A 56,074-nucleotide genomic window follows, 5' to 3' on the forward strand; every position below is an offset into this window, starting at 1 on the left:
TCGGGATTGCTTCATTGCGAATTTCCTTGTTATGGAAATTCTACCTTCGATCACTGCGGTTATACGGGGGGATTACCCCCCAACCCACCGTCCAGATACCTAGGAGCAGTGCGATACGGCGACGTTTTGAAGTTTTGCTGTGCTTTAAGATGGCTAGCAACAGCACAGCGCTTACTCCCACGACCAGAGAAACGCCATACACGCCGAATACCGGCGCATATCCGGCCAGCGGACTCGTGGGTGTCTGCGAGTAGCCGGCGGCGAGCCAGGGAAAGCCGGTAAAGATCACACCACGCAACCATTCAACTGCAACCCAGCAGGAGGGCAGCACAATGCCGCGCAACAGCACGCCACCATCTCGGCAAGACCACGCCGTGGCGCCAAACAACGCAGGAAACAGTGCGAGAAAACCGCAAAAACTGGCGGTAGCGATAGTTGCAAGCGGTCCGGACATGCCGCCATACACATGCAAGCTGATATAAATCCAGTTTACGCCGACGCCAAAAAGGCCGAGTCCGAAGCAGAATCCCACCACGGCGGCACGCCACGGCGTCGCTTGATTTAACACCAGTCCAAACAGTGCGGCTAGCGTCAAAATCGGTAGCGGGTAGAGCTGGAACGGCGCATATCCGAGCACTGTGAGTGTGCCTATCACCAGTGCAGCGGCGCCGGACAAGGCCGGGGCGTGCGCAATGGCAGCGGCGCATTGGCACAATTTTCCGCACCAAGCACTCACCAGATTGAGCGCCGGGCCTAAACGACTCGAACGATAGTGGTCGATCATCGTTACCTTTTCCGTTTCGAATGGTGTTTCGTGGCCGGCCTGCTGTCTCACAAATGGAGGAGCCATCTAGTTACTGGCTGGCCGCTTCCTTGATCGCTTTCAGCAACGCTGGATCCGCACGTGGTCGCAGCGGCGGCGTGGACACCGGTCAGCGCTGGGCCGCCACCTTGACCGATTTCGTTTTTGGGGGCTAGCGGACGGGCCATCCGAGTGCGAAATCAACGCAACGGCTGGTATAGACTTCCGACCAACCAAACGTCGGCTTCGTCATTATCGGCGGATATTTATCGCGCACGATGCATACGCCCGGTGCATCCTTAAACGCCATGGATAGGGGAGCCTTGTATATGTAATAGCCAGGACACCGCAGAGTCGACCGCGATACACCATGCACCGATGCGACATGCCTTGACCGGGAGCGCTTGCTCCGCCAACGCTGGCTCGGCGACCTTCTAGGACACTTTTTCGAGCAAGCCCGCACCCTTTGCCGATGTAGGCAAGCATGATGAACGGGCCGGCCATGCTAGACATAAGGCACTGCCACAGCGCCGCATAGCGACGGAGCACAAGGCTACCCACTTGGGTTCTCCTTCATTGCATCACCAGTTTGGCGTAGGCTTGCCCACAAGAGCAGCGCTGCGCCGCTCACGATACCGATATCCGCAATATTGAAAGCCGGCCAATGCCAACTGGCGACTTGAAAGTCGAGATAATCAACGACATGACCGCGCAACAAGCGATCGACGGCATTGCCGAGCGCGCCGCCCAGAATCGCGCTGTACGCCCATGCCTCCAACGATGGCAGCGGCTTTCGCAGTTCGAGGATCAGCCAAATCGAGATGCCGAACGCGAGCGCGATGAGGGGATATCGCTGCCAGCCCCCGGCGTCGGCTAGAACGCTGAATGCGGCACCGGTATTCCAAACGTGCGTTAGGTTGAAGAAGCCGGTCAGCGGAATAGACTTCCCATAAGGCATGAGCATGGATATGGCGGCCTTGGAGGCGACATCCAGTCCCAGTACCGCCATGGCAATCGACCACCAGCGCAAAGGATGCGCACGAAACGGAAAGCGTGCACTAGATTGAACGAGCTTATTCATCATATTAGTTCTCCAGTATTTGAGCCCGATCGGTACCGACATTTGCTGGAATGCGGTCACGTTCGCATCCCTAGTGTTACCTGTAGGCAGCCCCCCCAGGTGGCTGGAGCACATGCGTCAGAACAGGATTCGCTATTACGTGCGTGAAGGCTTGCTGCCGACGCCGTCGCTTAATAGCCATTCGTAGCACGCTTATTAATGCTGGTGTAATACTGATCTAAGGGACCTCAGTCTTTCTTGCCGCCGCTAGCCCCGTTTCTTGCCAGCAATCCTCTTCAGTGAATGAATTAACGGATCTGCATCGGAGCCAGTGGGCGAATTGCCTGACCTTTTTCACCAACATTACTCGCCGCTTTTGCCCCCTTGAAGCGCAGCAGACGCAACGCATTGAGTGTGACAATCGCTGTGGCGCCTGTGTCGGCCAACACTGCAACCCACAAACCAGTGAAGCCCAGCACCGTGGTGACCAGGAACACACCCTTCAAACCGAGCGCGAAAATCACGTTCTGATGAATGTTCGCCATGGTCGCGCGCGAAAGTGCAACCAGGTGGGCCACGTCTGTGACACGACTTTTCAGCAGCGCTGCGTCGGCCGTTTCGATCGCCACGTCGGTGCCGCCGCCCATCGCGATGCCGACATCCGCCGTTGCCAGCGCTGGCGCATCGTTGATGCCATCACCCACCATGGCTACCTTGACGCTGTGCTTCATCTCATCAATCAGGCGCAGCTTGTCCTCAGGCAAGAGTTCCGCTTCCCATTCCATGCCCAAATGGCCAGCGATGGCTTGGGCGGTACGGCGGTTGTCGCCGGTGAGCATGACAGAGCGCACGCCCATCGCCTTGAGCTGGGCCACGCCTTCTTGCGCGTCGTCCCTTGACTCGTCTCGTAGCGCCACCAGCCCAAGCGCTTCCCGGGTCTGCTCGTCGAACAGAACCGAAACGGTCTTTCCGTCATTCTGCATCGCCTCGATGTATGCGTGTTGTCCAGGCGAAAGGGCCGCGGCCTGAGAAGCGTAGACAGGCGATCCGATTGCCAGAGCGCGGCCGGCCACAGTCGCATGCACGGCTTTACCTGCGGTAGCGGAGGCATGCGAGGCAGCGGGGATGAGGATGTTCGCAGTTTCCGCGTGGCGCACAATGGCTTTAGCAAGCGGGTGATTGGAGCCGGCCTCTACGCTTGCGGCGAGCGCCAGAACTTCATCCTCGTGTCCTTTTGCAAAGGCGACAACGTCGGTGACTCGCGGCTTGCCTTCGGTCAGAGTGCCGGTCTTGTCGAAAGCAATCGCACTTACCCGTCCGATGGTTTCCAGGGCGTTGCCTCCCTTGATGAGCAATCCACGGCGCGTTCCCACTGCCAGGCCTGAAGCGATAGCGGCCGGTGTTGAGAGCACCAGAGCGCACGGGCAGGCAATCAGCAGCAGCGCCAGACCTCGATAAAGCCATTCCCCCCAGTCACCCCCCATGGTCAGTGGCGGAGCGACCACGATCAGCGCGGCAATGGCCATCACCGCTGGTGTGTAGTAGCGGCTGAACTGCTCAATGAAACGAGCGGTGGGCGCTTTAGATGCCTGCGCTTGTTCAACCAGTTGGATGATGCGCGAAATGGTATTGTCGGCAGCGGTTTTCTCCACGCGGACCCGGAGCACCCCTTCGACGTTGATCGAACCAGCGTACACACTGTCACCTGCCGCCTTCGCAAGAGGGATGGACTCGCCGGTCACGGGCGACTCATCAAGGCTGGACGTGCCCTGGATAATCACACCATCGGCGGACACCCGGTCGCCAGGGCGCACGAGCACATGGTCATTCACACGCAGCGATGCCGCGGGAACCTCGCGCTGCCCATCTTGCGCATCGAGTAACACGGCGGTCTTTGGAACCAATGAGGCCAAGGCTCTGATGCCGGCGCGCGCATGATCGGCCGCCATACTTTCTAATAGTTCACCGACGGAGAACAGGAAGACAACGGCTGCCGCTTCTTCAGCTTCACCAATGACAAGGGCGCCAAGCGCGGCCACGCTCATCAGTGTCTCAATCGAGAAGGGCGAACCAGCTTTGGCCAGCGAAAGCGCTTTGAGTGCGAACGGAAAAACCCCGGCAATCACCGCTGCCGCGAACACCCAGCTTCCATAATCGGGAACAAACAGCGCCATCGCATAGGCAGCGCCCATTAAAATACCGAGGCCGACGACCTGTTTGCCCTTTTTGGTTTGCCACCAACGCTTGGGGGGTGCGATTGGTTGATTGCCGCCATCAACGCCCGGTGTAGTCTTTGAGCTTGTGCTGGCAGATACGCCAAAGCCAAGGCTCTTGATGGATTTCTCGATATCGCCAACCTGAGTAGTTGAATCGGGCGCGAGCGTTAGTTCCAACTTTTCTGTGGCGAAATTCAGCCGAATATCAGAAACGCCAGGCATGCGTGCCAGAGCCGTTTCAATTTTACTGACACAACTTGCACAGTCCATGCCTTCTACCTGCATGGACACGCCCGCAGGCATGTCCTGAGGGGCGTCGATATCCGACGCAGTCTTTTGGCTTGTGCTGGCCGATACGCCAAAGCCGAGACTCTTGATGGTTTTTTCGATACTGCTGATCTGTGTGGCCGAATCGGGTGCGAGCGTCAGTTCAAGCTTCTCTGTGGCGAAGTTCAGCCGAATATCAGAAACGCCGGGCATGCGTGCCAGAGCCGTTTCAATCTTGCCGACGCAACTTGCGCAATCCATGCCTTCTACCTGCATGGAGACACTCAGAGGCATTTCCTGGCCGAGATCGGAGGCCACGCTCTTGGCGGTTGGAGCATTGCTTCCACGAGGCGTGTAACCCGCCTGGCACAAAGCAGCTTCGAGCTGTGCTCTTGTGGCCGACGAGGCGACTTGCACGCTGCGCGTGGGCGGGTCTGTGATGACTTGCGCGTTCGGATCCACCAGGTGGATCGCTTTGACGACCTTCCCCGCGCAACCGCCGCATGTCATGCCTTCGATATGAAACTGCATGAGAATTTCTCCTTTGAATGGCATCATTAGAAACCCTCAAGCGGCTTCAGAGTCAAGCGCTAGGAGAAGACTAGTCCCAATCCGATCATCTTGATTTCTCTGTGGCAAAAGTCTATAGTAGCTATAATGTTTTCGATTGATAGGATCATCATGCCAATCAAAATCGGCGAGCTTGCCAAACGTACAGAATCTACGGTGGAAACCATTCGGTATTATGAAAAGGAGGGGCTGCTGCCCGAACCTTCTCGTAGCAACGGCAATTATCGTTTATATAGCGAAGAGCACATTGAACGCCTACGATTCATTCGACACTGTCGTACGCTCGATATGACGCTGGACGAAGTGCGGACGTTGCTTAAGCACAGGGATTTTCCCAATGAAGATTGCGGCGACGTAAATACCTTGTTGGATGACCATATCCACGCCGTGGAGGTACGCGTCGCAGAACTACTGCAACTAAAGCGGCACCTCATCGCTTTGCGCCAGAAGTGCGCAAGCGCGGCACCCACTGCGACGTGCGGGATCTTGCGTGCTCTTGGCGACCATTCTTGTCATGTTTAAAAAACGCCGATTTTCGCTACAGCCATTAGCTAAGCATTAGCGATGAGCGAAGAGCGTTATCACCGCCAGTTCGGCTCAGCATGCTGCCGGTCGACCAGACCGCCTGGGATGCCCGTTACAGCGATCCGGGGAACCTTTCTTAAGCGTGCTGCAGCAAGCGGGGCAGGATGTGTCTGAAGGAGGTCGAATCTACTGCAATGTTGTTGCATGGCTGAATCGACGGAGAATCGCTAGAATCGCCGTAACATATGTATTGGGTGCCTTGGCGCCTGTGGAGTATTGAGTGATAAGTTTGTCCAGCGGCATCATACTGGTGGTCGCATTTGCGATCGCTTTTGCTATTTCCCGCCTTATCGTAAAGAGACGTGCGGCAAGTGCCGTTACGCAGGAGCGACTGCGCAATGAACAGATCAGACGAAACATGCCGCCACCTATGCCGTCGAAGAATAAAAGCAAACGGCGTCGACAAGAGCGTGCGAAGCGCTAACCCTTCCTTGCCCTGGCGAGCATCGACAACAGCTCGGGCGAATTGCTTGTCGAAGCGCTCTGCAATGCATGCAATTCGCAACTCATATCGGTGAAATTGGAACCGCGCTTCGGCGGCAGACGTTTTCGGACGCAGTACCATGCCAACTTCGCTGCAGGTCGGTCCTGGCAGAAATTGGCGAAAGACGACCAGATTGGAAGAGTCGGGTCGCCTAGTCAGCTGCGTCGCTCAACTAATTCACAGCGTTTTCGCCGTCAAGGGCAAACGTGCTCGCACGCTTGCGACCCCCCGAATAGAAAAAGAGCGAGACCGCCCATAGGCGGTAGCGGCGCTCGCCGCGCGGCCGGTATCCGCAGTTTTTCTCCATCGCCAGGGCAGCCATTGCCCTGAGTGCGTCTCCTAAAACGCCGACAGTATCACTGCACTCCTTCTGCAAGGGGTGCGCTTCGCCTGGTACTCACCCGTTCCCTTCGCTTCTCTTCGGGCTGCGGCTTGCGTGCCTGCCCCTTTCCGGTCGTCGTTCCTTGATCCAGCGCGGCAAGGCGACGAACTCACGGCAACGGTGGCACTCCGGGCCAGACGTAGTACTGCGGACACCGCAAAAACCTACAGAAGGCTCGGAATCTTCGGCCCCGGTAGCCGGGCAAACCTGAAAGGAGAAAGCACACATGAACAACAGCATCGCCGCGCTGAGCTATGACAACATGAACAACGAGCACGCTTTGTACGTGCGCAGTCCTGCCGGCCGCTACAAGCCGGCCAGCGACGAGCAGATTCTTGCCGCCGGCCGAGCGGCAGCGGAAAGCCTTATTTCTCGCTCTTCGCCGCTGGATCAGCCGACCAAGGTGAGGGCGTTTTTTCAATCCAAGTTGGCAGGTCTGGGGCATGAGTGCGCGGCATTTTTGTACCTCGATTCACGATTTAAACCGGTTCGCTACATCGAGCACGGATCAGGCACGCTGAATCAGGCGAGCGTATACCCTCGCGAAATCGTCAAAACGGCGCTACGGTTGAACGCCGCCGCTTTGATCATGGCGCATAACCATCCGTCGGGATCGCCGGAACCCAGCATGGCCGATCTGAATCTCACGAAGCATCTAAAGCAAGCATTGACGCTGATTGACGTGCGTTTCCTTGATCACGTTATTGTGACCGCGACGGAAACCACTTCACTGGCGGAACGTGGGCAAATGTAGAAATGACGGGTAGGGCGGCGGTTGTGCCGCCCTTTCTTGTCTGTACGGAAATCGGTAATAAGCATGATCTGGCGATCATGAGGGAAGCCATGTCGAGAGCCGAATGGTTCAGCCCCCGCTGTGCGCCGGTGCCGCACAGCGGGGGCTGAAGAGGAAGAACAAACATAACAGATAACAGACAAGGCTGACCGGGTCATGGTGTCCCGATCAGCCTTGTTGCTTGGTGCCGGTCGGCAAGGGAAGAGGGTAGGCGGCCTGCGGCCAAGTTGGAGCCCCAGAAAAAGGGGCTGCGGGCGCTCGCCGCGCGGCTGCCGTCCGGGGTCATCGCTTCGGCTGGGCCGCTTTTCCGTCTTCCGTGAGTTCCGTCGCCAAACACACCGACGTGTATCACTACGCTTCTTACTCCAAGGAGTTCGCTTCGCCGGGTACTCACCCGGTCCTTCCGCTTCGCTCCAGGCTGCGGCTTCCGTGCCTGCCCCTTTCCGGTCGGCGCTACATGATCCAGATCGGCACGGCGACGGAACTCACGAAAGACGGCGGCAAAGACCGGAGAGCCAGCGTAGACCCCAAACGGCGGATCTACGTCCCGGCTCAAGAATCTTCGAATCCGGTCAGCTGAAAAAGCAAACCCTCATCTGGAGAATGACCATGAATACCTATGAAGCGAAGCAGGCAGCACGTAAGGCAAGGTATGAGGCGCGCGCAGCGCAGGCGCGGCAGCAGTCCGACGCTGCCCATGAGCAAGCATGGAACATGGCGCAGGCCATCCCATTTGGCCAGCCGATTCTGGTGGGCCATCACTCCGAAGGTGCCGACCGCCGTTATCGCGCGCGTATCAGTGGCGGCTATGAAAAATCCTTTGAATTGCACAAGCAGGCCGAACACTACGCAGACAAGGCCGCAGGGGTGGGCAAGGGCGGGATATCCAGCGACGACCCGGACGCAATCGAAAAGCTCAAGGCCAAGATGTTGAAGCTGCAGGTCGCCCAGGACACCATGAAGAAGCTGAACGCCATTGTTCGCCGTCATGCCAAGGCAGACATGGGCGCCCGCATCGCCGCGCTGGTGGCTACCGGTTTGATCAGTGAAGAAAACGCCCGCAACCTGCTGACCCCCGACTATGCCGGCCGCACAGGTTTTGCACCCTACCAACTGCAGAACAACAACGCCAACATTCGCCGCATTGCCGAACGCATCAAGGCACTGGAAAAGGTGGCAGAGCGCCCCGAAACCGAACGCAGCGGCGACGGCTACACCTACCGCGAGGATCCGCAGGAAAACCGCGCCATGTTTTTGTTTGACGCCAAGCCGGAAAAAGACACACGCAACGTGCTGAAGCGCCACGGTTTCCGCTGGAGTCCGACGCGCAGCGCCTGGGTGCGGCAGTTGACCGGTAACGCCCAATGGGCCGCGCGCGACGTTATCCGTTTTCTTGACGAAGCAGCCACGCAGCAATAACCCCTTTCGCTCCGGGCGAAAGAGCGCCCGGGGCTTCACTCCGACCTAACGGGAGATATCACCATGGCATCCTTGAACCGCGTAACCCTGATTGGCAACCTGGGCAAAGACCCCGAAATCCGCTACACCGCAGACGGTGCCGCCGTGTGCAACGTGTCAATTGCCACCACGAACCAATGGAAGGACAAGACCAGCGGCGAGCGCCGCGAGGAAACCGAATGGCACCGCGTCGTTTTCTATGGCCGCCTGGCTGAAATTGCGGGCGAGTACCTGCGCAAAGGCCGCACGGTGTTTGTAGAAGGGCGGCTCAAAACCCGCAAATGGCAGGATACGCAAACTGGCGCAGACCGTTACAGCACGGAAATCATCGCTGACCAGATGCAGATGCTGGGCAGCCGCGATAACGGACAGGACGAAGCCCCCCAGGCCGCACCGGCAAGCCGCACAAAAGGACGCGACGGGAAGGCGAAGGCTGCCACTGCTGCGCCGGCAGAGGATGAAGGGGCGGATATTCCGTTCTGACCGGCTACTAAGGACGAGCGGGGCAATACCCGCCTGTCAAATAATACGGAAGGCCCGGCATTCGCCGGGCCTTCATCCGTCTGGCACAGCGCAAGGCCTGCGGCCATGCCGGTCCGCTATACCAAGCTGGACTGCCGGGGAGATTCCAAGGGTTTGGCACCAAATGCCCCCGGTGGCGGCAGCACAAAAAGCGCTGCTGCCTCTTCCTGGCTGCCGTTCAGCCATTGATCGACATCGGAAAGCGCAATCGGAATCACCGAGCGCTTGTCCTGTGCATGCGGCGGTTTGCTGGGATCCGGCTTGTGCATCCTGTTCATAAGGGGGTGAGCGTCAGCGTTGAGCGTGAGCATGGTGTAGCTTTCGACGACCTCGCCCGTTTCCCTGCTCGCCCAGGTATTCCACAGACCGGCTAGGCCCCACGGTGCGCCGTCAGTTCGCCGGAACCGCCACCATACATTACTGCCGCTTTCCCAACAGGGTTCATCGAACGATTCAGCTGGAATAATGCAGCGCTGGCCGCGCGCCCATGCTCGCCGAAAGGTGGGCTTCTGGGCGAGTTCTTCTGCACGCGCATTGTTGGTGGAGTAGGCCACCTTGGGGCTATTGGCGAAGGGTGGAATCAGCGCCCACTGACCCACCGCCAGTTCTTTCCCATGTTCGCTTGCACGGATGAACGGCCCCAGCCCGCGGGGATGCACTTGCGGCCCCCACAGCTTGGGTGGGTTCTGGCGTCCTATATGCCAATAGCGTTCAACGGCAGCTTGATCCGGCGTCACGTAGCGATTACACATGAAGGAATTCTGGCGCGTTTACGACTTGCGTGCAATGTACGCTGGTTCGTAGGCTGCGGTGCTCATGGACTTGGAATGCATGTCAGCGCAGCATACGCTGCTGATGTCGTGCAGTTCCCAGGCTGCGCCTGGGCCCCTGTCCGATGACGATGCCAGCCCGGCTCCCGGTCTGGCTGGGACTTTCCGTCCCCAAACTCGCCTGCGCTCATTTGTGGCCTTAAAAGTCCCACACATGACGCACCCCTGGCGGGGTGGGAAAAGGGTTTATGGATCAATCGTTTGCGGGCAAGCGGCCGCTTGCGCCGTCGTCGGACAGACAGAGCAACAAACCGGCGTAAGACTTTGATTTGGCAGGCAGGATTGCGACCACGTCTGTGGCCTTTTGGCGCGTAGACAGCGTAGTGCCCCTATGGCCACAACACCATGACTACAGACCGGCAGCCTTCATTCTGTACTTTGACAGCATGAAGACTGCTTGGGCAATACACGTTGACTGCATGCAGGCTGCTATGAATTTACAGGATGGCAGCAATAGAGCTACCAGAGGGCTACGTCGGAGAAACTCCTACCTCAGTGAGGCGGCAGATTGTCTGGGTTTTCGCTCAACGAAGGATCAGTACAGGCACTTTGCTTTGCCGCAAAATGGCCGTGGTAGTGCTACCCACAACCAAGTGCCGGATCCTCGAATGCCCGTAGGCACCCATGATCATCATATTGATGCTCTGCTGCTGCGCATAGTCAGCCAATGCATTGGCTGGCTCTCCGTCAAGCTGGTGAGATGTCACTTGGAACCCCGCCCCATCCAATCTCTCAGAGGCCCAGCGCAGCGCTTCCACGGCATTGCCTACCGTCACGACATGGCACTCCAAGCCGCGCAACAGCGGGCTGTCTGCCACCATCTCGACTGTTTTGCGGCCTGTCGCGCTGCCGTCAAAGGCAATCATGAAGCGTTGGGGCTCACCGAATTTTGAATTGGCTACCAGGATCGGGCGGTGCAGCGTGCGCACTGCACTCTCCAGGTTGTGATCCAATAAAAAGCGCTTGGGCTTCGCCTCATGATCGTGCTGACCGAGTACATACAGACGAGTGTCTGCCTCGATCTCGACCAGCGTTTCGATGAGTTCTCCATGACGCTGGCGTGCGCTGACCTGTTGTGTACCGGCTGCTATGCACCGCTGCTTGGCGCCTTCCAGCAGTTGCCGGCCATGTTCCCGCGCAATGATGCTGCGACGCTCATCCAGATCGGACAATTCCTGCAGAAGGGATTCTTGGGCGCCCAGCCCGATACTGCCGCTCGCATCGACCTTCGCATCGTCCTGACGAACCAGCACATGAAGGAATTCAAGCGGAGTACCCAGCCTCTTTGCCGCCCAGGTCGCATAGTCGCAGACGCTCTCGGTGTAGCTCGCGCCGTCAATACAAGCAATCACGTTGTTCATGGTGTCTCCTTAGTGTGCGGCCAGGTCGTGGTCAGCGCCGGCTTTGTCATGAACGGCATATCGGTCGACCAGAGTTGCGCTGGCCTCGTTCATGCCGATGATGTCAACGGTGGTGGCGTCCCTCCGGAACTTCAAAACAATCTTGTCCAGCGCATTGATTGCGGTGATGTCCCAGAAATGCGCGCGGCTCACATCGATCGTGATGCGATCGACGGCTTCCTTGAAATCGAACGCCGATACGAACCTGTCTGCAGAGGCAAAGAAAACCTGACCAGACACCACGTAGTTGCGACATTTGCCCTCGTCCACGAGCTCGGACTTGACCTGAAACAGCCGGCTGACCTTGGTGGCGAAGAAGAGGGCGCTAAGCAGCACACCCACGAAAACACCCTTGGCCAGGTCATGCGTCGCAACGACCACGATGACGGTTGCCACCATGACGATGCTGGAGCTCTTGGGGTGAGCGCGCAGATTACGGATAGATTCCCAACTGAAGGTGCCGATGGACACCATGATCATCACGGCCACCAGTGCAGCCATGGGGATTTGTTTTACCCACGGCCCAAGGAACACCACCATAATCAGCAGAATTACGCCGGCCGCCAGCGTGGAGAGCCTGCCGCGGCCGCCGGATTTAACGTTGATGACCGACTGCCCGATCATGGCGCATCCCGCCATGCCGCCCAGCAGACCGGAGGCAATGTTGGCGACGCCTTGGCCGGCGCATTCCCGGTTCTTGTTACTCGGCGTGTCAGTCAGGTCGTCCACGATGGTGGCGGTCATCATGGACTCGAGCAAACCGACGATTGCCAGGGTCAGCGAGTACGGGAAGATGATGGCTAGCGTTTCCCAGTTCAACGGCACCTGCGGCAGCAGGAAAACCGGCAGGCTGTCTGGCAGCTCACCCATATCTCCCACAGTACGAATATCCAGGTCCAGCATCATTGCGATTGCGGTGAGCAACACGATGCAGACGAGAGGAGAGGGGACAGATTTCGTGAGGTAGGGGAAAAGGTAGATGATGCCCAGGCCTGCGGCGGTCATGGCATAGACCACCCAGGTGACATTGGTCAGCTCGGGAAGCTGGGCCATGAAGATAAGGATGGCCAGCGCATTGACGAAACCGGTGACGACCGAGCGCGATACGAAACGCATCAGGCCGCCCAGCTTCAGTACACCGGCCAGAATCTGGAACACGCCAGTCAAAAGGGTCGCGGCCAACAGATACTGCAGGCCGTGCTCCTTGACCAGTGTGACCATCAGAAGCGCCATGGCACCGGTGGCAGCCGAGATCATGCCCGGCCGGCCGCCAGCAAAAGCGATGACAACTGCAATACAGAAGGAGGCATACAGACCCACTTTGGGATCTACGCCGGCGATGATGGAAAACGCGATGGCTTCAGGGATCAGCGCGAGCGCGACGACGATACCGGCGAGCAGGTCGCCACGGACATTGGAAAACCAGTCCTGGTGCAGGGATTTAGTTAGCATGGGCACAAGAAAAAGCATCGCTCTGCCGCAAGCGTGCAGCAGAGCCGACATAAGTCGGAAATATTGGGGAAGACGAAGGTCGAACCAGCAGCGCTTGGTGCTGGAACGCAAACGAAACTACCGACTTAGGGCGGACTCAGTCGTTGCCGAGCTGCCTTGTAAATGGCATGATCCGCTTGGCGGGCGATGTTTGCTCGAGAAAGAGGCACGGACAATCCCGCCCACGCAGGGGCGACATCTCGGACGGATGAGGAAAGACTGTTGTGCATAGCGGCATTATACCTTGAGGATAAAGGCGGTTTCTAATTGACCTGTACCAGGGTGCATGCCGGTTTTGCAGGCGCAGTTGGCAAGAATCCGCTTTTTAGGAGGATCTCCGTCAGGATGAACTCCATTGGCTGAGCGCATTCCATCAGGTCTTATGTGCAGATTCATGACGACCTATGGGCAAGCGCCACGTCACCACTACCCCGACTAACGCCAAGGTGGTGAGTGTGGTCAACAGGATCGTCGGCCGCAGTTCGCTGAGCAGCATCGCCATCATCAGAGGAGCAATGGCTTGGGCAAAAAGCATGGGGCGCGCCAGTAGGCCCATACGGGTGCCATATCCTTGAGGCCCGAAAAGGACTAGTGGAAGCGTGCCGCGCACGATGGTAAGAAGGCCATTGCCTGCGCCATATAGAGCCGTTGCAACAAACGCCAGAGCAAGGTCCGCCGCAGCCAGGAGGGCGAGGCCGAGAAAGCAGAGCAACACGGCACCACGCGCGGACCATGTCGGATGAAGCGATCGCCAAAGGGAAAACTCCAACAGTCTGGCGACCACCTGTGATGGGCCGATCATCATGCCGACGGCCAATGCCACAGGCGCAGCAAAGCCGAGCTGGCCAAGGGCATCGAGCAGATGCACGGAAAGGCTGGACATAACGGATGACTGCAATGTGAAAAGGATGGCGACTAGCACGAAAAGGTATCTGGCTTCCTTGATCACCTCGGCCGGCTGTTCAGCTTGTTTTGTGGGCTCGACTTCGCTATTGCGCTGCTGCTCGCGAGGGATCAACAGTAAATACAGCGGCAACCCTACCGCCAAATGCACACCAGCCAGCGCCAAGCAGGTATCGCGCCAACCCAGTTCAGCCTCCAGGCCCGTGATGGCCGGCCAGGCCACCGTACTGGCAAAGCCGCCCATCAGCGTCACGCCTGTCATGGCAGTGCGAGAGTTATCCCCAAACAGCCGTCCCAGCGTGGAAAAGGCGGCGTCATACAAGCCGCTGGCCATGGCCGTTCCCAGGATGGTCCATGCGAGGAAGTAAACAAGCAGGCTTGGCGCCAAGCCCATCAGGGCCAGTCCTGCTGCCAGCAGTAGAGAGCTGGTGGCTAATACGGGACGGCCACCGAATCGATCGATTAGCCGGCCCGCGCGGGGCGCGCTGAAACCGGCCACCAGCAGCCCCCAGGAAAGCCCTGCGACTACGCTACCAAGTGACCATCCGCTTTCACGTGCAATCGGCGCGGCTAGTACAGCAGGCAAGTAAAACGTGCTGCCCCAGGCGAGTATCTGGGTGAGGCCGAGCACGCTGATCAAGCGAACAGGGGCGGGCGAGAGAGTAGGTAAAAGAATGCGCACAAAGCCTGCCTTGTTGTTAGGACTGGTCACGCCAGCTGTCACTGCCACTCTTCGTGATTTGATGAGCTAGTAGGGGCGCCAACGCTGCTTTCACCGCGACGGCAGCGCTCGATGATGCGTCGCTTGACGGATGATACTTGTTTAGATTCCATATTTCGACGATAATGAAAATATGGAATCCAAAGACATCATCCGGGTGTTGTCGGCGCTTGCCCAGGAATCGAGGCTGGCTGTTTACCGATTGCTGGTACAGGCCGGGCCAGAAGGCCTTCCGGCTGGGCGCATTGCCGAACTTGCCCATATCCCTCCCTCATCGCTGTCCTTTCACCTGAAGGAGCTTTCCCATGCAGGGCTGGTGTCCTCGCGTCAGGAGAGCCGCTTCGTGATCTATAGCGCCAACTATCCCACCATGAATGCCGTGCTGGGATACCTCGCAGAGAACTGCTGCGACGGTATTTCGTGCGTACCAGCCTGCGATCCCACTGAGAGTCAGTCAGATGAACGACAAAATCTATAACGTCCTAGTGTTGTGCACGGGAAATTCCGCGCGAAGCATCATGGCCGAGGCGCTGATCAACACCATCGGTAAGAGACGGTTCCGTGCCTACAGTGCCGGTAGTCACCCTGCTGGCGCCGTGAACCCCTTTGCCATTGAGCAGGCCAGGCAGGCGGGATACCCCACTGATGGTCTGCGCAGCAAGAGCTGGGATGAGTTTGCCGGGCCCGATGCCCCGCACATGGACTTCGTCATTACCGTTTGCGATAACGCGGCAGGTGAAGTTTGCCCGGTATGGCCTGGTTACCCGATTACGGCTCACTGGGGATTTGAGGATCCGGCAAAGGCGGGGGGCACCGACGAGGAAAAACGTCACGCGTTTGCCAAGGTGTGCCGCCAGATTTCCACCCGCGTGCAGCTCTTTTGCGCCTTGCCTATCGACAAGCTCGATCACAACGCCACCAAGCGCGAAGTAAACCAAATCGGCCAGCTACCCAAAGACTAACGCAGGAATTCCCGTGCAAACCCGACGCCTATCCTTTCTCGACCGCTATCTAACGCTCTGGATCTTCGCCGCCATGGCGCTGGGGGTGCTTCTTGGCACCATCTTCGACGGACTGCCGCAATGGCTAGAGAGCCTTTCCGTCGGCACGACCAACATTCCCATTGCCATCGGCCTGATACTGATGATGTATCCGCCGCTTGCGAAGGTGCGTTACGAGGAGCTTCCCCTGGTGTTCCAGGACAAGAAGGTTCTTGCGCTCTCGCTGGTACAGAACTGGGTGATCGGGCCGATCCTGATGTTCGCGCTAGCGGCGTACTTTCTGCACGACTACCCCGCCTACATGACAGGGCTTATCCTGATCGGCCTGGCGCGCTGTATTGCCATGGTGCTGGTGTGGAACCAGCTTGCCTGCGGCAGCAACCAGTATGTGGCGGCACTGGTGGCGTTCAACTCGATTTTCCAGATCGTCTTCTTCAGCGTCTACGCCTGGTTCTTCCTCGATGTGCTGCCACCGGTCTTCGGCTTGCAGAGCAGCGTGCTGGACGTCAGCTTCTGGACCATTGCGAAAGCCGTTCTGGTCTATCTGGGCATTCCTTTCCTGGCGGGGTACCTGACCCGGCGCTTTCTGGTCAGGGCGCGCGGCGAAGCCTGGTACAACGATACCTTCATCCCGCGCATCAGCCCGATCACGCTGATTGCGTTGTTGTTCACCATCGTGGCCATGTTCAGTCTGAAGGGCGGCTCGGTGGTCGAGCTGCCGCAGGATGCGCTGCGAATCGCCGTGCCCCTCGCACTGTACTTCGTGATCATGTTCGTCGTCAGCTTCATGATGGGCAAGCTCATCGAGACCGACTATCCGCGCACCACGGCGCTTGCCTTCACTGCAGCGAGCAACAATTTCGAGCTTGCCATCGCCGTAGCCATCGCGGCATTCGGCCTGGCGTCCCCGGTGGCGTTTGCCACGGTCATCGGGCCGCTGGTCGAGGTGCCGGTGCTGATCGCCCTGGTGCATGTAGCATTGTGGCTCGGCAGACGTTACTTCACCTCCACAGCGCCCCTGCATGGCAAGGCATGCACGACATCGACGTCGTGATCGTAGGCAGTGGGCAGGCAGCACTGGCCACCGCCTACTTCCTGCGCCGCACCGGGCTGTCCTTCGTGCTGCTGGATGCCGAAGAAGGGCCGGGCGCGGCGTGGCGGCATGGCTGGGACTCGCTGACATTGTTCTCACCGGCACAATGGAGTTCACTGCCGGGCTGGCCCATGCCGTCTACCGACGGCTATCCCTCGCGCGACCACGTCATCGACTACCTGGCGCGTTACGAGGCGCGCTATGAACTGCCTATCGTGCGGCCGGTCTGGGTGCGGACTGTTCAGCGTGATGACAGCTTTTTCCTGGTCGAGGCCGATGATCGCCGTACGTGGCGCTCGCGCGCAGTCGTCAGCGCCACCGGCACCTGGCGTCATCCCTACGTGCCTGCCTATCCCGGCCAGGACAGTTTTTCGGGTGCGCAGATCCATTCGGCGCACTATCGGCGCCCACATGCTTTTGCCGGGCAACGCGTGCACGTGGTGGGCGGCGGCAATTCCGGTGCGCAGATCATGGCCGAGATGGCGGGCGTGGCGCAGGCTACCTGGGTGACGCCTTCCGACCCGGTCTTCTTACCGGAAGAGGTGGACGGGCGCGTACTGTTCGAGCAAGCCACCGCGCGCTGGCAGGCCATGCAGCAAGGCTTGCCTGCACCCGAACGGAGCGCAAGCTTCGGAGACATCGTGATGGTGCGTCCAGTGGCTGCAGCGCGTCAGCGAGGCGCCTTGCAATCCGTCCGGCCCTTCGCAAGCTTTACGCCAACTGGTGTCGTATGGCCCGATGGCAGGCAAACGGATGTCGATGCCGTTATCTGGTGCACTGGCTTTTTGCCGGCCCTCGGGTACCTGAGCCCGCTCGGAGTGCTGGGCGCCGATGGCAGAATCGCCGTCGACGGCACTCGCGCAGTGGCCGAGCCAGGATTATGGCTGGTGGGCTACGGCGACTGGACTGGCTTTGCTTCTGCCACTCTGATTGGTGTCATGCGTTCGGCACGCAGCACTGCACAGGAAATCGGGGCGAGGCTGTCGATCGACAGCCATCTTCAACCACAAGGAGTCTCGCAATGAGCGATGTCATCATCTATCACAACCCCAAATGCGGAACCTCGCGCAATACGCTTGCACTGATCCGCAATGCCGGCATCGAGCCGCAGGTGATCGAGTATCTGGCCACCCCACCAGACCGCGACACGCTCAGGTCACTGATCGACCGTGCGGGTCTGGCGGTACGCCAAGCGCTGCGCGAGAAAGGTACGCCTTACCAAGAGCTCGGCTTGGATGACACATCGTTGACTGAGGATGCTCTTCTCGACGCCATGCTGGCGCATCCCATTCTCATCAACCGACCCTTCGTCGTGACGCCAAAGGGCGCGCGCCTGTGCCGGCCATCCGAGCTGGTGCTCGATATCCTCGAGCAGCCTCAACGTGGCCCGTTCAGCAAAGAGGATGGCGAAGTGGTCATAGACGAACACGGAAAACGTGTACGCTGAACCCGCACGCTTGGAACATTTATCATGAAACAATTCACCTCGCTGCACGACACCACTCTGCCTGCTCTGGACGAGTCTCTTTTCGATATCCCCACCCATGAAAAGCTGGGTGTCCCGATCGATGCCGATCATCCTCCGCGCATTTTGTTGCTCTACGGCTCGCTGCGCGAACGGTCGTACAGCCGGCTTCTGGTCGAAGAGGCTGCCCGTATCCTGCAGCGCTTGGGCGCCGAAACCCGCATCTTTGATCCCCATGGACTGCCGCCGCCCGACAGCGTGCCGGCCGACCACCCCAAGGTGGCCGAGCTGCGCGCGCTGTCACAGTGGTCAGAGGGGCAGGTATGGTGCAGCCCCGAGCGCCATGGCACGATCACCGGCATCTTCAAGAGCCAGATCGACTGGCTGCCGCTCGAAGTCGGCAGCGTCCGGCCAACGCAGGGACGTACGCTGGCCGTCATGCAAGTCAGCGGTGGTTCGCAGTCGTTCAATGCTGTGAATGCCTTGCGCGTGCTGGGCCGCTGGATGCGCATGGTGACGATTCCGAATCAGTCGTCGGTAGCCAAGGCGTTCCAGGAGTTCGACGAGGCAGGCCGCATGAAGCCGTCGGCCTATTACGAACGCGTCGTGGACGTAATGGAGGAACTGGTGAAGTTCACCCTGCTTGTGCGCGGTCGTTCTGACTACCTGGTCGATCGCTACAGCGAACGCAAGGCAGCCGAAGCGGAGGTGCTGCGACTGGCAGAGGCTGCGATGGCACACGAGCGCGCGACCGAGCAGACATAGTTCAACAAAGCATAAGCAGCGGGTGAGCAAGGTTTTCGCTGGCGCCAAACCCTCGACTTGCCAATGTGAGGTTGAATGAGATAGAGCGCGCAGGGCCGGAACTGATGGGTGTTCTTGGAAATCATCCGATGTCGAGCTCAGACTCCGCTTTCAGGGTGACGGTGCCAAGCTCGTTCTTTCCATGCTCCAGAGCGGGTCTCGCCATTGGCTGCAGGTCATGCGCCAGCCCTTTGTATGTCAGCCGATCCACGCGTTCAGGCAGTTTGGATGCATCATCCGTGAATACGACGACCTCGTGCCGCTCGCGTGAAATGCTGACGTAGTAGGTATCCTGGGCGGTAGTGCGGCTGAAGCTTTCGGCGTTGTACAGCACTCGGTCGCAGGTCAGGCCCTGAGCACTGTGCGCGGTGGTCGTGTAGGCATAGTCCATGTTTAGCGGTCGATCTGTTGGCAGTTGAACGTGGCGGCCGTCGGTTTCGATAGTGACGCTTGCCGCACCGACGGCCACGATTTTCGCCAGTTGGCCGTTGACGAGATCGTTGCTGGCATCGTTGCGCGTGATGCGGACATGGTCGCCCACAGACAACTCTGCCTGGTTCACGTGGTAGACCGATAGTTTGCTCATGGTCTTCGGGATGATTTCTATGGGCTGCATATGTGACGGGCCGGGCTGGATAGGTTGGACGGTAATACGGTCGTGGTGTGTGCTGCCGGTGACGCGGTACAGTTCGCCGCGCTTTAGCCCGCACTGGTAGTCCCGTTCAGGGACGACGATATCGCCCACGGTGTAATACCGGGCCACGCTGCGTTCTGCACGCGTAGTGTCATGACGAGACAACAGTTGGCATTGCTGTCCTTTGCCTTCCAGGCCGAGTAGAACGTGGATCCGTTCATTGATGTCGATGCGTGAAGCATTGGTGCCGGTCACTACGATGGTGCCCGACCGTTCCGCCGCCGAAAGCTGCGTATAGGTTTGAGCAATGGCATCATATCGTGCGGAACTGTCCCGGCTTTTGTGGCCATGCTCATCGATGCTGAACTGATCTGGGATAGTGCGTATTTGATTCAGGAACGACAGGGATCGGCTGGCGTGGCCCTCGGCTGCCAGCTGCACCGCCTGGCGTAGACGTTCTGAGCGTTGCCGCTGAATGTCGGCCATCAATACGGTTTTCATGCCGTGTTCCTGCAGCATGGCAAACGCACGGCCCGCTTCGATGGCCTTGGTCTGGGCCGTGTCTCCCAGCAAGACCACTTTGGCGTCTGTCGGTTGAATGAGGGCCAGCAGCCTGTCCATCTGTCGCACGGGCACTACACCGGCTTCGTCAATGACCACAACAGATTTTGGCCCCAGGGTGTCGAGGAAGGGACGTTTGTCGGAAGCGGCGAGCACCGATGCAATGGTGTTGGCAGGTATGCTGTCTTTCCGCAGGTTGCGAACCATGTTCCCGTAGGGCGCGAGGGCCGTCATGGTGTGTCCGTGCTTTTGCAGGATGGTCTGAGCGTTTTGCAGAGCGAATGATTTGCCAGTGCCAGCCAGACCCTGGATACCAGCGATTTGATCAGAGCCGGTTGCAATCAGCATGACAGCCTCGCGCTGGCCTGGCGTCAGATGTGGGTACAGGCCGCTTTCGGTACTGGTGCTGGCGATCGTGGCTTGCCAGGCACTGCGGCCCGCTTGTTCGGCGTCGAGTACTCTGGATTCGGCCTCGAAGGCTTTGCGGGTCGCATAGTGTGGGCATTCCATCAACAAGCGTCCTTCGGCGATGGCTTGATCAACTAATTTCAGCGCAGTGCCATCGGACAACCCGCGCAGGCGCATGACCTCTACGGCCCAGCCCTTGCGTGTCATGGGAAGGGCGCCCCTGTCCTGGGTGCTGCGGTAGTGAGGTGCTCCCCGTATAAGGGCGCCGGATGCCACACGGCCTTGGATGGCGGTCTGGATGGCCGTGATGTTTGTATGGCCACCGGCGTGGCGAATGGCGCTTTGCAGCAGATCAGCCAGTGGCATGACGGATTCCCTTTCGGCCAGATGCCGAATCGCCCAGTCCAGCGAGGCTTGAGCTACTAGGTCAGATGGCTGTTCCAGTACCTGTGGTGGTTGTTGATCCGCTTGGTGTCGGGCACTGTCAAACTGCATTCCGATGGCTACTGCGGCGTCGCTCCATTGTTGGTGTAGTTCTGTGCGCCCGAGTGCCTGGGTTTTCTCCTGCCGGCGGGCCAGGGTGATGCCCTGACGCAGGGCATGAGGCGCATCTTCACGACTGGTCCCGCGAGCTGCCAGTTCAGCCGTGATACCGGCACTGCGCTTACTGAAAAACTCGATCTGCTCACGGCTGATATGGGCCAGTTCAATATGGTTTTTTTCATGGCGAACCGCGTACCCCAATACCTGAACATTGCGTTCCAGCTCTGCTTGATAGATCGAATCGGTGACGCGAAGCAGCTTGAATATTTCTTCATTGGACAGCGACACCCAATCGCCGTCGGCCCGCTGGGTCAGGTTCATCAGTAGGGCATGGACGTGCAGATGGGGGTCGGGGACAGCGCCTTCGGTGGGGCGGGCGGTCTCGTGGCGGAACTTCGCGATGATGAGGTTGCCCGTGTGCTCCACCCTTGACTTGCCGTTTTCCTTGCGGCGGCCCATGGTCAGATGCTGCTCGACATAGGTGAGGGCAGCAGCGACCGCTTTATCATTGGCGTGAATCAGGCGCTCGTCGCCACCAATCAAGGCCTGCAGGGTGATGCTCTTGGGTGCGCCGAAGGTGAGATCGAGCGCCGCCCGTGCCTTGGCAACCTTGCGGATCGACCGGCCAGCCGTGACACTGCGGCCAAAGTCGCCCTGCAGCATGGCTTTGAAGCGGGCTGGTTCGATTTCACCGATAGCGCCCAGGCGTCGAGCACCGTCCCCCTGCCAGGTGGCGGCGCCGCCGTCTCGGCTGTAATAGTCGTCGGCCTGGTCGGCGTAGTAATGAGTGGCGAGAGACGCGCGGGCGCGATAGATCTGGCTGTGCGAGATCATGGGAGGACTCCGGGAGATGAGAGGGTGTGAGAAAGTCGCCAGCAGAGCTCTTGAGTGGTTGGTGGCTTTAGTTGTGCGGCAGCTTCAAGGTATGCGGCATGGCGCAGCCAGTCGGCGTCCGGTAGAGCGGGCACTCTATTACCACCGGCTTCTGTCGTAAACTCTTACTCATACAGACATCCAGATATGGGGACGCAATGCGGATCGCGTTAAGAACAAGCGGCGGGAGAGGGGAATACGAGGTGGCGGGGAGCCATGAAAACATAAAAGTCCATGACATCTTGAACCGGCAAATCACCCTAGAAATTATTCCCGGCTTTAGGCTTCACACAAATAACTTCGTTCGCCATAGTCAGGGAAAGCCCCGCATAAGGCTGGCTGATGCCCATGAAGATAAACATATCTATCTGATACTGTCGGCGCTGTTGCTGCTGCCTAAACCGAAGAGAGAAATCGGAGCTACGCCTGCGGGAAAGCTCCAACTATATAAGGATAATTTCTCTGTTTTTTCTGTCTTGTTCGACATAGTCGAGCTTTCAGAAAATGAGCTTGTGATTAGTCCAACTCAAATGATCTTGTCGAACTCATCATCGGACTATGTCCGACTGGATGTTATTGAGCGCTTCAAGATGGTTATGCAAGCATGGGAAGGCGCATTGGACGGTCAAAGCGCAGTGGCCGAAACACTTGGGCGGCATCGGGAGGCTTTTCACTCCGTCAATGTGAGAGGAATACTAACAGCCTGTGAAGAGCTACGGCTAATGAACGTAGAGCAGGATGATCCGCTGCGTTATGCCACACGTGCTCTTGAACTGCCAAATCTGGATGAATTTATGTGGATGGGCGTTCACGCCACCGAAACCGAAGAAGTGATGGGGCTCGGCGAAGAGAATCTTGAAGATTTGATGGAGGCGGCGCGCAACCGCGTCAAATCATGGAGACTGCTAGCAGAGCGGGGCTCGGACGGAGCAAGATTCAGCAGAGAGGTGAAAATGAACTATCGGAATACTTGCCTTTTCACAGGATTCCGTCTGCCTAAAACAGATTTGACCGGGCCGGCGGGGGTTGATGCAGCCCATATACTTCCATGGGCTGAATACGATCTGAATAAAGTCAGCAACGGCCTATGTCTAAGTAAGCTTTGTCATTGGGCTTTTGATAATGGGATCATCAAGCTTGACTTCAACGACGCGGCTTCACGTTACGAATTATCAGTATCAGAGAGGGCAAAAGAGGCCGACTCTAAAGGTCTAATCGACTTAACGCCTTTCTACGATATTGAAGGCGACATTTCTGCTTCGCTATTACCGAGCTCCAGAGCCAACTGGCCGAACCCTTCATTTTTAAAGGCGTACAACGAAGCAATGAATCGTTGATCTTCTTCTGGAACGTCTCTGGATTCTAAATACTGTCGGATTCGCAGCGCAAGCCACTCGGCAACCGGAGGCGTCACAGCGTTGCCCAAGGCATGGTAGCGAGCCGAATCTAGGTCATCAGCACTGAGGTCCGTATGGGACGGCAGCGTCCATCCTTTGGGAAAGGCCATTACGCCTTCGCATTCGGAAGGAATTAGTCGGCGAACTGCTCCAATTTTCGGATAGCAGACATAATTTCTGCTCCAGTCTGTGCCCGTGTGGCGCGCAGAGGTTGCATACAGACAGTAAGCAAGGGCCTGGATTACGGGACCTTCTCCGCTAGGATCTCCAATGATTTCCTGAAATGAGGCCGCAAGTTCCTTCCCATTCGGTCTGCTCGACGGAGTATCCCCTTCGCCGCGTTCGGACTCAAAAAGTATTTCTCCGGGACCGCGCCCGTCTCCACGACACCCGACAATGTAGACCCTTTGCCTTGACTGGGGTACTCCGAAGTATTTGCTGTTAAGAGTACGCCATCCGACAGAATACCCGAGCTCAGCCAACGTCGAGAGCACGATGCCAAAATCTTTTCCTCCGTGGGAACTGAGTAGGCCTGCAACGTTTTCGAGAAGAATAACTCTGGGCTTGCTTTCTCCAACCAGTCGAGCAAACTCATAAAACAATCCGGACTTGCTGCCTCTAAGTCCTGCGCGTTTACCCATTCGAGCAAGAGAGAGGTCTTGACACGGGAACCCGCCGACCCAAACGTCTGAAGAGGGGATTTCATGGCTTTCAATTTTCGTAATATCGTGATGTAGAGGAGTGTTCGGCCAATGCTTCTTTAAGATCGATTGGCAGAAGGGTTCGACTTCGCAGTGCATCGAAATCGAAAATCCCGCCGCTTCAAAGCCGATATCAAATCCGCCTATTCCCGCGAAAAAAGACGCGACAGAATACGGGGATGGATTGGTTGAACGGATGCTTCCGAGAGGCCCCGAAGCCCTGCTGCTCTTATCTTCGCTCGGCTGTTGTTGAGCGAATCTTCGTATCCGCTCAATATCGGCATCCGAGAATACGCGCCAATTATTGCGGTTACGAGCAACATCCTCGACTTTCCCACTGAGAAGCCATCGCTTGAGGGTTATCGCAGAAATGCCAACAGCTTTGGCTGCTTCGTTAAGAGTCATAGTTCTGAATGCTGTCTATCTGTATATGGTGGGCGAAACCCGTATCAACCCGTATCATACAGGAAAAATGGTTCGCCTGCGGCGGTACGAGGGTGGCAGTCACAAGCTTAAGCTGTACTGCTCCTCGAATACCAGGAGGGAGGTGACATATACATGTCATGTACGTTTTTGGGACGGTAACTTACAAGAGAGCCGAGCTAGGATATAGTGGTCTATGGACACGTTCACCCCTTCCCAGCGTTCGGCGCTGATGAGTCGCATTCGGCACAGGGATACGAAGCCCGAAGTCACTGTGCGTTCGCTGCTGCACGCACTGGGTTACAGGTTTCGGCTGCATCGTAAAGACCTGCCGGGCAAGCCAGACATTGTCCTTCCCAAATACCGAAAGATCGTGATGGTGCATGGTTGCTTTTGGCACGGTCACTCATGCCGACGTGCATCAAAGCCAAAGTCGAATCAAGAGTATTGGATACCGAAGATCGCTGCAAACCGACAACGAGATGCGCGCAATGTCGCCGAACTGAAGCGGCTGGGTTGGTCGGTACTCGTGCTGTGGGAGTGCGAGATCAAGGATATTTCGGCGATAGACCAACGGTTAAGAGAGTTCCTTGGTCCGAAACGATGAGATGTGCACGACGCTGTGATTACGATTGACCAAGTGCGGGTTGGCCGCGAAGGTCGGAGAGCTACGTCGAGAGCTCATCGAATGCCGCTGCAGCGCTCGTAAAATCTCGCAGGCGCATATTTACTCTCGTGATTGGAAAACCCCCAGCCAGAGCAATGTACCCGTCCAGCGATGGCAGCGACTGTATCTGCGCTGCCGTCACGACATCCTCGACCGTCCGATCTACGTTGTCGGACGTATTCCGATGATCCGCGCTGCGGCTGATGCTGAACTTGGGTCGCTCAACTTCATGCTTACCTAGGCTTTCGCTCATATCCTTCGCTGTCTGCGGATCGGTGCGTGATCCGCCCAGTACCGCGAGATTTCGGAAGCTCGCACGGATGGTAGTGGCCATGGTGCGTCCGTAGATGTGTTCCAGCTGGGATGTGCTCTGCAACCCGGCTACGATGCGCAGGCCGTTTTTCCGCCCTTTGGTCAGACCGGCTTCCAGTGAGGGCAGAGCTTCCAGGCTGGCTAGTTCATCAATGAAAAGCCACCAGCGGCGGTGAGCGCTTTCAGACATGGACAGAATCGAAGTGATGAACACGTCGGCCCAGGATGACACCAGCGGTTTCATGGAACTCATCATGTCTTCGCGCCAGTTGATATACAGGTTGCCGCCGTCTGCCGTGGTTAGCCAATCCCGAATGGAAAATTTTCCCGGCTTCATGCCGGTGTGCTCCGACAGCTTATTCGACAGCACGAAGCGCGCGGAAGACAGTGCTTTGCTGGCTTCGCTCGAGCCGACAAACAGGGATTCGGCCAAGGTGCCTTCCAGGAACTGTTTTAAGACTTTGGGATCCTCGATGGTGCAGAGGCGAAACAAGTCCATGATGCTCGCTTCGTCGCCTTGCATCTGATGGAGTTTCTTGGCGGTCTCGCGCAGCAACAGCCGTCCGAAGTCGTTCCATTCTTCGGCGTTCTTGTCCTGGCTCATGGGAACCAAGGAATGCGCCAGACGCTTCCAGTCGTAGTCGGCGCGAACTTCATTGAAGAATGACCAGCCCTGGCTGCGGGCATCGTAGGGGTTGAGGATCACATCGTTGGGTTGCCAGAACTTGCTGAGCAGATCGCCGTTGGGGTCGATCACAATCATGCGATCATTGCGGTCCGGCGTTCGGCCTGGCAAACCGAGTATCAAGCCGTGCTTTGAACGCTTGAGTACGGAAGCGGCCATGTTTCGCAACAGCACCGATTTACCGGAACCGGTGGCGCCACTGATGAGCAGATGCAGGTTCTCATTTGCGGTCGGCATAGGGATGCCGCCGACGTCGATCTGCAGTTTGCCGCGCTCTTCGCACTGGCGGGCCAGGCCTTTTGCAGTGGTGGTGCGGGTGCCCCGCACGAAGCGTTTATAGCCCGCACCCTCGAACCCTTCCGTACTTGCTGTGCGCCCAATAAACAGGATGAGCATCAGGGCCAGGGCTAAGCCGATACCCAGCGCGCCGTAGAGCAATGGGTACTGCGGTGTCAGCATCACGAAATGCCGGATGGTTCGGGCGTTCCAGTCACGCCAATGCATGTGGCTGCCCCAGGTGGCGACCGCCATCCAGGCCGCAATAGGGAAGAGTGCCAATGAAAAGGCGGCAATGCGCCGCCGGGTGATGGGAGAGATCAGGGTGGACATGGTGCGGGTTCTCAAGAGATCAGAATCTGGCCCAGGGCCAAGCCTGCCAGCAAGCCTCCGAGTATGCCTGCTGCGCCGCCCACCATCAGGGCGATGAGCGCCATGCGTCGTGCAGATCGGTGGGCGATGCAGGCGTACTGCGCGGCATCCCGGGCCAATTGGTCCAGTCGGGTGCCGGTGTCTCCAAGCATGGCCCGAATGGCATGTTGAGCCTGCTGGCTGATGGGTTTCGCCGACGCTTCCATTGTGGCGGTCAGATGGCGGCTGAGTTGCTGGGGCAAGACTTGCTGCGCCTCGCCCATGGTCTGCATGTTTTTTTGCATTGCATCGAGGCTTTGGGTGGCGGCTTCCAGTCTGTCCACGAGGCCGGCCACTTCCCCCAGTACCTCGTGATACAGCAAGTCCAGTTTGGTACGCGCACCACGAGGATTCGAGTGTGATTCCATGATGGCCGTACTCAGGAAAACAGGGCGGCAAATGCCGCGTTCATTTGCCTGTCCACAGGCTTGGCCAGGGCGCGCAGGGCGTGGCGGTTGCTCAACAGTGAAATGCGGGCATGGTCTTCGGGGTCGGCAGCCCGGAGTAGGCCGCGGTAATCGGTCTGATCGGCCAGCACGTCAGCGATCGTGGTGCGTTGGTCGGCCAGTAGTTCAAAGACTTCATTTTCGTAGATGGCAGCGTGCGGGTTGGCTTGCACTTCGCCGGTCTTGGCCGCATAGGCCAGGATCGAGGGAAACTCATCCTGTACGCTGCTATCGACCCGGTTGAAGAGAATCCGCACCCGCTCAGGGTCAACGCCCAGTTCGGCCAGGGCGGCGACGGTTTTGATAGTTTCGCGCTGGGCCTTGCCCGTATTGATGACCGGCAGCACGAAGTAGCTCATTTCCTCGTGCGCGCCTTCGTAGCGCATCATGTGCGTCAGAAAATCCTCGATGTTGCTGGCCCCGACATCGACAATCGCATCGTCGCGGGTCAGCAGTTCGCGGAACAGGCGGCCAAAGTGTTCGCCGCGCAACTGATCGACGTTCAGGCCCAGGTCGGCCCCGGTTTCATTGGTGGACTCCACCGCAAAGATTTGCGCTCCGTTCATGCGGGGTGCCAGAAGATGGGAGGCGACGACGGTTTTGCCTACGGAGCCGGTGTAGTTCAGGACGGCGACTTTCATGGTTCATTCCTTTTCGATGGGGTGGATTCAGGGGATGCGGCGCGGTTGGCCAGTCCTTCGCGGCGCAAGGCTTCGAGGTCTACCCGCATGTCGCGGATTTTGCGCAGGTCGCCGGGCGTCCGGATGTTGCGCGGTCGGCCCTGGATGGCGTCCAGCTCTGGCGCGAGTGGGGTCGCGGGGCTGCGAGAGGGTTTCGCCGCCGGGGCTGGGCTGCTGGGGGATGCCCGCCTGGCTTTGCGCCAGCGGTACAGGGTGATGGCGTAGGTGCTGCGCTGGACGCTCAGGCCCGCTGCGGCCAGATCATCCAACACGGCGGCATGAGGAACGCCCGCGGTCAGTTCGGCTTCGATCAGGGGGAACAGTGCGCGTAGCTGTGCCGCGATGCTGATACGGGGATCCAGGGCCGCGAGCGCGGCCCGGTAGCGTGCGATGGAGGGAGAGTCATTCATAGGTTTCCAGAATCGGTGGTGGTGCGCGCGCTTAGCGCGACAGCTCGGGAAAGACGGTGGACTGCTTGCCCACCAGCCAGGAGCGGCCGGTGGCCAGGGCTTCGCCGTAGGCGGATTGCTCATCGGTGAATGGCCCGGAATCGCCCTGGGCGATGAATTGCCCGCCGCCAACCTCTTCGCCCGCTTCAAGCAGGCGCAGGGTGAAACCGCCGGTATGGGTTTGATGGGGCACGATCTCAAAGGAAAACCGCAGCTGGGCCTGTGTAACTTCGTCATGAAACTGCCTGGAGACGGCAGACAGGCGCGCCGCCCATTCCGGGCCGATGCGATCCAGGGCATCGGCGATGCTGTAGCCGCAGTCGCGCAGCCAGTCGCTGCGATTGAGCACCAGGGCGGCGGTCAGTGCTTCGCCCAGACTCATGGCGCCTATGCCGCAGAGGGCGGCTTGTTGAGTGATGCCAAGCATGCGGGTGTCGGGGGTCGTGTTCATGGGAACTCCTTTGCTTTGCAGCTTGAAAGGCAGTGACGGGGGTAAGAGAAGGTGGTTGCCCGGAAGGGCGGTTGTTGTCGTGGCCGACCGAAGCAGCCGCCGTGCGGCTGCCCAGCGTGGCGATGCAAGACGGCCTGAGTTACAGGCGTGGGCCGTCCGACTTATTCACAGGCCGGATAGGTAGAAGAAAGGTAGAAATAAGGTAGAAGGCGCTGGCATGGCTGGAAAGCCCCTGTTCATGCGGGTGTCCAGAAATGAGGCGCGATGTTGTGACGATAAAGCGCGATGCTATGACGAAAGACCGCGACCTTATGACGCGCCCGGCGCGATGCTATGACGACGGGAAAAGTGACTTATCCACAGGCTGTTTCTGGTGTGAAAGCGCGATGCTATGACGATGGAAAGCTACCGATCCAGCCGCGTCCAGACCGCCTGTTCATGGCCCCGGATTGCAGCCTCAATCCGGGGTTCAGCGATGACTTTCAGGGCTTCCAGTTCGGCCAAACTGCGCTCCAGCGTCGCCCGAAAATCGCGCATGCGTCCGGTGTATTGCGCCCGCTGCTTGAGGATTTCCAGGCTGTATTTCTGCTGGATGTCGGCAGACGTGCCGATCAGGCGTTGCAGGCTTTTGGACAGGTCGTGGCGCATTTGCAGGCGCTTGGCCCAGTCCACCAGGGCATATTCCCGGTTGCCAAAGATTTGCGCCCAGCGCGGGTCGGCGTACAGGGTGTAGCTGCCGCTGGCTTCGTGGTAATCGAAACCGCCCAGCATGGCGAGTACGCGGGTCGAGGGATGCTTGCCATAGCTGTACTTCACCGAGCCATCCTTGCGGCGCGCTTCGATGCACAGGGTAAAGCGGGCCAGGTCTTTCATGCCCTCGTGCAGCCATTCGTAGGCGCTGCCGCCGGTGGGCCTGCCCATGCCGCGCAGGAAGTCCGCCCGGTTGATGACGGGCGCTTCGCCCAGCAAGGCGGTGGTTTGCAGATACATGGCGTGCATCCAGATGTCGGCATGGTCTTCACTCAATTGCTTGCCGGAACCTTTGAGCAGGATATGCGCGCCTTCCAGAAACACGGTGTCGTCATGCAAGGGGCGCCAGCCCCGGCGCACCGGCGCGAAGATGGCGCTGCGGGCGATGTAGTTGGGGATGGCTCGGGCGGTTTCGTTGATGCCCGGCAGGATGAATGGGGCGGGCGTCGTGGCCTGCTTTTCAGCGGCGTCGGCGATGGCCTGGGCTGCTTTTTGCTGGGCGCGCTGCATGGCGGCCGACAGGCGCAGCAGGTTGTTGTCTTGGTGAAAAGGCGCACGGGTGGATGTGCTCATGGGGCAAGCTCCAGAAGAGCCCATGCAAGGCCCGCCCGGAACGTGCGCAGTGCCTCACACGGGTTTCAGGGGGTGGGGCGACCGGGCAAGATGAGCCGGGCCGCAACAAAGGGGAATAGGTGTCAGACGCGGGTCTGTCGCCGTGGCTCAAACCAGAGTTCTTTCAGGCGGAAGCGCTCGAAGTGCAGCACGAGGTCTACCGTCTGGCGCAGAAAGGCCTGGATGGTCGGCAGGTCGAGATTGCCGCCCGTAGGCGATTGCTTGATCAGCATGGCCAGGCGGTCGAAGGTGTCGGCTGCGCCATTGGCGTGGGTGGTGGTGACCGATCCCGGATGGCCGGTATTGAGCGCGGCCAGATAATCCCAGGTTTCGGGGCCGCGCAGTTCGGCCAGGAAAATTCTGTCTGGCGACAAACGCATGCAGGCGACCAGGCTTTCGGTGGCGGATACGCGACCGCGCGCGCCGCCATACATGAGGTGTACCCGGTTTCTGTGCCGGGGCAGGATCAGTTCATGAACATCCTCAATCGTCACCAGCCGTTCATCGACCGGCACGAGGTCGATGAGTGAGCGGGCAAACGTGGTTTTGCCTGAGCCTGTCGCACCAGAGATCACTAGATTCTTGCGCGCCAGAACCGCCTCATGCAGAAAGCCGGGGAGGTCGCCAGCGGTCTTGAGCGCCATCAGCGCCTGATCGGTGTGCGACAGGCCATCCGCCGAAAAGCCTGCACTGGCGTCCTGGGTGGCTGCAAACGCGCCTTGCACGAGCAGTTCTTCCAGAGACAGCGCGACTTGTGCATGCTTGCGGATATTGATGGCCAGGGTGCCGTCGATGCAGGCCGGGGGCTGCACGATCTGGCCGCGCTCGCCGTCGGGCAGGATGACCGACTGTATGGGGCTGCGGGCCATGTGGTTGTAGGCCGCCAGGGCGGTGGCCAGGGCTTCCAGATGCGGGTAGGTCAGCGCCGGGCAGTCATGCAGCACCCAGGCGCCGCGCACGCGGGTATACAGCTCCCCGGCGCGCACGATGGCGATTTCCGTCACGTTGGGGTCGGCCAGATGCCGGGATAAAGGCCGCAGAAAGGTGCGTACCGCAATCGAGCGGTCAAAAGGGATGGGGTCAGTGGATGGGTTCGAGCTCATAGACGTGGCTGAAGTCCAGATCGCGGGCGACCATGATGCCGATGCGCTCGCCCTGGTTTTTGTAAAGCGTGGGGGGAATGTCCAGAGACTTTTCCAGAATCTTGGCGACCGCTTCCTGGCCGCCTTCGGCGGTGTTGTCGAAGCGGATGTTGTTGCTGCCCGATTGCCCCTGGTTGGAAGCCCAGTTGCCGAAGTCGCCGACCAGCGACAGCAGAATGGCGTTGCCGAATCGCTCCCAGAAATGGTTGTCGATATGGCCGTCCAGCCCGGCTTCCCCCAGCGGGCCGGTGCCGGGGGAAGCCAAGTCCACGATGATGCCGGTGGGCGTCTCCAGCCGGTTCCACGTCACGAAAGCGCGGGCCTGGCCCTGCTGGATGCCGCCCGACTGATAGCCGGTGAACTTGGTGCCTGCGTCGATCAGCTTGACCTTGCCGTTGGCGCTCATCACGTCGTGTGTCGCCAGGCAAGTCAGCAGGCCGGGCTGGGTGCTGACCAGTTTCGTCTGCAAGGTGCAGTCGATCATGGTGCCTTGCGTCAACAGGAAATTGCGGTCGCCCAGCTGCCCGGCGACGGAGGGGGCAAGTTCCAGCGGCCGCAGCTTGTCGGCGAGCGGCCCTGCATCGCTGTAGGGGCCATTGGGGCCGACCGGCTGGTTGTTTGCCGTGCTTCCGCCTTCCGCGCCGCCTGCTTGCAGCGGGCTGGCAAGCCGACGCTGGGCCACTTCATCCACAGGCGGCGGTGCGGCGGGCGCAGGCGGCGGGACAGCGTAGCGGGGGATGGCCACTGGCTCGGGGGCCGGTGGCGGCAAGGGAGTTGGGGGTGCTGGCCGTTCTACCTTGGGAGCCGAGAGGCGGTTGGTAATGCCGCTATGATCGGCTTCAAGGCCGTTATCGGCCTTTGCGCCGGGTTCCCGGCCCCAGGTTTTCAGGAGCACACCGACGGCTACAGCGGTGGCGACCAGTATGGTGAGCCAGAGAAAAGCCCGAGCGCCGCGTGGGGCGCTGCGCCCGGTGACGTCCAGATTCAGAGTGTCGCGCTCCAGGCCGGGGGTGGCAGCGGGCGTATCCCGCTGCGCGGCTGCCGGGGCCGGGCTGTGTTCGTTTTCCGTCATGGGAGTTCCTTCATTGCGTGACTTCGCGGATGCGCAGGGTGGGCGAAGGCGCGGCGGCTCGGCTTTGCTGTGCAGTCTCGCCCTTGATGCTGCGACGCACTGCCGGTGAGGTGGTGCCGGTATGGGCTGGTACGGGTGTCGCACCGTAGGCGTCGTTGTGGATTGCTAGTACCTGATTGCCCAGGCGCAGATGCCAACGCGCGGCGGTACGATGCAGGACCATGGTGCGCTCATCCGCCATGTGGTGGTTGGTAATGACTTCCTGGCCGTCCGGGGTGACGCGGTACACCGTGGGGATGTCGGCTTCGGGAGCGAATTGCAGCCAGGTCTGACGGCCATCGTCCCAGGCGTGTACCGGCGCGATGGCCGCATCGCCGCTACGCGTATAGGCCATCCAGTTCACAGGGTTGTCTGCGGTTTGCAAGGCGCGTTCAACGGCTGCCTTTTGCGCCGCTTGCGCGCGTTGCCGGGCCTGCACTTCCGGGTATCGGATCACCAGCTTGTAAAGGGCGGGCGCGCCGCGGTTGTCACTGTAGGAAAGCCTGAAGGTGTAATCGCGCCGGTCGGTGATGACGATGAGGTTGGTGTCGGCATCCTCTGCGGTCGGTTTGAAGAACAGATGGTTGTTCTTGCGGGTAAAGGCATAAGCCTTACTGTCGCCGAAGACGTGATAGAGATAGCTTTCGCCGGGTTCCAGCATGATGTGTGTGGCGACGCCGATGACTGCATCGAGCTGGATCACATCAGCAGGGTTGTAGTTCACATAGCGCACGCGATGATCAAACCGCGAAGAACGCGGATTCTCCAGCGCCAGGGCGCTGGCAGGCAGGGACAGGCACAGCAGCAGCGCCAGCGCCTGCCGGGTAAGGACGTGTTCAAACATGGGGATTCCTTCTGATCCATGCCGGTGTCAGCGCGACAGGTCGGCAGCCAGGTCGTAGCGCATCACCTGAAAACCCAGCGGGTTGCGGCGGGCGACTACTTCGGTCAGCGGCACATCGGCGTACTGATAGGCCATGGTGGCAATTAGATGCCGGACCTTGGTGATGTTGCCGGTGGTGACTTCCCGCTCTGCCTTGGTGAACCGGACAATGGCCGACTGGTTTGCCCCGAGGGTGATGGAATGAACCTGCACATCGACCGTGCTCAGAGTGCCCAGGCGGGTTGTGACGGCATCCGGCCCTTCAAACCGCTGGCCGTATTGCGTCTGGATGGGGACGGAAGATAGCAGGGCGCAGGTGTCGAATTGTTCCTGAATGGTCTGCCAGCTATAGCTTTCACAGTTCAGCACATAGGCGTTCAGGAAATACTTGGCTATGCGCTGGCCGTAGTCTTCCATGGGTTGGCCCAGGGTGCTGACATGCTCGATGGCGCCGGTGGCGTTATCGACCCGCACCACATACATTTCCGGGGGCTGCTTCAAGGGGGCGAGTCCAGCCACGGCCAGGACGGACGCGAAAGCGATGAGGCCCGCGCCGATGGCAACCTGCCAGGCGCGTTTGCGGCTTCTAACGAGTTCGCCGAGGTGGTCGCGCTCCAGGCCGCGAGACTCTTCCAGCCAGGCGGCGATGTCTTCCGATTTAAGGGCTTCTGACACGGCTCAGACTCCTTGGGTAATCGGTGGCGTGGCGTTGACCGGAACGCGCGGAGCATCAGCGGGTTGGGGCGGCTGGGGCGCGTGAAAGGCGCAGCCAGCCAACAGCCCGGCCAGCGCCAGGGCGGCAAAGCGTTTTTGCATGGGAAAGGCTCCTGTCCTGCCGGGCTGGCAGAAAGGTGAGGATGGAAAGGGGCTGGCCCGATGTGGGCCGAGAAGGCGGTTTGACTACTTGGCGCGTAGCCGCAGCATGTTGCGCAGTCGCATGATGGAGAATGCGCCACGGGCAGCGGAGCCAACACCAAGCTGAGCGCCGAAGCCGTTGGAAAGACCGGCGGCGAGGCCGGGGATCATGACCATGATGACCAGGCTTGCCGCGCCTACCAACACCTGCGCGCCGAACAGCGAGAGCACGTCCGTCATGCCGGTTTCTATCTGGTCAGCAATCATGCGGATCAACTGGATGTTAATCTGCAGGATGAGGCCGAAGACGAGCCCGGCGAGCAAGGCCAGGAAGATGAAGTTCAGGGCTTGTGATATCCAGCTGTTGAACAGCTGCCGCGTAGGCTCAAATAGGGTGGCAGCAATGAATATCGGGCCCGCAGCGACAATCAGCGCCATCCCTACCTTACAGACCACGATGATTACCATGATGATGCTGCCCACTACGGCGGCGTTGATCCGTAGCAGCGTTGCCAAGATACTGACCAGCACCTCTCTTGTTGAGGGCATGAAGTTGTACCAGGGTCGGTTGCTTGCGCCCAGCATGGCGTTGGACGCTTCACTGGTTTCATTTTGCAGCCTGTCTACTTCCAGTGCGACGTTGCCTGTGCCCAGCGCCAGTTGGCTGACATCGTCTGGCAAAGCGATCATGGTGTTGGCAATATCGCTTTGGTAGAGTCCGCCCACACCAAAAATCATGGAAATAATCGCAACGAGAATGGCTTTACGGAAGAACTCAGTCACCGTCATATTGCTCTGACCGTGCATGAGGGCAAAGGCGTACACCACGAATTGAAGTGTGAGACCCACGACAATCACCGGCATGAGGGCTTCAAACAGCGCTTGCATCGGACCGGTCACGGCATCAGCCAAGACGCTTTCTGTTTGGTTCATAACCCATTCCGCGATTTCGCTGGGGGCTGGTGGTGGCGCGACGGCTGGGGTGAGACTGGCCATGATGCTACGCCCTATTCAGCGGTATCGGCGGTTGCGTCTGACCCCCTGCCGTTCCCGAACCAGCCGCCGTATACCCGTTCCGCCCGGGCTTGCAGCAGGTGCCGCTCCGCTTCCAGTTGCTGGGCGGCAAGCTGAATACGAGTCTGTTCTGCAGCAATATTGGCTTGTTCAATTTGGATACGGGCCTGTAGCTCGGCAATTTCCTTCGGGTTGGTGGTCTGGTTGATTTTGTCTTGCAAGGTATCAACACTGGAGAGCCTGCGTGTCATGGAGTCATAGGCCCGTTCGCTCATGGCCTTTGCGGTGGCCTCAATGTTCAGTGCGCGCTTCGAGAGCTCCTGGCGATCCTCTTGGAAATCCACCGGGGCCATCACATCATCTGTAATGCGGGATACATCACCGTTCAAGCTTGAGCTACCGGCGCGGCTCAGAAGATCATCGGCGTTGGAGGGCAGGGCGGCGCGAAGCTGATTGCGGATGTCGTAATCATTTGTCAGATTGCCGTAGCCGCTGGATTCCGTGAAAGCGGCCAGTTGGCTTTTTGCCGTTGCCAGTTGCTCCGTCAGGTTCTGCAACTGGTCGCGGGCCGTCAGTAATTGCTCCTGCAATTGGGCGATAGTGGCCGCGTCAACGGTAGGAATGCCGCTGGCGTAGGCCGGATTCAGGAAAGCAGCGGACAGGGCTACGCCCGCCGCAAGAAATTTGTAGCGTGTCATGGGGAAGCTCCGGGAAAGAATGACGGCGCGCAGAGTCGCCGTATTCGGGTGCCGCGCTCGGTGTGAGCGGGAAGGGTCTACTTTTTCGAGATGGCGGCCTGGTATTCGGCCTCTGTGATACGACGAGCCTTCAGGCTGTTGGAGACAATTTCATCATCCGCTTCTTTGTAGGCGACCTGAGTGTTATCGGCCACCACAAGGATGTTGTCGGCGCTCTTGAGCACCGCCGGGGCGCTGTTGGAGCGATAGCCGACTTTGCCCAGGTTATTCCATGCAGTTTCCGTGAACAGGAAACGGTCGCCGTTACGTTCGATACGTACCAAAGTGGGGGGGTAGCGTCCGTTATCGGAATACCAATGCCCGATGAATTTCTCACCGTCCGGTTCCGTCTTGCATCCGGCCAGGACGGTCAGCAGGGTGGCTGCGCCGGCAGCGGTGATGAAATGCCTTCGATTCATGGGATGTTCCTATGGTGAGCGGTTATCAGGATAAGGCTGGTCGCGCTTGAACGCTGCCCAGGCGATGGCCACGCTGCAAGCGGCCCTGGCCTTTGTAAGCCAGTAGGCACGCTCAAAAGGTTTCAGAATGTTCCGCCGCCATACCTGTGGCCTCAGTGCGAGTGAGGCTGCGTTGCAGTTTGTCGGGCTTCACAGGCATAGGTCCGGCCCCTCCTGTTCCTCTCGTTGAGGCAGATCTAGCGCGCGATCGAAGCGCACGCCAATCAGGTCGGCGACCCGTTGATAGTCTTCCGGGGCGGGTGGGTGACCATTCACTTCGTGCACATGCAGGCTGTAATATTTCTCTACACCTTGCTCAAAATAGGCACGATCTTCGCTGGGGAACGTAGAGCGAAACCAGATTTCAGGGTTCATCCGTGGGTCGCTGCACGAGGGTTCGGCCAAACCGTAATCCCGTGCATGGCGCACCAGATCATCGGCATCAAGCGTGGCGCGGTCTAGTTCAATGTCGCGGGTATAGGTTTCGCCTGCCTCCAGGTCTTCATGCGTCCAGTGTTCGGCATGAATGGAAACGATGAAGGCATCTTCCGGTGGGTGGGTATCCGGGGCTTCCAGCCCCAGGCGGGCGTAGAAGTCCTGATTCTTGGCGGCTTGCAGATCATCGCGAGCCTGTACTTGTCGCTGTTTATCTTCAATTGCGTCGCGTTCCTTGCCCCGGTCGTAGTTGTCTTGTTTCATGGCTTATCTTCCTATGCGTTGGTCGTGCTCTGGCGGCTTTGCCGGACGGTGTCGAGATAAACGGGCAGCCAGGTGGTGGGGTCTGTTCCGGCCCGAGCGACGGCCTGTTCTGCAATTTCTGCCATGTCGGGGCTGCCGGAGAACACCAGCAGTTCGTCGTCGCAGCCGGATAAATCCAGCTGGGCGACGGTGACGCTGGAGCCTTGTTTGACCAGAAACTTGCGGCTGGCCTCGCCCAGCGTTTTCAAAAGCTCGAACTCGGCGACGGTCAAACCGAATCCTTCGATGTAATCGCGGGCACGGGCCCTCGGGTTGGGCAGCAGAATCAAGGTGGCCGTCTGTTGCACCAGAGAAGGGCCGACCGGGTTCTCTGTGATTGCGCCGGGCTCCTGGGTGGCGAAGGCCAGCACGCCGTTTTTCTTGCGGATGGTACGGCTGGCGTCTTGCATGTCCTCCTGGAAATGCCGGTCCTTTAGCGGATGCTGGCACTCATCGTACAAGTTGATGATGCGTCGGCCATCGTGCAGAGCGTCGATGCGGTGCTTCAGATACATCGTGGCCGCGCCTCGCACCGCGTCGTCGTCCAGAAGCTCGGTCAGGTCAAAGCCGAACAGGGCGGGCGTGCCGCCGTCGCTGGCGAGACTCAGTTCGTCGGCAGGGTTATCGAACACCCAGCCATATTCCCCGCCCTGGCACCAGGAGGCCAGCCGGGCGTGAATGGTGCTGGCGCTGTCATCCTCGCTGTAGGGATTGGGCAGTAGGGTATTGAGCGTCGAGAGCGTGCGGGCTTCCCGGTCGATGAGCGTGGTCAGTTGCTGCACGGCCTGGGTAATGTCGACATGTTGGCGTGTGCTGACGGCTTCGCCGCGGCGTTCGGCCAGCCACACCACCAGGCGCACCATGAACGCGACATTGCCCTTGGTGGGTTCCATCTGGAACGGGTTCCAACCGGTCGCTTCGCCCAGGCGGATATTGAAGTAGTCGCCGCCCAGCGCCATGATGAGCACCTGCATCCCCTGGTCTTTGTCCCAAACCACGCAGGTTGCGCCGAACTTCTGCGCCTGGGTAAGCAGCATGCCCTGCAGCACAGTCTTGCCGGTGCCGGTCATGCCGATAATCATGGTGTTGCCCGGGCGGCGCTTGCCGGTTTCATCCAGGTCTTCGATGGACGCATGGAAGTTGAAGAAGAAGGGGCTGCCGGTCCGGGTCTTGAGCAGGGTGACGGCCGGCCCCCAGGGGTTGCCCGCCGGTTTGCCGGTCAGCTGGTTGTGCAGGCTGGAGAAGCACAGAAAGTTCAGCGAGGTGATGGGCACCGGGCGCGGCCGCCAGTGCCAGTTGCCCGGCAGTTGTGCCCAGAACCCGGCTTCCAGCGCCCGTTCCAGCGGCCTGAAGCCGATGGCGTCTTCGGCCAGAGCCGTTGCGGTCTGCGCCAGCGCCTGGCGCACCCCTTCGGCGGTGTCGCCATAGAGCAGCAGGGTCGCGTGATGGTCACCCAGCCCCAGACGGCTGGAAGTCAGGTCGTCCATCGCCTGAGTCAGCTGGCTGATCTGGCTGTCGGCATCGTCTCCAGAATCGACCAGCAGCTTGTGATGCTTCTTGACCAGCTTCTTGGCGGCGGCTCCGGTATGGCTGCCCCATGACTGGGTGAGCACAAACTCATGCGGCAGGCCCAGCAGCCGGTCAAGGTGGCCGGGCTTGCTGCATTCGGGGTAGTCGCGCAGTTCCATCATTCCAAACAGGCGCGAGTCTGCGACGGTGCGCAGTTCCCCCAGTTCGCCATGGCGTCCGAAAATCGGTCTGGCGTAGGGCAGGGTGTCGCGCAAGCGCTCCCAGCTGACAGGCACAGGCCGATGCCGACCAGACAGCAGGAAGCCCAGGAACTCGGCGGTTTCACTGAAAGCAAAGCCCTTGCGATCCACGATTCCCAGGGTTTGCGGGTCATAGCGATACAGGCCCGCCGTCAGCGTGCGCAGTATGCCGCCCAGACGCTCGATGGATTCCCCCTGCCAGTGGGCGATGCGCTGGGCGTCGGCTTTCTCCAGGCTGGCGAAGGTGCCAAGGACGGGATCCTGCACTGGGTGAACCAGAACGCTCAGGTACAGATCGTTGACCATCAGGCCCGAAGCGTCGAACGTGGCCCGGTAAGCGGCGTCAAAGCGGGCGGCGAAAGGCTGGCTGAACGTGCTTTGCGGGTACTCGGTGACGCGGCGGCGCACGATATGCGAGTAGAGGCCGACCGAACCCATGGGCAGACCGCGCAGCACGTTATGCAGCGCTTCGATCCAGTCCTTCAGCTCGGCTGGCGCATAGGCGTCGGGCGCGCGGCCCGCGACCTTGATGACGGCCAGGTACTCGTGGTTATCGCAGGCGATGATCTGATCGGTGACATGGTGGGAATAAGGCAGGTAGCGTGAAACCCGCCGTTCATCCATGGCGAAGGTGGCGGCAGCAGTCATGGGGCATCCTTTATTTGATGAGCGTGCGCCAGGGGCGGCGGCGGTGATAGCCCTGCAGGGCGTAGCTGGAACCCTGCCAGAAGCGTTGATTGCGATTGCGGCGGCGGGTTTTCAGTTCAAGCCAGATCACATCCAGGGCTTTGTCGTCGTCGCGGGTGAGGACGGCCAGGGCGGGCATGACCACGAACAGCAGGCCCCACCAGGCCAGGCCCGCCGTCATGGCGATCATGGCCACGCACGCAAAGGCGCCCAGCAGCAGCTTGGTCGGGATGCCCATGAAGGTGGCCTTGCGCCCCAGCCCCTTGAAGACCGGGTAGGTATTCTCTGTCATGGCTTACTTCCAGAGCAGCACCACCAGTTCGGCGGCGGACCCGGCCAGGAGCACGCCGATCCCCCAACGGATGGCGTCGTCCTTGCGCATCACTTCGGCGGAATACAGCACGAAGATTATGATGCCGATGATGATGGCGGCAATCGGCAGAATGACATCCAGGTTGTCGCGTAGCGTCTGCAGGGTGGTTCGCGCCCGTGAAAGCCCGCCGATGGATTGGGCTGATGCAGTCTGATGGATGCAAAGCAGCAGGGCGGCTGTCGTAAGTTTGTTGATAAGTTGCAGTAACGGCGCAGCGCTTTTGATGCGTTTCAGTAGAGACATATAAAGGCTCCTGCCTCGGACGCCGGGCGGCGCGGGGCATTGGGTGAAGAAGCGAGGGGGGTGAAGCAGTCTGGGCGTCAGGCGTCCGGGTGCTGATTGGCGGCGGGGTCGCTGTCGCGTGATTGGGAAAAGCCGTCTGTGGCCGGGTTGGCGCTGAAACCGTCGGGCGTGCCTTCGGCCTGGGGCGGCGGTTCCTGTTGGGGCGGCTGTGCCGGTTCCGTAGGCTTATCTTGTGACGTTGAGCTTTTCGGCTCGATTTCCAATGGGGCCAGTGCCGGCACCTGAATCCGGGCTTGGGTCAGCACCTTGCCGACATAACCGTTGCCGAAGCCTCGGCTGAAATTGCCGGTGTTGTAGCAGGACAGAGCTGCGCGTAAGGCTTGCTGCGGGTCCTTGCGGCCGGGCAAAGCCCTGGCATAACAATCAGCCAGCACCGTTTGCGCGGCCGCCAGATTGCGGCAGGGGTCAAAGACGGTCGTGGCATCCAGCTTCAGCCAAGCCCAGTTGCGCACGTTGATCTGGCCCAGCCCGGCATCAAAGTCTATGCCCTGCTCAATCAGGCGTTGGGCCGCTGCGGTGGCTTCGGCAAGTGTGCGGGGTTGCCTTGGCAGATGTCGGCCCTTGTGATTCACGCCGATGGCGTACTGTTGGACGCGGGATTCATGACGAATGAGCGCATGCAGCGTGATGGGGTGAATATCGGGCGCGCAGCTCAGGGCCAGGGCGGCAAGTTCTGCGATCATCGCGCGTTTCCTCAGTATCCGTTTCGTCGCCTGGGGTCGGTCAGCGAGAAATTCCAGCCGCTGGCCCATACCCCGTTGTGATCGGCATCCCACTTGGCCTGCGCCGCCTCGTAGCCCTTGGCCTCGACCCAGCGCCCGCCCATGGCGGGCTTGCCCACATAGCGAACGGACAGCTCATGCGTCCAGGCGTGATCGTTGTAGACGACGCAATAGGTGGGTAGTTGGGTGAGCGTGACCGTGGGAAGCGGATAGACTTCATAGACTGTCTGCCCGCTGTCACCTCCGTATTCGCGCTTGCGCCATTTGTACGCAGTGGCGGCATAGGTACGGTTCAAAAACTCGGCATCACATTTCCCAGCACCGCGGGAAATCGCATCCACGCGCTCAGGCATGCCCGGGTCACTGGCTGCTGGGCATTCCGACAGAAAGGAACGTCTGGCCGCCACGGTCGCCGCCCAATCCAGGCCGTGCTTGTTGAATTTCTTAATGCCGAAGTAGTGGTCCAGGGAAGGGCTGCACTCACCAGGGCGCAGGCTGGACGACAGGCATAGCGTCGCTTCGCAGGCCAGGCGGGGAACACCGGTGAGCACTTCCAGGGTGCCGGCGGCATGGGCGGCAGGAGCCAGAACGCAGGCAAGCGCCAGCGCCCCGGCCCGCAGGGCGGGAGGGGTGTGCATGGGGAAGTCTCCGGGAAGGGGGTAAAGCAGGTGGCCGTAGGCAGGCCTGGGGGAGGGATCAGCGCTGCTGCAGGAGCGTCTGCTGTGCGACGGCGATATGTTCTGGCTTGGCCATGGCCCGCAGCAGATGGGCGGTTTCGATAGCGGCCACGCGGGTATCGCGCAGGTGGCCCAGGTCGGCCACGATCTGACGCAATAGCGTCAGTTCTTCCTGCAGCGTGTCGTCGGCGGATAGCCGCCGCCTTATATAGTTAGAGAGGGACAGCCCGGACAAGGCGGCTGCCTCGCCCAGGCGCGCAGCATGAGACGGGGTCACCCGGATGCGGATGACCTCGGAGAGAGGTTCGTTCATGAGGTTTCCTGTTGGAGATTACAGGCTTATCGTGGGATCGGGCGGAAGTACCCTTTGATGCAGTCCAGATTGCGGATCGCTATTTGGATGTGAGTGCGCCGATGAAATCCGGCACCGGGGTACAGTTCGGCGTCTTCCCTGAATGGTGCGCGAACCGAGTCGTATGGCGGCAGCCCTTTATCGCTACGGTATTTGTGTACCGCTGTGATGACTTGGCAATCGAGCTCGCGCCGGAGCTTGTCGGGGCCGCCGATGTTGGCGGGCAACTTGATTCCCAATCCCTCATAGCTTTCTGACAGGAGTTCGTAGGCTTCAGCAACTTCTTTGAGCCCTGAACGTGTGGTGAGATCAAGGCACAGTTTAAGGTCAAGGATAGCGCCGACAGCATCGGGTACCTCAATCTTCGCTTTTGCGTTGCCTGTGCTGGCCCACTCGTGCGCCCGTAAGGGGTCGTTCTCCCAGAAATAGATGCCGTGCCCCAACCATTCGTGCTTGCCGGCACTCTGCTTGAGATGCTGCGTTGGATCAACAATCAGTGTATTGACCGTCTGGTGTTCTGTTCCGTGAAATCCTAGGACGAAGGACGGTTGCGCCTGGTACAACAGCCAGGAGTTGTTAACCACGGATCAGGCGCTTTTGCTTGCCGTCGGGAGTAAGCACGCCAAGTTCAATCAGAAACTTGCGAGCGGCATCGGGCGATGCTGTGACTTTCTTTCGGTAGGCGCGCATGTCCTTGAGCAGCGCCTCTCCTTCCAGCACTTTGACTTGGCCTGGAACAGGCTCAGAAGTGCGGCGTATGCGGTGGATGGTGCTAGTTGTGGACCGACTCATGGCCCCCTCCGTCAAGTTCGATAGACTGACACGTGCGTGTCCGTATTTTAGCATTGCTGCATCTCCAGAATTGTTTTTCGGTCTGTCTTTCCTTGGGCCAAGGGTCTTGGTCCAGCGGGAAGGTTGTTTAGGGGATTCTCGCCGTCGGTGTAATGCCTGTTCATGTTCCAAACCGTAATTCGCGCTTTGGCCGGCGGCGGATAAATTGCAGTATGTTGTCCTCAGGCACAGGCAGTTTTCCGCCCTCCAGTTCATCCAGAAAGTCGGCCCATTGCTGCACCATCTCTTTGCGTTGCGCAATGAAGGCTGCACGGTCGTAGCTGCTGCCAAGCTCTTCATCCGAGGCGTGGGCCAGATGCCGTTCGATGACATCCGGGTCCCAGCCCAGGTGTTCGCGGATCATGGTGCGCGCTGTCGCACGGAAGCCATGCCCTGTGATTTCTTCCTTGGTGTCATAGCCCATGGTGCGTAGCGCGACATTGATGGTGTTGTCGCTGATATAGCGGCTTGTCTCCGAGCGGCGCGACATGCTGCGGAATACGGGGCCGCTTGGGCCGGTCAAGGGGCGCAGCTCTTCAAGAATCTCCAAAGCCTGACGCGGAAGCGGGACAAAGTGTGAGGGCGTGCGGCTATCTCGTTTTTGCCACTCACGCATCTTCATTTTTTCAGGCGGGCAGCGCCATATTTCAACCTCGAAGTTGATGTCCTCCCAATCAGCGAGCCTGATCTGGCCTGGGCGCTGGAAGAGCATCGGTGCCAGACGTAAGGCACAGCGGGTGATGAAGTGACCGTGATAGTTGCGAATATCGCGCAGCAACTGCCCAAGCTGCGCCGGTTCCGTGATGGCTGCGTAATGCCGGCTGCGGGGTGGAGGCAGGCCGCCGGTGTTCTTGTTGACGAAGTTCTTGGCCGGTTCCAGGGCGCCTATGTCTACGGCATACTGGTACACATGCTGGACAACTTCCCGCACACGCTGGGCGGTTTCCAGATTGCCGCGATCCTTAGGGCGGTGCAGGCATTGGACAATCTCTGTGGGCAAAATCGTCTCAATCGGCTTGTGGCCGACCCACGGAAAAACGTGGATTTCCAGATGCCGTATGACCTTCTGCGCGTAATCCTCCGACCATCGCCGGTCTTTGGTGGCGCTGGTGTGCCAGGCTCGCGCCAGCAGATCGAAGGTATGCAGCTGTGCAAGACGCTCCTGTTCGGCTTGTTGGTCTTGAACCTCTTTCGGATCCAGCCCGTTTGCCCGCTGGCTGTTGGCTCCAAAGGCCTTAGCCCTGGCTTGCGCAAGAGTAACTTCTGGGTATGGCCCCATGCCCATTTTGATGGTCTTACCATTCCGCATGTAGCGGTATATCCAGGCCTTGCCCGCAGCGCGCACACGCAGGTACAGGTTGTCCCCGTCGTTCAGCATGTATTCTTTCAGGCCGGGCTTGGCCGCTCTGATCTGAGTTTCGCTCAGAAGCCCCATGACTTGTACCCCCAGATGTCGATTTTCAAGAAATCATTGTGGGGTACAAACTGGGGTACAGACAAATGCGGGATATAGCGGAACGCAGTGATACGTCCTAGGTGTCATTTCTGACCTAAGACATTGATTTATTTGCGTTTTGGGATGCTTTGGAACGTGCTGGAACAGCAGAATGGTGGCCTGGGGCGGAATCGAACCACCGACACAAGGATTTTCAATCCTCTGCTCTACCGACTGAGCTACCAGGCCAACGGAAAGGCGAAATAATACACGAAAATTTGAAGGTGTGCAGGCAGGGCCAATGATTTTTTGCGGGGCAACATGCGGGCACCACGCTTTTCTACGCTGCGGTGCAGCATATAAGCTACGCAAAGCACTGATTTTCCTCAATAAATGCGCTTGAATGTTTCAGTATTATGCAAGCCGGTTTATAATCAAGAGCGTTCCCACATCGGGTGCGCCCTGCGCACCATTCGTCTGCCCCATGTCTGTCGATGTCCTCACTTTCGGCCTCAATCACACCTCCGCGCCGGTATCGGTGCGCGAGCGCGTGTCGTTCCCGATGGATGTCGTCAAGCCTGCGCTCGATGGCCTGCGCTCGGCCTTCGGCAGCGCGGTCAAAGAGGCAGCCATCCTCTCTACCTGTAACCGCACCGAAATCTACTGTGCGGCCGAGCCGCACGCGCGCGAGCATCTGCCAGCCTGGCTGGCAGATTTCAACCGTCTCGAAGCCAACAGCCTACAGCCGCATCTTTACCAGTACCAGCAAAACGAAGCTGTCCGCCATGCCTTCCGTGTGGCCAGCGGGCTCGATTCCATGGTGCTGGGCGAGCCGCAGATTCTCGGCCAGATGAAAGACGCCGTGCGCGCCGCCGAGCAGGCCGGTGCCCTGGGGACGCTGCTGCATCAATTGTTCCAGCGTACATTTTCGGTCGCCAAAGAGGTCCGCTCCACCACAGCCATCGGCGCGCAGTCGGTGTCCATGGCGGCTGCGGCGGTGCGCCTGGCCGAACGCGTGCTGGGCGATCTTTCCCGCTGTAACGTGCTGTTCATCGGCGCTGGCGAAATGATCGAACTGTGTGCTACCCATTTCGCGGCCGCGTCGCCGCAGCAGATGGTGGTGGCCAACCGCACGCTCGAACGCGGCGAGGCCCTGGCGTCGCGCTTCATGGCCAAGAGCATGAAGCTGTCCGACATCCCAGAAAAGCTCGCCGATTTCGATGTCATCGTTTCCTGTACGGCCAGCACGTTGCCCATCATCGGCCTGGGCATGGTTGAGCGCGTCACGCGCGTTCGGCGCCACAAGCCCATGGTCATGGTTGATCTGGCCGTGCCGCGCGACATTGAAACCGAAGTCGGCCGCTTGGCTGACGTCTATCTGTATACCGTGGACGACCTGGGCCGCATGGTGCAAAGCGGCACCGACGCGCGCCGCGCTGCGGTGGTGCAGGCCGAGGCCATCATCGAAACGCGGGTTCAGGGCTTCATGCACTGGCTGCAAAACCGCGAAGTCGTGCCCGCTATCCTCGATCTCCAACGCACCGCCGAGCAGGTTCGCGAGGCCGAGCTCGATCGCGCGCGCCGCGCGCTGGCTCGTGGCGATGCGCCCGAAGCCGTGCTCGAGCAGTTGGCGCATGGCCTTACGCAAAAGTACATTCACGGGCCAATGGCGGCGCTGAACCGCAGCGAACAGGGCGAGCGCGAGCAACTGCTTTCCATGCTGCCCCGCCTGCTGCCGCGCGTCGACCGCCGGCGTTAGCGGCGCTCGCCTGTTCTCATCCGTCCGCACCCGCGCGGCCAGGCTTGTGCCCGCGCGCGCTGTACCTCTCACCGTTTTACATCCTCACACTATGAAACTCTCCATGCGCAACAGGCTGGAGCAGCTTGCCCACCGCCTGATCGAAGTCGACGCGCTGCTGGCCGAACCCGAAATCGCTGGCGATATGGCTCGCTTCCGCAAAATTTCGCGCGAGCGCGCCGAGCTCGAGCCCGTGGTTACGGCGTTCAACAGCTATCTGGCGGCGGAAGCGGACGTTGGCGCGGCGCAGGAAATGCTGGCCGATCCAGATATGCGGGAGATGGCAGAAGAGGAAATCAAACTTGGCAAGGCGCGTATCGAGGCGCTGGAAGGCGAGCTGCAAGTGCTGCTGCTGCCCAAAGATCCTGACGACAACCGCAGTGTTTTCCTGGAAGTCCGGGCCGGTACCGGCGGCGATGAAAGCGCGCTGTTTTCCGGCGACCTGCTGCGCATGTATACGCGCTATGCCGAACAAAACGGTTGGCGGGTGGAGATCATGTCGGCCAACGAGTCTGAAATCGGGGGCTACAAAGAAGTGATTGCGCGCATCGATGGCGAGGGTGTGTACGGACGGCTCAAGTTCGAATCCGGCGCCCACCGCGTGCAGCGCGTGCCCGCCACAGAAACGCAGGGCCGCATCCACACCTCCGCCTGCACCGTGGCGGTGCTGCCCGAGGCGGATGAGATGAGCGATATCGTCATCAACGCCAATGATCTGCGCATCGACACATTCCGCGCCAGCGGCGCAGGCGGCCAGCACATCAACAAGACGGACTCCGCCGTGCGTATTACCCACCTGCCCACCGGCCTGGTGGTGGAATGCCAGGACGACCGCTCGCAGCATCGCAACAAAGACAAGGCCATGCAGGTGCTGGCTGCGCGCTTGAAGGACAAGCAGCAGCAGGAGGCGCACGACAAGGAAGCCGCCCAACGCAAGAGCCTGGTCGGGTCGGGCGACCGCTCAGAGCGCATCCGCACGTACAACTACCCGCAGGGCCGAGTGACAGACCACCGTATCAACCTCACCCTCTACAAGCTGGCCAATATCATGGAAGGCGATCTGGATGAGCTTACCGGCGCGCTGCTGGCCGAGCACCAGGCCGAGCAGTTGGCCGCGCTGGGGCACGAGTAAGCCTGCGCCGTGGACAATACTTTGCGTGCGCTGATGCGCGACACCGCTTTGCCGCGTCTCGAAATGCAGATGCTATGGCAGTGCGTGTTGCAAGTGCCGCGAGCGTGGCTGATCGCGCACGATACCGATCCGCTGTCGGCAGAACAGATCGCGCAGTATCGCGCCCTGGCGCTGCGCCGCCAGCAGGGCGAGCCGATGGCCTACATTCTGGGCAGCCGGGAGTTCATGGGGCACGCATTCGCAGTTACGCCTGATGTCCTGATCCCACGGCCCGAAACCGAGTTGCTGGTGGATATCGCCGACACCTTCCTGGCGGGTTGCCTGCGCAGTGGCGTAGCGGCGCCGCGCGTGCTGGATCTGGGCACAGGCTCGGGTGCCATCGCGGTTTCGGTAGCCTTGTCGTGCCCGGCAGCCAGCGTCAGTGCCACAGACGCCAGCGCTGCAGCGTTGGGCGTCGCGCGCCGCAACGCCGCGGCGCTTGGGGCATCGGTCGAGTTTTTGCAGGGTAGCTGGTACGATGCCCTAAGGGATCTGCCCGGCAGCGCGTTCGACCTGATCGTATCCAATCCGCCGTATATTGCAGCTGGCGACCGCCACCTGGAAGAGGGCGATGTCAGATTCGAGCCGCCGCAGGCGCTCACCGACGGGCAGGACGGCCTGTGCGACCTCGCCGTCATCATCGAGGGGGCGGGGCGCTGGCTCAAGCCCGGTGGGGCACTGTACGTCGAGCACGGCTGGGATCAGGCGCAGGATGTGCGTGCCATGCTGGCACAGGCAGGGTTTTTGCAGATTAACAGTACTGCCGACCTGGCTGGTATCGAACGGGTCAGCGGCGGTCTTTATAATGGTTGTTTTCCCTGCGGAAACAACCGCTACGTCAACGAGAGAGCACCATGAGCGACGTTCAAGATTTCATCCGCCAAACAGTCACCGAGCACCCGGTCGTGCTGTTCATGAAGGGCACCGCCCAGTTCCCCCAATGCGGCTTTTCCGGGCGCGCCATCCAAGTGCTGAAGGCGGCCGGTGTCACACAACTTGTCACCGTCAACGTGCTGGATGACGACGAAGTGCGCCAGGGCATCAAAGAGTTTTCCAACTGGCCCACCATCCCGCAGCTCTACGTCAAGGGCGAATTCATCGGCGGCTCGGACATCATCTCCGAAATGTACGAAAACGGCGAACTGGCAACCGTCCTGAAAGAGGCCGGGGCAACGGCGTGACGGCGTCACGGCGCATTGTCGTAGGTATTACCGGCGCCACGGGCGCCGTTTATGCGGTGCGCATGCTGCAGGCATTGCGCGGTGTGCCCGATGTCGAGTCGCACCTGGTGGTTTCGCCGCCGGGTGTGCTCAACATCAAGTACGAGCTGGGGCTCGATCGCCAGCAAGTGCACGCTCTGGCCGACAAGGTCTACAGTTTTCGCGACGTCGGCGCGGCGCTGTCCAGTGGCGGTTTTGCAACCGCCGGCATGGTGGTGGTGCCGTGCTCCATGCGTACGCTCGCTGCGGTGGCGCATGGCTTTTCAGACAACCTCATTACTCGCGCGGCAGACGTCACCCTGAAAGAGCGACGCCGCCTGGTGATGATGGTGCGCGAAACGCCCCTCAACCTCGCGCACCTGCGCAATATGACCGCCGTTACCGAAATGGGCGGCATTATTTTTCCCCCTTTGCCGGCGTTTTACCACCACCCCAAGACATTGGATGAGATGGTGGATCACACGGTCGCCCGCGTGCTGGAGCTGTTCGACATCAACATCCCCGGCCCGCACTGGGAAGGCATGGGCGCGCGCGACTGAGCATCCTGCGTACGCAGAAGGCAGCACAGCTCGACGCGAGTACCAGGCTGCCAGGTGCCCAGCGCCTGTAGCGTCAGGCTCCCCGCAATCGATTTTTTAAGGCATCACAGCGAACTCAGCGGGCGTGGGCGATATAGGCCGGTGGTGGCGATCAGCCCGCGTTTGGCTGCGGGGGGCCCACAATGCCCGCCTGTTACCGCATCGCCGCCATCATCCGCATTTCGTCCGGCCCGCTCCTCCCTTCGTTGTCGCCGTCAAAATGCAGCACGGTGTGGGGATAGGGGATCTCGATGCCTTTTTCGTCGAAACGCTGCTTCACGCAACGGTTGAAGGCGCGCTGCACGGCCCATTGGTTGCCCGGGGTGGTCTTGATCAGTACCCGGATCCGGAACCCTTGTTCGTTCAGGGCCGTCACCCCGGGGATGTCGATGTCCTCAAGGATTTCGGGTGCCACGGCGGCATCCTGCTTGAGGTCTTCAAACGCCAGGCGCAGTTGCTCAATGGCGTCGTCCACCGACTCACGATGGGCGATGTTGTATTCGCCATAGTGGTAGCCGAAATCGCGTGTGTGGTTGGACACTTTATCGATGACAGAAAACGGGATCAGATGGTAGCCGCCATCCAGGGTGCGTATGACCACCGAGCGGATGGTGATTTTCTCTACTGTGCCGAACAGGCCCGCCACTTCGACGATATCGTTCTGGTTCATGCCATTTTCAAGCTGGATGAACACGCCGGTGATCACATCCTGCACGAGCTTCTGCGCGCCAAAGCCTATCGCCAGCCCTGCAACGCCGGCGCCTGCGATCAACGGCCCGATATCGATGCCGATCTGTGACAGTACGATCAGTATCGTCATGGTCGCAATCACAATCGCCGCCGCGTTGCGGAACAGCATCAACAGCGTTTTCTCGCGCTCCGTGGCGCGTCGCGCCCCGCGGTTGGTCAGGCGGTGCTCAATGATGCTTGCGAGTACCGTCCATGCCAGCGCCGCGAACGCCAGGATGATTGCAATGCGAAGCACATGGGTGATGAAGGCGCGGCCGCTTTCCGACGCCAGCCACGCGGCCAGGTTGAACGCGCGCCATCCATCCAGCACCACCAACGTCGCCGCAGCCAGTATGAACAGCCGCACGCCATGCAGGATGGCGGGGCGATAGCCATTGAGTCGCGCCTCCAGTGATGGCACATTGCTGCGCCAGCGCGGTGGCAGCGTCAGTGGCCGCGTCAGCAGTCGCGTCAGCGCGGCAGCCAGCATCATCGCCACCGCGATCGCGACGACGCTTTGCAGTGTGGCGTGCGCCATGAACTCCAGCGCGTCCTGTTGTTCGCGTTGGCTGACGACCAGCAGAACCGTGAAGTAGAGAATGGCCAGAACATGCCAAAGGCGCGCGAGTACGCGAAGCAGCGTGCCGAACACTGCCGCGCTGGCTGCGTCCGCGTGGCGAAGCAGGCCGGCGCGCACTGTCTTGCGGTTGGTCCACACCACACGCGCTGCATACACGTAGATGCCCAGCATCAGCAGCAGGCTGAACAGGTCACCCACCGAGGGCAGCAGTACTGCCTGCAGCACGGGCACGAATACCAACAGTGTGTAGCCGATGATACTGATCAGTCGGCTAAGCCATAGATTCCAGTAGTTTGCTGCCTCGGGTGACAGCGGCAGCAGTCGCAGATGATCGTAACGTGTGGCGAAGATGCCGCGTGACAACGCCTTGACCAGTTCAATCATCACAAATGCGCTTAGAAACTGCAGCGCGAAGGTTGAGGCGCGCGGGCCGCCGGATAGCGACACAAGGAGGATGTACCCGACCAGTGCGGCGATCAGGCTGGCGGCAGTGTCGATCACCAGTGCAGCGCTTACGCCAATCAGTTTGCGGCTCAGGTGGATCCGCCGGTTGCCGCGGCGTTCGGTGTTGACGCCAGGCCCCATCTGCTCGCCCATTGATGGCGCGCCGCCCAATGGCGGTGCGCTCGACACGGCTGGCGTGACGGGGCCTGGCGGCGGTGTGCCGTCGTTTCCACGGCCAAACAGTGGCCGTCCATCATCCTGGCGAATCCATACATTCAGCTTCGCGAATCCTATCCGTGCGATTTGACGCAGCAGAAAATACGCCACCAATACCGCGACGATGGTCAACCCCATCAGCTCCAGCCCTGGCAAGGCATGCTCCAGACGAGCGCCGGGCAGAGACTTGCCGGTTGCCAGCGAGGTGATGACTTCGCTTGTCTGCGAAAAATCCTGTGCCAACCCAGTGGTGAACGTCTCTATCGATAGCGCAAGGCGTCGCGTCAGGGGGGCTTCGTTCGTCCTTTCTTCCGGCGTTGGTGTGGCGTTCGCAGAGGCGTTGGCATTGCTGTTTTTGGCCAAGGTGCGCAGCTCGTCGATCAACTGATCACGCGCCTTGTCGTTCTCCAGCAAATTGGCCAGTGTGGTGTAAGAGGCCGCCGGTGCTGTGTCGGTTGCGGCAGGCGCTGTGGCGTCAGGCGCGGTGCTTGCCGCGGGCTCCGCCGGCGGTGCCGCCACGGCAAGTGTCGGCGCCAGCAAGGCGAGCACCAACAACAATCCGCTGGATACAATCAGCCGCGCCAGGTGTTGGCTAACGTGCATCACGCAGCGTGTCCGCCGTGCTTGAAGGCGGGTAATCCGTGTCAGGGACTGGGGCATGGTCAGCCCGCACGCTTGCCGGTGCGAGCCTGGAACGTGTGTGGCTGTGGGCATCAGCATCACTCGGTCTCCCTCATTTAACGTGCAAAAAGCAAAAGCACGTATAGGGCAGGCTGCCTGAACGTGCTTTAACGCTAAAAGGGTAACATCCGGCGCAGAAGGCGCGCCACCCGGCCAGCCGATATGCCCGGCCGCTACGCGGGCCTGCGCTGCCGTGCCACCACGCGCGGCGCGGCTGGCTGATCACTGCCTTTGCCGTCTGATTCCTGGGCGGTATCCTGGCCATCCGCTGCGCTATTGCCACTGCCCGGCAGCGTATCGTCTTCGTCATCGCTACCCTGCGGCGTCAGCGAGGCTGCCAGCGCATCGAAGTCGTCGCTGTCGAACGCCTTGTCGCCATGCTCGAATGTTTCGCCGCTGGGCTTGATCCCGCTGAAATCGAATAGCTCGCGATCCATCAGGTGCGTGGGAACCACCCGCGACAGCGCGCCGAATACATTCCAGGAACGCCCCGGAAACTTTCGGTCCCATTCCGCGACCATGCGCGTTACTTCCTTGCGCTTGAGGTTTTCCTGGGAGCCGCACAGATTGCACGGAATGATGGGAAACTGCTTGGCCTGCGCATAGGCGATCAGGTCTTTTTCGGGCACATAAGCCAGCGGGCGGATCACAATATGCTTGCCGTCGTCCGACATCAGCTTTGGCGGCATCGCCTTCATGCGTCCGCCATAGAACAGGTTCAGGAAAAACGTGCCCAAGATGTCATCGCGGTGATGCCCCAGCGCAATCTTGGTGGCCCCCAGTTCGCTGGCCACGCGATAAAGAATGCCCCGGCGCAGCCGGGAACAGAGCGAACACATCGTCTTGCCCTCGGGGATCACGCGCGTGACGATGGAGTACGTGTCCTGCGTTTCGATATGGAAGGGCACGCCCAGTGTGCGCAGATATTCGGGCAGCACATGGTCGGGAAAGCCTGGCTGCTTCTGGTCGAGATTGACCGCGATAATATCGAAATGGATCGGGGCGCGCGCCTTCAACGTCAGCAGGATATCCAGCAGGCTGTAAGAGTCTTTGCCGCCTGACAAGCACACCATTACCTTGTCGCCGTCTTCAATCATATTGAAATCGGCGATTGCACGGCCCGTTTCACGGATCAGCCGCTTGGCGAGCTTGTTTTCGTTGTGGCGCTGCTTCTGGGCGCGGCGGTCGGACGGTACGGGTTCGGGCGCTGCGAACGTGACTTCTTGGGATTGCATGACAATATCCGGGTAATAGGCGAGGTGGCCGCGGGGTGCGCACCCGTTTGGCGGACGGCGGCTATTGAGGGGTTTGTATGCTTGCCTGGCGGCCGCGCTCGACTTCGACGCCTACTGCGGCGCAGTCGGAAAACGCCAGCGGCTTGCTGATGCGTATTTTAACGTGCCGGATCGTGGGAAACTCGGCCAGCAGCCGGTCGACCACGCGCTCGCACAACGTTTCGAGCAGGTTTACGTGCGCCGCCGTGCATTCATCGACAATGGCGCTGCGTAGCAGGCGGTAATCGAGTACGGTCTGGATGTTGTGGTCGTGAACCTGCTGGACGATATCGACGTCGAACTCGGCATCGACATGCAGGGGCTGCGTGGCGCGCAGCTCGTGCTCCAGGATGCCGATATGGGCGTCCAGAGCGATCTGCGAAAAGAATACGCGACGTGTAGGCATAATCAGGGCTTTGTAGAATACGCTGAATTGTATGTTGGATTGATCATGGACGCAGGCGAAATCACTTACGATGCGGCGATCGTCGGCGGCGGCCCGGCGGGCGCTTCGTGTGCCCTATGGCTGGCGCGCCTCGGCTATCGCCCGGCGCTGATCGATGCCGCCCCCGAGATCGGCGGCCTGTGTCGCAGTCATCCATTTCCCGATTGCTGGAATGCGTCGTTGCCCGATGCCACCGGCCCGCAGGTGGCCGACAATCTGGCCCGCAGCATAGCGCTGGCGGCTGTACCCATGTTTCTTGGCAAGCGTGTCGCACGTGTGCAGCCCACAGAGGGCGGGTTTTTCGTGCAGGCGGCAGGCGGCTTTGCGCTGCGGTCGCGCTACTTGGTGCTCGCTACAGGCGTGCGGGCCCGCACCCTGCCGGCCCTGTCTGGCGTCGAAGCGGTCGATTACCGGCGCCCTTGCCCGGGCATTCTGGTTGGCCCGGGAAGCCATATCGTTGAGCAGTCATTTCAGGGGCTGCGCGTGGCGGTGCTGGGCGGTGGCGACAATGCCTTCGAGAATGCCCTGTACGTACGGGAACACGGCGCGAGCGAGGTGCGCCTCTACGCGCGCACTGTGCGCGCCCAGCGCCAATTTGTCGAGCGCTTCCCGGCAAAGGACGTACTGGCGGGTGACTACACCGTCGACGTCGCCACCCTGGCGGTCAACGGCCAACCCTATGATTTGATACTGGTTTTTTATGGTTGGGAACCCTGCGCCGATTATGCCGGGGCGCTCAACCTTAGGCGCGGCCGCACGGGCTTTATCGATACCGATATTTCCACTGCCCAGGCAAGTTTTCCCGGCGTATATGCAATCGGCGAGGTCGCCCAGCGCCTGCACCCCTGTGTCGTCACCGCCATGGCCGATGGTATTACCGCCGCCAAAGCCATCCAGGCCCGCCTGGAGGCGCAGCGCTGATTCCCAGAGAGGCTCCCAACCTCTTCCTTCCAGCTCCTTCCTCCCAGTTCCTTTCTTCCAGTTCCTTCCTTCCAGTTCCTTCCTTCCAGTTCCTTCCTTCCAGTTCCTTCCTTCCAGTTCCTTCCTTCCAGCTCCTTCCTTCCAGCTCCTTCTTTCCAGCTCTTCCTCCCCAATCAATCCGACACGACGCGCACCGCGTCGATCCTATAGTCAGCTTTTATCGACGTATGTTCGTCGATACGTAAATTTATCGTTGATCTTCATACTATATAGGACTATAGTAAGAGCCATAACGAACAAGCTATTACACAAAATCAACGAGCGAGACATGAAGCAAGGCAAGTATCCCGAGCAGTTGCAGCTATATATTGCGGGCGCATGGCGCGGCACCCAGGGGCGCCAAACGACGACGGTCGTCAATCCCGCCACCGAGCAGGCACTGGGCGAGCTGCCCATGGCGACAAGCCAGGATATCGACGATGCGCTGGCGGCTGCGAATCAGGCATTTCCAGCCTGGTCGGCAAGCTCGGCCTGGGATCGGGAGCGCATTCTGAAGCAGGCTACCGCGCTGATCGAGCAGCGCCGCAATACGCTGGCCGAGATACTTACGCTTGAAAATGGCAAGCCGCTGGCGGATTCGCACGGCGAGCTCGACCGTGTGATCGAAACCATTCTCTGGTGCGCGGAAGAGGGTAAGCGCGCCTATGGCCGCATCATGCCGCCGCGCGCGCACCTGCTGACGCAATCATCGGTCAAGCGCGCCATCGGGCCGGTAGCGGCTTTTGTGCCTTGGAATTTTCCCGCTGTGCTGGCCGCCCGAAAAGTGGCAGCCGCACTGGCCGCGGGGTGTACCGTGGTGCTCAAGCCCGCTGAAGAAACGCCGGCGATCTGCATCGAACTGGTTCGCGCCTTCGTTGATGCAGGTCTGCCGGAGGGCGTGTTGAATCTGCTGTATGGGGTGCCGGCGGAAATCTCCGAGCGCCTCATCAAGTCACCCGTGATCCGCAAAGTATCGTTCACTGGTTCAGTGGCGGTCGGTCGCCTGCTTGCGGCAATGGCCGCGCAGGAACTCAAGCCCGTCACGATGGAGCTTGGCGGCCATGCGCCCGTGGTTGTCTTCGACGACGTAGACGTGGAACGTGTGGCGCGGATGTGCGCGGCATTCAAGTACCGCAATGCGGGGCAGGTCTGTCTCTCTCCCAGTCGGTTTTATGTGCAGCGAGGGCTGCACGAAGCCTTCACTCAGGCGTTCGCACGGGCAGCCAGCGAGATCAGTGTCGGCGACGGCATGCGCGCGGGCGTACAAATGGGGCCGTTGAATAACGCCCGCCGTCTAGACGCCGCCCTGCGGCTCGTTCGCCAAGCCCGGGACAGCGGGGCGAACGTGGTGCACGGGGGCGAGCGCCTGGGCGACCAAGGATACTTTTTCGCGCCTACAGTACTCCAACAGGTACAGCGCGACGCGGACATTCTTGACGAAGAGCCATTCTGTCCAATCGCGCCTGTCATGCCGTTCGACAGCTTTGATCAAGTCATTGAGCAGGCCAATCACCGTTCGCTGGGCCTGGCCGCGTATGCATTCACCAACAGCATGGAGCGCTCGGCGCTGTTTTCCGAGCGCATCGAGGCCGGATGGATAGGCATCAACAACTTCGTGCCCGCCCTCGCGGATGCGCCCATCGGCGGCATGAAAGACAGTGGGTTGGGCTATGAAGGCGGGCCGGAAGGCCTGGATGCCTACCTGCACGCCAAGTTCATCAGTCAATCAAACGCAGCAGTCTAGACGCGGCATGTGTCCGGCGGG

Annotated in this window: 55 protein-coding genes and 1 tRNA gene; 19 read left to right on the forward strand and 37 right to left on the reverse strand. The window is 59.9% G+C overall.

Going from position 1 to position 56,074, the window contains the following annotated elements; translation table 11 throughout:
- Positions 1 to 40 precede the first annotated feature (40 nt).
- The 3 genes from LOL23_RS16075 to LOL23_RS16085 all read right to left on the reverse strand — a co-directional run bounded on the left by LOL23_RS16075 (position 41) and on the right by LOL23_RS16085 (position 4,876).
- Entirely contained in the window at positions 41 to 784 is a 744-nt protein-coding gene (locus tag LOL23_RS16075; protein ID WP_237173892.1) for a hypothetical protein, read from the reverse strand.
- A gap of 571 nt (positions 785 to 1,355) precedes the next feature.
- A complete protein-coding gene (gene lspA, locus LOL23_RS16080; RefSeq protein ID WP_237173893.1) occupies positions 1,356 to 1,886 on the reverse strand; it encodes a signal peptidase II in 531 nt (176 codons plus the stop codon).
- Positions 1,887 to 2,170: 284 nt separating this feature from the next.
- On the reverse strand, positions 2,171 to 4,876 hold the full coding sequence (locus tag LOL23_RS16085; RefSeq protein ID WP_237173894.1) for a heavy metal translocating P-type ATPase: 2,706 nt from the start codon (positions 4,874 to 4,876) through the stop codon (positions 2,171 to 2,173).
- Positions 4,877 to 5,026: 150 nt separating this feature from the next.
- Here LOL23_RS16085 and cadR point away from each other — a divergent pair, with 150 nt between their 5' ends.
- From cadR to ssb, 4 genes are all read left to right on the forward strand, one after another.
- Complete coding sequence (gene cadR / locus LOL23_RS16090; RefSeq protein WP_255772782.1) at positions 5,027 to 5,437, forward strand: Cd(II)/Pb(II)-responsive transcriptional regulator; 411 nt, start codon at positions 5,027 to 5,029, stop codon at positions 5,435 to 5,437.
- 1,155 nt (positions 5,438 to 6,592) lie between these two features.
- Positions 6,593 to 7,120: a JAB domain-containing protein gene (locus LOL23_RS16095; RefSeq protein ID WP_255772783.1), complete on the forward strand. Its 528-nt coding sequence runs from the start codon at positions 6,593 to 6,595 to the stop codon at positions 7,118 to 7,120.
- Positions 7,121 to 7,768: 648 nt separating this feature from the next.
- The gene (locus LOL23_RS16100) at positions 7,769 to 8,578 is read left to right on the forward strand and encodes a DUF3560 domain-containing protein (protein WP_237173895.1); all 810 of its coding nucleotides are present in this window, start codon (positions 7,769 to 7,771) and stop codon (positions 8,576 to 8,578) included.
- A gap of 63 nt (positions 8,579 to 8,641) precedes the next feature.
- Positions 8,642 to 9,100 carry a single-stranded DNA-binding protein gene (gene ssb, locus LOL23_RS16105; protein ID WP_305072148.1) on the forward strand — a complete coding sequence of 153 codons (459 nt, stop codon included), beginning with the start codon at positions 8,642 to 8,644 and terminating at the stop codon, positions 9,098 to 9,100.
- Positions 9,101 to 9,216: 116 nt separating this feature from the next.
- On the opposite strand, the gene LOL23_RS16110 is transcribed toward ssb, so the two are convergent.
- From LOL23_RS16110 to LOL23_RS16125, 4 genes are all read right to left on the reverse strand, one after another.
- Positions 9,217 to 9,891, reverse strand: a complete 675-nt coding sequence (locus tag LOL23_RS16110; protein WP_237173896.1) for an SOS response-associated peptidase — start codon at positions 9,889 to 9,891, stop codon at positions 9,217 to 9,219.
- 602 nt (positions 9,892 to 10,493) lie between these two features.
- Entirely contained in the window at positions 10,494 to 11,330 is an 837-nt protein-coding gene (locus tag LOL23_RS16115; protein ID WP_237173897.1) for a universal stress protein, read from the reverse strand.
- Between the two features lie 9 nt (positions 11,331 to 11,339).
- Positions 11,340 to 12,821 (reverse strand): SulP family inorganic anion transporter, encoded by a 1,482-nt coding sequence (locus LOL23_RS16120; RefSeq protein ID WP_237173898.1) that lies wholly within the window; start codon positions 12,819 to 12,821, stop codon positions 11,340 to 11,342.
- Between the two features lie 412 nt (positions 12,822 to 13,233).
- Positions 13,234 to 14,475: an MFS transporter gene (locus tag LOL23_RS16125; protein WP_237173899.1), complete on the reverse strand. Its 1,242-nt coding sequence runs from the start codon at positions 14,473 to 14,475 to the stop codon at positions 13,234 to 13,236.
- 142 nt (positions 14,476 to 14,617) lie between these two features.
- Here LOL23_RS16125 and LOL23_RS16130 point away from each other — a divergent pair, with 142 nt between their 5' ends.
- Genes LOL23_RS16130 through arsH form a run of 6 tightly spaced genes read left to right on the forward strand, consistent with a single transcriptional unit; the run spans position 14,618 to position 18,808 of the window.
- The gene (locus LOL23_RS16130) at positions 14,618 to 14,962 is read left to right on the forward strand and encodes an ArsR/SmtB family transcription factor (protein ID WP_237173900.1); all 345 of its coding nucleotides are present in this window, start codon (positions 14,618 to 14,620) and stop codon (positions 14,960 to 14,962) included.
- On the forward strand, positions 14,943 to 15,446 hold the full coding sequence (locus LOL23_RS16135; RefSeq protein WP_237173901.1) for an arsenate reductase ArsC: 504 nt from the start codon (positions 14,943 to 14,945) through the stop codon (positions 15,444 to 15,446). The genes LOL23_RS16130 and LOL23_RS16135 overlap by 20 nt, the downstream gene beginning before the upstream one ends.
- A gap of 13 nt (positions 15,447 to 15,459) precedes the next feature.
- Positions 15,460 to 16,539, forward strand: coding sequence for an ACR3 family arsenite efflux transporter (arsB, locus tag LOL23_RS16140; protein WP_369414129.1), 1,080 nt, complete (start codon positions 15,460 to 15,462; stop codon positions 16,537 to 16,539).
- The gene (locus LOL23_RS16145; protein ID WP_237173902.1) at positions 16,518 to 17,603 is read left to right on the forward strand and encodes an ArsO family NAD(P)H-dependent flavin-containing monooxygenase; all 1,086 of its coding nucleotides are present in this window, start codon (positions 16,518 to 16,520) and stop codon (positions 17,601 to 17,603) included. Before arsB ends, LOL23_RS16145 begins: the two co-directional genes overlap by 22 nt.
- Positions 17,600 to 18,025 (forward strand): arsenate reductase (glutaredoxin), encoded by a 426-nt coding sequence (gene arsC, locus LOL23_RS16150; RefSeq protein ID WP_237173903.1) that lies wholly within the window; start codon positions 17,600 to 17,602, stop codon positions 18,023 to 18,025. Before LOL23_RS16145 ends, arsC begins: the two co-directional genes overlap by 4 nt.
- Positions 18,026 to 18,049: 24 nt before the next feature.
- The gene (arsH, locus tag LOL23_RS16155) at positions 18,050 to 18,808 is read left to right on the forward strand and encodes an arsenical resistance protein ArsH (protein WP_237173904.1); all 759 of its coding nucleotides are present in this window, start codon (positions 18,050 to 18,052) and stop codon (positions 18,806 to 18,808) included.
- 121 nt (positions 18,809 to 18,929) lie between these two features.
- Here arsH and mobF read toward each other — a convergent pair whose 3' ends face one another.
- Positions 18,930 to 21,827 carry a MobF family relaxase gene (mobF, locus tag LOL23_RS16160; RefSeq protein ID WP_237173905.1) on the reverse strand — a complete coding sequence of 966 codons (2,898 nt, stop codon included), beginning with the start codon at positions 21,825 to 21,827 and terminating at the stop codon, positions 18,930 to 18,932.
- A gap of 197 nt (positions 21,828 to 22,024) precedes the next feature.
- On the opposite strand from mobF, the gene LOL23_RS16165 reads away from it, so the two are divergent.
- A complete protein-coding gene (locus tag LOL23_RS16165; protein WP_237173906.1) occupies positions 22,025 to 23,203 on the forward strand; it encodes an HNH endonuclease in 1,179 nt (392 codons plus the stop codon).
- Here LOL23_RS16165 and dcm read toward each other — a convergent pair.
- The gene (gene dcm / locus LOL23_RS16170) at positions 23,098 to 24,369 is read right to left on the reverse strand and encodes a DNA (cytosine-5-)-methyltransferase (protein ID WP_237173907.1); all 1,272 of its coding nucleotides are present in this window, start codon (positions 24,367 to 24,369) and stop codon (positions 23,098 to 23,100) included. The genes LOL23_RS16165 and dcm overlap by 106 nt on opposite strands.
- A 214-nt stretch (positions 24,370 to 24,583) precedes the next feature.
- Between dcm and LOL23_RS16175 the strand changes: the two genes are divergently transcribed.
- The gene (locus tag LOL23_RS16175) at positions 24,584 to 24,994 is read left to right on the forward strand and encodes a very short patch repair endonuclease (protein ID WP_237173908.1); all 411 of its coding nucleotides are present in this window, start codon (positions 24,584 to 24,586) and stop codon (positions 24,992 to 24,994) included.
- Positions 24,995 to 25,055: 61 nt separating this feature from the next.
- Here the strand turns inward: LOL23_RS16175 and LOL23_RS16180 are convergent, their stop codons facing one another.
- The 25 genes from LOL23_RS16180 to LOL23_RS16300 form a co-directional block, all read right to left on the reverse strand.
- A complete protein-coding gene (locus LOL23_RS16180; RefSeq protein WP_237173909.1) occupies positions 25,056 to 26,660 on the reverse strand; it encodes a type IV secretion system DNA-binding domain-containing protein in 1,605 nt (534 codons plus the stop codon).
- A gap of 11 nt (positions 26,661 to 26,671) precedes the next feature.
- Positions 26,672 to 27,106, reverse strand: coding sequence for a hypothetical protein (locus LOL23_RS16185; protein ID WP_237173910.1), 435 nt, complete (start codon positions 27,104 to 27,106; stop codon positions 26,672 to 26,674).
- Positions 27,107 to 27,117: 11 nt separating this feature from the next.
- Entirely contained in the window at positions 27,118 to 27,825 is a 708-nt protein-coding gene (gene stbB / locus LOL23_RS16190) for a StbB family protein (RefSeq protein ID WP_237173911.1), read from the reverse strand.
- Positions 27,822 to 28,274, reverse strand: a complete 453-nt coding sequence (locus tag LOL23_RS16195; RefSeq protein ID WP_237173912.1) for a hypothetical protein — start codon at positions 28,272 to 28,274, stop codon at positions 27,822 to 27,824. Before LOL23_RS16195 ends, stbB begins: the two co-directional genes overlap by 4 nt.
- A gap of 31 nt (positions 28,275 to 28,305) precedes the next feature.
- Positions 28,306 to 28,764 carry a hypothetical protein gene (locus LOL23_RS16200; RefSeq protein ID WP_237173913.1) on the reverse strand — a complete coding sequence of 153 codons (459 nt, stop codon included), beginning with the start codon at positions 28,762 to 28,764 and terminating at the stop codon, positions 28,306 to 28,308.
- 405 nt (positions 28,765 to 29,169) lie between these two features.
- Positions 29,170 to 30,087 (reverse strand): TrfA, encoded by a 918-nt coding sequence (locus LOL23_RS16205; RefSeq protein ID WP_237173914.1) that lies wholly within the window; start codon positions 30,085 to 30,087, stop codon positions 29,170 to 29,172.
- Positions 30,088 to 30,209: 122 nt separating this feature from the next.
- Positions 30,210 to 31,229 carry a P-type DNA transfer ATPase VirB11 gene (virB11, locus tag LOL23_RS16210; RefSeq protein ID WP_237173915.1) on the reverse strand — a complete coding sequence of 340 codons (1,020 nt, stop codon included), beginning with the start codon at positions 31,227 to 31,229 and terminating at the stop codon, positions 30,210 to 30,212.
- Positions 31,207 to 32,340: a type IV secretion system protein VirB10 gene (gene virB10 / locus LOL23_RS16215; protein ID WP_237173916.1), complete on the reverse strand. Its 1,134-nt coding sequence runs from the start codon at positions 32,338 to 32,340 to the stop codon at positions 31,207 to 31,209. The genes virB11 and virB10 overlap by 23 nt, the downstream gene beginning before the upstream one ends.
- Positions 32,341 to 32,350: 10 nt before the next feature.
- Positions 32,351 to 33,223 (reverse strand): TrbG/VirB9 family P-type conjugative transfer protein, encoded by an 873-nt coding sequence (locus LOL23_RS16220; RefSeq protein ID WP_237173917.1) that lies wholly within the window; start codon positions 33,221 to 33,223, stop codon positions 32,351 to 32,353.
- Positions 33,224 to 33,250: 27 nt separating this feature from the next.
- Positions 33,251 to 33,937 carry a VirB8 family type IV secretion system protein gene (locus LOL23_RS16225; RefSeq protein ID WP_237173918.1) on the reverse strand — a complete coding sequence of 229 codons (687 nt, stop codon included), beginning with the start codon at positions 33,935 to 33,937 and terminating at the stop codon, positions 33,251 to 33,253.
- 3 nt (positions 33,938 to 33,940) lie between these two features.
- Positions 33,941 to 34,078, reverse strand: coding sequence for a conjugal transfer protein (locus LOL23_RS16230; protein WP_237173919.1), 138 nt, complete (start codon positions 34,076 to 34,078; stop codon positions 33,941 to 33,943).
- Positions 34,079 to 34,162: 84 nt separating this feature from the next.
- On the reverse strand, positions 34,163 to 35,050 hold the full coding sequence (locus tag LOL23_RS16235; RefSeq protein ID WP_237173920.1) for a TrbL/VirB6 family protein: 888 nt from the start codon (positions 35,048 to 35,050) through the stop codon (positions 34,163 to 34,165).
- Positions 35,051 to 35,124: 74 nt separating this feature from the next.
- A complete protein-coding gene (locus tag LOL23_RS16240; RefSeq protein WP_237173921.1) occupies positions 35,125 to 35,829 on the reverse strand; it encodes a TrbJ/VirB5 family protein in 705 nt (234 codons plus the stop codon).
- Between the two features lie 77 nt (positions 35,830 to 35,906).
- Positions 35,907 to 36,287 (reverse strand): twin-arginine translocation signal domain-containing protein, encoded by a 381-nt coding sequence (locus LOL23_RS16245; RefSeq protein WP_237173922.1) that lies wholly within the window; start codon positions 36,285 to 36,287, stop codon positions 35,907 to 35,909.
- A gap of 189 nt (positions 36,288 to 36,476) precedes the next feature.
- Positions 36,477 to 37,025 (reverse strand): hypothetical protein, encoded by a 549-nt coding sequence (locus LOL23_RS16250; protein WP_237173923.1) that lies wholly within the window; start codon positions 37,023 to 37,025, stop codon positions 36,477 to 36,479.
- A gap of 11 nt (positions 37,026 to 37,036) precedes the next feature.
- The gene (locus LOL23_RS16255) at positions 37,037 to 39,481 is read right to left on the reverse strand and encodes a VirB4 family type IV secretion/conjugal transfer ATPase (protein WP_237173924.1); all 2,445 of its coding nucleotides are present in this window, start codon (positions 39,479 to 39,481) and stop codon (positions 37,037 to 37,039) included.
- Between the two features lie 10 nt (positions 39,482 to 39,491).
- Positions 39,492 to 39,812: a VirB3 family type IV secretion system protein gene (locus tag LOL23_RS16260; protein WP_237173925.1), complete on the reverse strand. Its 321-nt coding sequence runs from the start codon at positions 39,810 to 39,812 to the stop codon at positions 39,492 to 39,494.
- Positions 39,813 to 39,815: 3 nt separating this feature from the next.
- Positions 39,816 to 40,136, reverse strand: a complete 321-nt coding sequence (locus LOL23_RS16265) for a TrbC/VirB2 family protein (RefSeq protein ID WP_237173926.1) — start codon at positions 40,134 to 40,136, stop codon at positions 39,816 to 39,818.
- Between the two features lie 77 nt (positions 40,137 to 40,213).
- A complete protein-coding gene (locus LOL23_RS16270) occupies positions 40,214 to 40,948 on the reverse strand; it encodes a lytic transglycosylase domain-containing protein (RefSeq protein WP_237173927.1) in 735 nt (244 codons plus the stop codon).
- The gene (locus LOL23_RS16275; protein ID WP_237173928.1) at positions 40,891 to 41,556 is read right to left on the reverse strand and encodes a TrbM/KikA/MpfK family conjugal transfer protein; all 666 of its coding nucleotides are present in this window, start codon (positions 41,554 to 41,556) and stop codon (positions 40,891 to 40,893) included. Before LOL23_RS16275 ends, LOL23_RS16270 begins: the two co-directional genes overlap by 58 nt.
- Before the next feature lie 58 nt (positions 41,557 to 41,614).
- Positions 41,615 to 41,908, reverse strand: a complete 294-nt coding sequence (locus LOL23_RS16280) for a plasmid mobilization protein (protein ID WP_237173929.1) — start codon at positions 41,906 to 41,908, stop codon at positions 41,615 to 41,617.
- 26 nt (positions 41,909 to 41,934) lie between these two features.
- The gene (locus LOL23_RS16285) at positions 41,935 to 42,531 is read right to left on the reverse strand and encodes a hypothetical protein (protein WP_237173930.1); all 597 of its coding nucleotides are present in this window, start codon (positions 42,529 to 42,531) and stop codon (positions 41,935 to 41,937) included.
- A complete protein-coding gene (locus LOL23_RS16290; RefSeq protein ID WP_237173931.1) occupies positions 42,524 to 42,739 on the reverse strand; it encodes a hypothetical protein in 216 nt (71 codons plus the stop codon). The genes LOL23_RS16285 and LOL23_RS16290 overlap by 8 nt, the downstream gene beginning before the upstream one ends.
- Before the next feature lie 160 nt (positions 42,740 to 42,899).
- Entirely contained in the window at positions 42,900 to 44,213 is a 1,314-nt protein-coding gene (locus LOL23_RS16295) for a tyrosine-type recombinase/integrase (RefSeq protein ID WP_237173932.1), read from the reverse strand.
- Between the two features lie 173 nt (positions 44,214 to 44,386).
- Positions 44,387 to 44,462 (reverse strand) — tRNA-Phe (locus LOL23_RS16300).
- A 235-nt stretch (positions 44,463 to 44,697) separates the two neighbouring features.
- Here LOL23_RS16300 and hemA point away from each other — a divergent pair.
- From hemA to LOL23_RS16325, 5 genes are all read left to right on the forward strand, one after another.
- A complete protein-coding gene (gene hemA, locus LOL23_RS16305; protein WP_160981971.1) occupies positions 44,698 to 45,972 on the forward strand; it encodes a glutamyl-tRNA reductase in 1,275 nt (424 codons plus the stop codon).
- A 91-nt stretch (positions 45,973 to 46,063) separates the two neighbouring features.
- Positions 46,064 to 47,143, forward strand: coding sequence for a peptide chain release factor 1 (gene prfA, locus LOL23_RS16310; RefSeq protein WP_160981973.1), 1,080 nt, complete (start codon positions 46,064 to 46,066; stop codon positions 47,141 to 47,143).
- A 33-nt stretch (positions 47,144 to 47,176) separates the two neighbouring features.
- The gene (gene prmC, locus LOL23_RS16315) at positions 47,177 to 48,040 is read left to right on the forward strand and encodes a peptide chain release factor N(5)-glutamine methyltransferase (RefSeq protein ID WP_160982177.1); all 864 of its coding nucleotides are present in this window, start codon (positions 47,177 to 47,179) and stop codon (positions 48,038 to 48,040) included.
- A complete protein-coding gene (gene grxD / locus LOL23_RS16320) occupies positions 48,037 to 48,363 on the forward strand; it encodes a Grx4 family monothiol glutaredoxin (RefSeq protein WP_160981975.1) in 327 nt (108 codons plus the stop codon). Before prmC ends, grxD begins: the two co-directional genes overlap by 4 nt.
- Positions 48,360 to 48,941: a UbiX family flavin prenyltransferase gene (locus tag LOL23_RS16325; RefSeq protein WP_160981977.1), complete on the forward strand. Its 582-nt coding sequence runs from the start codon at positions 48,360 to 48,362 to the stop codon at positions 48,939 to 48,941. The genes grxD and LOL23_RS16325 overlap by 4 nt, the downstream gene beginning before the upstream one ends.
- Before the next feature lie 193 nt (positions 48,942 to 49,134).
- On the opposite strand, the gene LOL23_RS16330 is transcribed toward LOL23_RS16325, so the two are convergent.
- From LOL23_RS16330 to folB, 3 genes are all read right to left on the reverse strand, one after another.
- Positions 49,135 to 51,552 carry a mechanosensitive ion channel domain-containing protein gene (locus LOL23_RS16330; protein ID WP_160982179.1) on the reverse strand — a complete coding sequence of 806 codons (2,418 nt, stop codon included), beginning with the start codon at positions 51,550 to 51,552 and terminating at the stop codon, positions 49,135 to 49,137.
- 251 nt (positions 51,553 to 51,803) lie between these two features.
- A complete protein-coding gene (ttcA, locus tag LOL23_RS16335; RefSeq protein WP_160981979.1) occupies positions 51,804 to 52,865 on the reverse strand; it encodes a tRNA 2-thiocytidine(32) synthetase TtcA in 1,062 nt (353 codons plus the stop codon).
- 61 nt (positions 52,866 to 52,926) lie between these two features.
- The gene (gene folB / locus LOL23_RS16340; RefSeq protein ID WP_160981981.1) at positions 52,927 to 53,310 is read right to left on the reverse strand and encodes a dihydroneopterin aldolase; all 384 of its coding nucleotides are present in this window, start codon (positions 53,308 to 53,310) and stop codon (positions 52,927 to 52,929) included.
- Positions 53,311 to 53,355: 45 nt separating this feature from the next.
- Here folB and LOL23_RS16345 point away from each other — a divergent pair, with 45 nt between their 5' ends.
- Both LOL23_RS16345 and LOL23_RS16350 read left to right on the forward strand, forming a co-directional pair.
- Positions 53,356 to 54,270 carry an NAD(P)/FAD-dependent oxidoreductase gene (locus LOL23_RS16345; protein WP_160981983.1) on the forward strand — a complete coding sequence of 305 codons (915 nt, stop codon included), beginning with the start codon at positions 53,356 to 53,358 and terminating at the stop codon, positions 54,268 to 54,270.
- Between the two features lie 328 nt (positions 54,271 to 54,598).
- A complete protein-coding gene (locus tag LOL23_RS16350) occupies positions 54,599 to 56,053 on the forward strand; it encodes an NAD-dependent succinate-semialdehyde dehydrogenase (RefSeq protein WP_237173933.1) in 1,455 nt (484 codons plus the stop codon).
- Positions 56,054 to 56,074: the final 21 nt, after the last annotated feature.

The organism is Paracandidimonas lactea (assembly GCF_021653995.1).
GTDB lineage: Bacteria > Pseudomonadota > Gammaproteobacteria > Burkholderiales > Burkholderiaceae_B > Allopusillimonas > Allopusillimonas lactea.

Coding starts and splice junctions, on each gene's coding strand:
- LOL23_RS16220 (WP_237173917.1), bottom strand. CDS start 33,223: ATGTTTGAACACGTCCTTACCCGGCAGGCGCTGGCGCTGCTGCTGTGC.
- LOL23_RS16280 (WP_237173929.1), bottom strand. CDS start 41,908: ATGAACGAACCTCTCTCCGAGGTCATCCGCATCCGGGTGACCCCGTCT.
- LOL23_RS16290 (WP_237173931.1), bottom strand. CDS start 42,739: ATGAGTCGGTCCACAACTAGCACCATCCACCGCATACGCCGCACTTCT.
- LOL23_RS16115 (WP_237173897.1), bottom strand. CDS start 11,330: ATGAACAACGTGATTGCTTGTATTGACGGCGCGAGCTACACCGAGAGC.
- LOL23_RS16265 (WP_237173926.1), bottom strand. CDS start 40,136: ATGTCTCTACTGAAACGCATCAAAAGCGCTGCGCCGTTACTGCAACTT.
- LOL23_RS16235 (WP_237173920.1), bottom strand. CDS start 35,050: ATGAACCAAACAGAAAGCGTCTTGGCTGATGCCGTGACCGGTCCGATG.
- LOL23_RS16245 (WP_237173922.1), bottom strand. CDS start 36,287: ATGAATCGAAGGCATTTCATCACCGCTGCCGGCGCAGCCACCCTGCTG.
- cadR (WP_255772782.1), top strand. CDS start 5,027: ATGCCAATCAAAATCGGCGAGCTTGCCAAACGTACAGAATCTACGGTG.
- grxD (WP_160981975.1), top strand. CDS start 48,037: ATGAGCGACGTTCAAGATTTCATCCGCCAAACAGTCACCGAGCACCCG.
- LOL23_RS16295 (WP_237173932.1), bottom strand. CDS start 44,213: ATGGGGCTTCTGAGCGAAACTCAGATCAGAGCGGCCAAGCCCGGCCTG.
- LOL23_RS16250 (WP_237173923.1), bottom strand. CDS start 37,025: ATGAAACAAGACAACTACGACCGGGGCAAGGAACGCGACGCAATTGAA.
- LOL23_RS16205 (WP_237173914.1), bottom strand. CDS start 30,087: ATGAGCACATCCACCCGTGCGCCTTTTCACCAAGACAACAACCTGCTG.
- LOL23_RS16165 (WP_237173906.1), top strand. CDS start 22,025: ATGCGGATCGCGTTAAGAACAAGCGGCGGGAGAGGGGAATACGAGGTG.
- LOL23_RS16260 (WP_237173925.1), bottom strand. CDS start 39,812: ATGACAGAGAATACCTACCCGGTCTTCAAGGGGCTGGGGCGCAAGGCC.
- LOL23_RS16185 (WP_237173910.1), bottom strand. CDS start 27,106: ATGGAATCACACTCGAATCCTCGTGGTGCGCGTACCAAACTGGACTTG.
- LOL23_RS16270 (WP_237173927.1), bottom strand. CDS start 40,948: ATGGGCCAGCGGCTGGAATTTCTCGCTGACCGACCCCAGGCGACGAAA.
- ssb (WP_305072148.1), top strand. CDS start 8,642: ATGGCATCCTTGAACCGCGTAACCCTGATTGGCAACCTGGGCAAAGAC.
- LOL23_RS16330 (WP_160982179.1), bottom strand. CDS start 51,552: ATGCACGTTAGCCAACACCTGGCGCGGCTGATTGTATCCAGCGGATTG.
- mobF (WP_237173905.1), bottom strand. CDS start 21,827: ATGATCTCGCACAGCCAGATCTATCGCGCCCGCGCGTCTCTCGCCACT.
- LOL23_RS16100 (WP_237173895.1), top strand. CDS start 7,769: ATGAATACCTATGAAGCGAAGCAGGCAGCACGTAAGGCAAGGTATGAG.
- stbB (WP_237173911.1), bottom strand. CDS start 27,825: ATGAAAGTCGCCGTCCTGAACTACACCGGCTCCGTAGGCAAAACCGTC.
- LOL23_RS16175 (WP_237173908.1), top strand. CDS start 24,584: ATGGACACGTTCACCCCTTCCCAGCGTTCGGCGCTGATGAGTCGCATT.
- virB11 (WP_237173915.1), bottom strand. CDS start 31,229: ATGAGCTCGAACCCATCCACTGACCCCATCCCTTTTGACCGCTCGATT.
- LOL23_RS16255 (WP_237173924.1), bottom strand. CDS start 39,481: ATGACTGCTGCCGCCACCTTCGCCATGGATGAACGGCGGGTTTCACGC.
- arsC (WP_237173903.1), top strand. CDS start 17,600: ATGAGCGATGTCATCATCTATCACAACCCCAAATGCGGAACCTCGCGC.
- ttcA (WP_160981979.1), bottom strand. CDS start 52,865: ATGCAATCCCAAGAAGTCACGTTCGCAGCGCCCGAACCCGTACCGTCC.
- LOL23_RS16075 (WP_237173892.1), bottom strand. CDS start 784: ATGATCGACCACTATCGTTCGAGTCGTTTAGGCCCGGCGCTCAATCTG.
- LOL23_RS16240 (WP_237173921.1), bottom strand. CDS start 35,829: ATGACACGCTACAAATTTCTTGCGGCGGGCGTAGCCCTGTCCGCTGCT.
- LOL23_RS16195 (WP_237173912.1), bottom strand. CDS start 28,274: ATGAATGACTCTCCCTCCATCGCACGCTACCGGGCCGCGCTCGCGGCC.
- LOL23_RS16135 (WP_237173901.1), top strand. CDS start 14,943: ATGAACGACAAAATCTATAACGTCCTAGTGTTGTGCACGGGAAATTCC.
- LOL23_RS16110 (WP_237173896.1), bottom strand. CDS start 9,891: ATGTGTAATCGCTACGTGACGCCGGATCAAGCTGCCGTTGAACGCTAT.
- LOL23_RS16345 (WP_160981983.1), top strand. CDS start 53,356: ATGGACGCAGGCGAAATCACTTACGATGCGGCGATCGTCGGCGGCGGC.
- arsH (WP_237173904.1), top strand. CDS start 18,050: ATGAAACAATTCACCTCGCTGCACGACACCACTCTGCCTGCTCTGGAC.
- LOL23_RS16275 (WP_237173928.1), bottom strand. CDS start 41,556: ATGCACACCCCTCCCGCCCTGCGGGCCGGGGCGCTGGCGCTTGCCTGC.
- LOL23_RS16180 (WP_237173909.1), bottom strand. CDS start 26,660: ATGTCCACCCTGATCTCTCCCATCACCCGGCGGCGCATTGCCGCCTTT.
- LOL23_RS16085 (WP_237173894.1), bottom strand. CDS start 4,876: ATGCAGTTTCATATCGAAGGCATGACATGCGGCGGTTGCGCGGGGAAG.
- LOL23_RS16200 (WP_237173913.1), bottom strand. CDS start 28,764: ATGAACACGACCCCCGACACCCGCATGCTTGGCATCACTCAACAAGCC.
- LOL23_RS16230 (WP_237173919.1), bottom strand. CDS start 34,078: ATGCAAAAACGCTTTGCCGCCCTGGCGCTGGCCGGGCTGTTGGCTGGC.
- prfA (WP_160981973.1), top strand. CDS start 46,064: ATGAAACTCTCCATGCGCAACAGGCTGGAGCAGCTTGCCCACCGCCTG.
- LOL23_RS16145 (WP_237173902.1), top strand. CDS start 16,518: ATGCACGACATCGACGTCGTGATCGTAGGCAGTGGGCAGGCAGCACTG.
- LOL23_RS16095 (WP_255772783.1), top strand. CDS start 6,593: ATGAACAACAGCATCGCCGCGCTGAGCTATGACAACATGAACAACGAG.
- prmC (WP_160982177.1), top strand. CDS start 47,177: ATGCGCGACACCGCTTTGCCGCGTCTCGAAATGCAGATGCTATGGCAG.
- hemA (WP_160981971.1), top strand. CDS start 44,698: ATGTCTGTCGATGTCCTCACTTTCGGCCTCAATCACACCTCCGCGCCG.
- dcm (WP_237173907.1), bottom strand. CDS start 24,369: ATGACTCTTAACGAAGCAGCCAAAGCTGTTGGCATTTCTGCGATAACC.
- LOL23_RS16350 (WP_237173933.1), top strand. CDS start 54,599: ATGAAGCAAGGCAAGTATCCCGAGCAGTTGCAGCTATATATTGCGGGC.
- LOL23_RS16130 (WP_237173900.1), top strand. CDS start 14,618: ATGGAATCCAAAGACATCATCCGGGTGTTGTCGGCGCTTGCCCAGGAA.
- lspA (WP_237173893.1), bottom strand. CDS start 1,886: ATGATGAATAAGCTCGTTCAATCTAGTGCACGCTTTCCGTTTCGTGCG.
- LOL23_RS16120 (WP_237173898.1), bottom strand. CDS start 12,821: ATGCTAACTAAATCCCTGCACCAGGACTGGTTTTCCAATGTCCGTGGC.
- folB (WP_160981981.1), bottom strand. CDS start 53,310: ATGCCTACACGTCGCGTATTCTTTTCGCAGATCGCTCTGGACGCCCAT.
- virB10 (WP_237173916.1), bottom strand. CDS start 32,340: ATGACGGAAAACGAACACAGCCCGGCCCCGGCAGCCGCGCAGCGGGAT.